The organism is Streptomyces sp. MMG1533 (assembly GCF_001279775.1).
Lineage (GTDB): Bacteria > Actinomycetota > Actinomycetes > Streptomycetales > Streptomycetaceae > Streptomyces.
On record NZ_LGDG01000178.1, the window covers coordinates 1 to 57,443 of the forward strand.

The 57,443-nt window shown below is 68.7% G+C and carries 48 protein-coding genes and 3 pseudogenes (1 of these 51 running past the window's edge); 26 read left to right on the plus strand and 25 right to left on the minus strand.

All coding sequences use genetic code 11. The features are described 5' to 3' along the window. Positions 1 to 159 precede the first annotated feature (159 nt). Positions 160 to 1,494 carry an SGNH/GDSL hydrolase family protein gene (locus ADK57_RS18290; protein ID WP_053750545.1) on the minus strand — a complete coding sequence of 445 codons (1,335 nt, stop codon included), beginning with the start codon at positions 1,492 to 1,494 and terminating at the stop codon, positions 160 to 162. Positions 1,495 to 1,688: 194 nt separating this feature from the next. Here ADK57_RS18290 and ADK57_RS18295 point away from each other — a divergent pair, with 194 nt between their 5' ends. Both ADK57_RS18295 and ADK57_RS18300 read left to right on the plus strand, forming a co-directional pair. Beyond that, complete coding sequence (locus ADK57_RS18295; protein WP_053750623.1) at positions 1,689 to 3,026, plus strand: DUF445 domain-containing protein; 1,338 nt, start codon at positions 1,689 to 1,691, stop codon at positions 3,024 to 3,026. A 54-nt stretch (positions 3,027 to 3,080) separates the two neighbouring features. After that, a complete protein-coding gene (locus ADK57_RS18300) occupies positions 3,081 to 4,616 on the plus strand; it encodes an MFS transporter (protein ID WP_053750546.1) in 1,536 nt (511 codons plus the stop codon). A gap of 155 nt (positions 4,617 to 4,771) precedes the next feature. Here ADK57_RS18300 and ADK57_RS18305 read toward each other — a convergent pair whose 3' ends face one another. Further along, positions 4,772 to 6,238 (minus strand): alginate lyase family protein, encoded by a 1,467-nt coding sequence (locus ADK57_RS18305; protein ID WP_053750547.1) that lies wholly within the window; start codon positions 6,236 to 6,238, stop codon positions 4,772 to 4,774. Positions 6,239 to 6,396: 158 nt separating this feature from the next. Here ADK57_RS18305 and ADK57_RS18310 point away from each other — a divergent pair, with 158 nt between their 5' ends. Next, positions 6,397 to 6,756 carry a VOC family protein gene (locus ADK57_RS18310; RefSeq protein ID WP_053750548.1) on the plus strand — a complete coding sequence of 120 codons (360 nt, stop codon included), beginning with the start codon at positions 6,397 to 6,399 and terminating at the stop codon, positions 6,754 to 6,756. Between the two features lie 102 nt (positions 6,757 to 6,858). Here ADK57_RS18310 and ADK57_RS18315 read toward each other — a convergent pair whose 3' ends face one another. Together ADK57_RS18315 and ADK57_RS18320 are read right to left on the minus strand one after the other, a co-directional pair. Then, positions 6,859 to 7,164 carry a hypothetical protein gene (locus ADK57_RS18315; protein ID WP_053750549.1) on the minus strand — a complete coding sequence of 102 codons (306 nt, stop codon included), beginning with the start codon at positions 7,162 to 7,164 and terminating at the stop codon, positions 6,859 to 6,861. Positions 7,165 to 7,267: 103 nt separating this feature from the next. Beyond that, positions 7,268 to 7,573: a hypothetical protein gene (locus ADK57_RS18320; protein WP_053750550.1), complete on the minus strand. Its 306-nt coding sequence runs from the start codon at positions 7,571 to 7,573 to the stop codon at positions 7,268 to 7,270. A gap of 174 nt (positions 7,574 to 7,747) precedes the next feature. Between ADK57_RS18320 and ADK57_RS18325 the strand changes: the two genes are divergently transcribed. From ADK57_RS18325 to ADK57_RS18345, 5 genes and pseudogenes are all read left to right on the plus strand, one after another. Then, on the plus strand, positions 7,748 to 8,173 hold the full coding sequence (locus tag ADK57_RS18325) for an Hsp20/alpha crystallin family protein (RefSeq protein WP_053750551.1): 426 nt from the start codon (positions 7,748 to 7,750) through the stop codon (positions 8,171 to 8,173). A 103-nt stretch (positions 8,174 to 8,276) separates the two neighbouring features. Then, the gene (locus ADK57_RS18330; protein WP_078973200.1) at positions 8,277 to 8,801 is read left to right on the plus strand and encodes a DUF2267 domain-containing protein; all 525 of its coding nucleotides are present in this window, start codon (positions 8,277 to 8,279) and stop codon (positions 8,799 to 8,801) included. Positions 8,802 to 8,967: 166 nt separating this feature from the next. Beyond that, positions 8,968 to 9,174, plus strand: a pseudogene (locus tag ADK57_RS18335) (GNAT family N-acetyltransferase); the annotation flags it as partial. 15 nt (positions 9,175 to 9,189) lie between these two features. Beyond that, positions 9,190 to 10,857, plus strand: coding sequence for a glycosyltransferase (locus ADK57_RS18340; protein WP_053750553.1), 1,668 nt, complete (start codon positions 9,190 to 9,192; stop codon positions 10,855 to 10,857). Positions 10,858 to 11,013: 156 nt separating this feature from the next. Further along, complete coding sequence (locus tag ADK57_RS18345) at positions 11,014 to 11,979, plus strand: ankyrin repeat domain-containing protein (RefSeq protein ID WP_234390281.1); 966 nt, start codon at positions 11,014 to 11,016, stop codon at positions 11,977 to 11,979. Between the two features lie 82 nt (positions 11,980 to 12,061). Here ADK57_RS18345 and ADK57_RS18350 read toward each other — a convergent pair whose 3' ends face one another. After that, positions 12,062 to 12,478, minus strand: a complete 417-nt coding sequence (locus ADK57_RS18350; protein WP_053750555.1) for a winged helix-turn-helix transcriptional regulator — start codon at positions 12,476 to 12,478, stop codon at positions 12,062 to 12,064. A gap of 98 nt (positions 12,479 to 12,576) precedes the next feature. Here ADK57_RS18350 and ADK57_RS18355 point away from each other — a divergent pair, with 98 nt between their 5' ends. The 3 genes from ADK57_RS18355 (at position 12,577) to ADK57_RS18365 (ending at position 15,650) form a co-directional block, all read left to right on the plus strand. Next, positions 12,577 to 13,404: an NAD(P)H-binding protein gene (locus ADK57_RS18355; RefSeq protein WP_053750556.1), complete on the plus strand. Its 828-nt coding sequence runs from the start codon at positions 12,577 to 12,579 to the stop codon at positions 13,402 to 13,404. 203 nt (positions 13,405 to 13,607) lie between these two features. Then, positions 13,608 to 14,057 carry a hypothetical protein gene (locus ADK57_RS18360; RefSeq protein WP_053750557.1) on the plus strand — a complete coding sequence of 150 codons (450 nt, stop codon included), beginning with the start codon at positions 13,608 to 13,610 and terminating at the stop codon, positions 14,055 to 14,057. Between the two features lie 129 nt (positions 14,058 to 14,186). Next, on the plus strand, positions 14,187 to 15,650 hold the full coding sequence (locus ADK57_RS18365) for a flavin-containing monooxygenase (RefSeq protein WP_078973201.1): 1,464 nt from the start codon (positions 14,187 to 14,189) through the stop codon (positions 15,648 to 15,650). Positions 15,651 to 15,783: 133 nt separating this feature from the next. Here the strand turns inward: ADK57_RS18365 and ADK57_RS18370 are convergent, their stop codons facing one another. The 3 genes from ADK57_RS18370 to ADK57_RS18380 all read right to left on the minus strand — a co-directional run bounded on the left by ADK57_RS18370 (position 15,784) and on the right by ADK57_RS18380 (position 17,399). Next, positions 15,784 to 16,131, minus strand: a complete 348-nt coding sequence (locus tag ADK57_RS18370) for a hypothetical protein (RefSeq protein ID WP_234390283.1) — start codon at positions 16,129 to 16,131, stop codon at positions 15,784 to 15,786. Between the two features lie 109 nt (positions 16,132 to 16,240). Then, positions 16,241 to 16,678: a hypothetical protein gene (locus tag ADK57_RS18375; protein ID WP_053750560.1), complete on the minus strand. Its 438-nt coding sequence runs from the start codon at positions 16,676 to 16,678 to the stop codon at positions 16,241 to 16,243. Between the two features lie 232 nt (positions 16,679 to 16,910). Further along, entirely contained in the window at positions 16,911 to 17,399 is a 489-nt protein-coding gene (locus ADK57_RS18380; RefSeq protein WP_078973202.1) for a hypothetical protein, read from the minus strand. A gap of 245 nt (positions 17,400 to 17,644) precedes the next feature. On the opposite strand from ADK57_RS18380, the gene ADK57_RS18385 reads away from it, so the two are divergent. The 7 genes and pseudogenes from ADK57_RS18385 (at position 17,645) to ADK57_RS18415 (ending at position 22,017) form a co-directional block, all read left to right on the plus strand. Further along, positions 17,645 to 17,908: a hypothetical protein gene (locus ADK57_RS18385; RefSeq protein ID WP_053750562.1), complete on the plus strand. Its 264-nt coding sequence runs from the start codon at positions 17,645 to 17,647 to the stop codon at positions 17,906 to 17,908. Beyond that, entirely contained in the window at positions 17,877 to 18,410 is a 534-nt protein-coding gene (locus ADK57_RS18390) for a DUF6879 family protein (RefSeq protein WP_053750563.1), read from the plus strand. The genes ADK57_RS18385 and ADK57_RS18390 overlap by 32 nt, the downstream gene beginning before the upstream one ends. 25 nt (positions 18,411 to 18,435) lie before the next feature. Then, positions 18,436 to 19,290 carry a helix-turn-helix domain-containing protein gene (locus ADK57_RS18395; protein ID WP_053750564.1) on the plus strand — a complete coding sequence of 285 codons (855 nt, stop codon included), beginning with the start codon at positions 18,436 to 18,438 and terminating at the stop codon, positions 19,288 to 19,290. A gap of 50 nt (positions 19,291 to 19,340) precedes the next feature. Then, positions 19,341 to 19,628: pseudogene (locus tag ADK57_RS18400) on the plus strand (VOC family protein). A 159-nt stretch (positions 19,629 to 19,787) separates the two neighbouring features. Next, entirely contained in the window at positions 19,788 to 20,372 is a 585-nt protein-coding gene (locus ADK57_RS18405; protein ID WP_053750566.1) for an ArsR/SmtB family transcription factor, read from the plus strand. A gap of 14 nt (positions 20,373 to 20,386) precedes the next feature. Next, complete coding sequence (locus ADK57_RS18410) at positions 20,387 to 20,575, plus strand: hypothetical protein (protein WP_053750567.1); 189 nt, start codon at positions 20,387 to 20,389, stop codon at positions 20,573 to 20,575. 268 nt (positions 20,576 to 20,843) lie between these two features. Further along, a pseudogene (locus tag ADK57_RS18415) lies at positions 20,844 to 22,017 on the plus strand (IS110 family transposase). Positions 22,018 to 22,071: 54 nt separating this feature from the next. On the opposite strand, the gene ADK57_RS47585 reads toward ADK57_RS18415, so the two are convergent. Next, entirely contained in the window at positions 22,072 to 22,287 is a 216-nt protein-coding gene (locus ADK57_RS47585; protein ID WP_107091581.1) for a DUF397 domain-containing protein, read from the minus strand. Beyond that, the gene (locus ADK57_RS18420; protein ID WP_053750568.1) at positions 22,284 to 23,132 is read right to left on the minus strand and encodes a helix-turn-helix domain-containing protein; all 849 of its coding nucleotides are present in this window, start codon (positions 23,130 to 23,132) and stop codon (positions 22,284 to 22,286) included. Before ADK57_RS18420 ends, ADK57_RS47585 begins: the two co-directional genes overlap by 4 nt. A 218-nt stretch (positions 23,133 to 23,350) precedes the next feature. Between ADK57_RS18420 and ADK57_RS18425 the strand changes: the two genes are divergently transcribed. Further along, positions 23,351 to 24,031: an ATP-binding protein gene (locus tag ADK57_RS18425; protein ID WP_053750569.1), complete on the plus strand. Its 681-nt coding sequence runs from the start codon at positions 23,351 to 23,353 to the stop codon at positions 24,029 to 24,031. Positions 24,032 to 24,219: 188 nt separating this feature from the next. On the opposite strand, the gene drmB is transcribed toward ADK57_RS18425, so the two are convergent. From drmB to ADK57_RS18445, 4 genes are read right to left on the minus strand one after another with little or no spacing between them, the layout of a single operon-like run. Continuing rightward, positions 24,220 to 26,088 carry a DUF1998 domain-containing protein gene (gene drmB, locus ADK57_RS18430; RefSeq protein WP_053750570.1) on the minus strand — a complete coding sequence of 623 codons (1,869 nt, stop codon included), beginning with the start codon at positions 26,086 to 26,088 and terminating at the stop codon, positions 24,220 to 24,222. Further along, entirely contained in the window at positions 26,085 to 29,333 is a 3,249-nt protein-coding gene (locus tag ADK57_RS18435; protein WP_053750571.1) for a helicase-related protein, read from the minus strand. Before ADK57_RS18435 ends, drmB begins: the two co-directional genes overlap by 4 nt. Then, the gene (locus ADK57_RS18440; RefSeq protein ID WP_199830615.1) at positions 29,330 to 31,243 is read right to left on the minus strand and encodes a UvrD-helicase domain-containing protein; all 1,914 of its coding nucleotides are present in this window, start codon (positions 31,241 to 31,243) and stop codon (positions 29,330 to 29,332) included. Before ADK57_RS18440 ends, ADK57_RS18435 begins: the two co-directional genes overlap by 4 nt. Continuing rightward, positions 31,240 to 36,003: a DEAD/DEAH box helicase gene (locus ADK57_RS18445; RefSeq protein ID WP_053750573.1), complete on the minus strand. Its 4,764-nt coding sequence runs from the start codon at positions 36,001 to 36,003 to the stop codon at positions 31,240 to 31,242. Before ADK57_RS18445 ends, ADK57_RS18440 begins: the two co-directional genes overlap by 4 nt. A gap of 565 nt (positions 36,004 to 36,568) precedes the next feature. On the opposite strand from ADK57_RS18445, the gene ADK57_RS18450 reads away from it, so the two are divergent. The 3 genes from ADK57_RS18450 to ADK57_RS18460 are packed head-to-tail and all read left to right on the plus strand — an operon-like array spanning position 36,569 to position 40,559. After that, a complete protein-coding gene (locus ADK57_RS18450; protein ID WP_053750624.1) occupies positions 36,569 to 38,695 on the plus strand; it encodes a helix-turn-helix transcriptional regulator in 2,127 nt (708 codons plus the stop codon). Beyond that, on the plus strand, positions 38,692 to 39,684 hold the full coding sequence (locus ADK57_RS18455; protein WP_078973203.1) for a hypothetical protein: 993 nt from the start codon (positions 38,692 to 38,694) through the stop codon (positions 39,682 to 39,684). The genes ADK57_RS18450 and ADK57_RS18455 overlap by 4 nt, the downstream gene beginning before the upstream one ends. Further along, entirely contained in the window at positions 39,681 to 40,559 is an 879-nt protein-coding gene (locus ADK57_RS18460; RefSeq protein ID WP_053750574.1) for a DUF6339 family protein, read from the plus strand. Before ADK57_RS18455 ends, ADK57_RS18460 begins: the two co-directional genes overlap by 4 nt. Before the next feature lie 15 nt (positions 40,560 to 40,574). Here the strand turns inward: ADK57_RS18460 and ADK57_RS18465 are convergent, their stop codons facing one another. From ADK57_RS18465 to ADK57_RS18500, 8 genes are all read right to left on the minus strand, one after another. Beyond that, positions 40,575 to 41,816 carry a DNA cytosine methyltransferase gene (locus ADK57_RS18465; protein ID WP_234390285.1) on the minus strand — a complete coding sequence of 414 codons (1,242 nt, stop codon included), beginning with the start codon at positions 41,814 to 41,816 and terminating at the stop codon, positions 40,575 to 40,577. A 97-nt stretch (positions 41,817 to 41,913) separates the two neighbouring features. Further along, on the minus strand, positions 41,914 to 42,885 hold the full coding sequence (locus ADK57_RS18470) for a DNA cytosine methyltransferase (protein ID WP_053750575.1): 972 nt from the start codon (positions 42,883 to 42,885) through the stop codon (positions 41,914 to 41,916). Next, a complete protein-coding gene (locus ADK57_RS18475) occupies positions 42,885 to 43,283 on the minus strand; it encodes a very short patch repair endonuclease (RefSeq protein ID WP_053750576.1) in 399 nt (132 codons plus the stop codon). The genes ADK57_RS18470 and ADK57_RS18475 overlap by 1 nt, the downstream gene beginning before the upstream one ends. A 54-nt stretch (positions 43,284 to 43,337) precedes the next feature. Continuing rightward, complete coding sequence (locus ADK57_RS18480; protein ID WP_053750627.1) at positions 43,338 to 46,220, minus strand: Z1 domain-containing protein; 2,883 nt, start codon at positions 46,218 to 46,220, stop codon at positions 43,338 to 43,340. Positions 46,221 to 46,340: 120 nt separating this feature from the next. Beyond that, positions 46,341 to 47,921, minus strand: coding sequence for an ATP-binding protein (locus tag ADK57_RS18485; protein ID WP_053750628.1), 1,581 nt, complete (start codon positions 47,919 to 47,921; stop codon positions 46,341 to 46,343). A 181-nt stretch (positions 47,922 to 48,102) separates the two neighbouring features. After that, positions 48,103 to 49,122 (minus strand): SEC-C domain-containing protein, encoded by a 1,020-nt coding sequence (locus ADK57_RS18490; protein WP_053750577.1) that lies wholly within the window; start codon positions 49,120 to 49,122, stop codon positions 48,103 to 48,105. 240 nt (positions 49,123 to 49,362) lie between these two features. Next, a complete protein-coding gene (locus ADK57_RS51295; protein WP_234390287.1) occupies positions 49,363 to 49,746 on the minus strand; it encodes a hypothetical protein in 384 nt (127 codons plus the stop codon). A gap of 97 nt (positions 49,747 to 49,843) precedes the next feature. Beyond that, positions 49,844 to 51,316, minus strand: coding sequence for a beta-1,6-galactanase (locus tag ADK57_RS18500; protein WP_053750578.1), 1,473 nt, complete (start codon positions 51,314 to 51,316; stop codon positions 49,844 to 49,846). 339 nt (positions 51,317 to 51,655) lie between these two features. Here ADK57_RS18500 and ADK57_RS18505 point away from each other — a divergent pair, with 339 nt between their 5' ends. The 4 genes from ADK57_RS18505 to ADK57_RS18520 all read left to right on the plus strand — a co-directional run bounded on the left by ADK57_RS18505 (position 51,656) and on the right by ADK57_RS18520 (position 54,852). After that, complete coding sequence (locus tag ADK57_RS18505; RefSeq protein WP_053750579.1) at positions 51,656 to 52,459, plus strand: class E sortase; 804 nt, start codon at positions 51,656 to 51,658, stop codon at positions 52,457 to 52,459. A 249-nt stretch (positions 52,460 to 52,708) separates the two neighbouring features. Next, the gene (locus ADK57_RS18510) at positions 52,709 to 53,020 is read left to right on the plus strand and encodes a DUF6412 domain-containing protein (RefSeq protein WP_053750630.1); all 312 of its coding nucleotides are present in this window, start codon (positions 52,709 to 52,711) and stop codon (positions 53,018 to 53,020) included. Between the two features lie 88 nt (positions 53,021 to 53,108). After that, a complete protein-coding gene (locus ADK57_RS18515) occupies positions 53,109 to 53,822 on the plus strand; it encodes a YidC/Oxa1 family membrane protein insertase (protein ID WP_053750580.1) in 714 nt (237 codons plus the stop codon). A gap of 172 nt (positions 53,823 to 53,994) precedes the next feature. Continuing rightward, positions 53,995 to 54,852, plus strand: a complete 858-nt coding sequence (locus ADK57_RS18520; RefSeq protein WP_053750631.1) for a fumarylacetoacetate hydrolase family protein — start codon at positions 53,995 to 53,997, stop codon at positions 54,850 to 54,852. A gap of 97 nt (positions 54,853 to 54,949) precedes the next feature. On the opposite strand, the gene ADK57_RS18525 is transcribed toward ADK57_RS18520, so the two are convergent. From ADK57_RS18525 to ADK57_RS18535, 3 genes are all read right to left on the minus strand, one after another. Further along, entirely contained in the window at positions 54,950 to 55,816 is an 867-nt protein-coding gene (locus tag ADK57_RS18525; protein WP_053750581.1) for an LLM class F420-dependent oxidoreductase, read from the minus strand. 95 nt (positions 55,817 to 55,911) lie between these two features. Next, positions 55,912 to 56,439: a heme-degrading domain-containing protein gene (locus ADK57_RS18530; protein ID WP_053750582.1), complete on the minus strand. Its 528-nt coding sequence runs from the start codon at positions 56,437 to 56,439 to the stop codon at positions 55,912 to 55,914. Next, positions 56,436 to 57,443, minus strand: the 3' portion of a protein-coding gene (locus ADK57_RS18535; protein WP_053750583.1) for a Gfo/Idh/MocA family oxidoreductase. 93 nt of this gene lie beyond the right edge of the window; the window shows 1,008 of its 1,101 coding nt (coding positions 94–1,101); its start codon lies off the right edge, out of view — the gene reads right to left on this strand; its stop codon occupies positions 56,436 to 56,438. Before ADK57_RS18535 ends, ADK57_RS18530 begins: the two co-directional genes overlap by 4 nt.

Consider the following 57,443-nt stretch of genomic DNA (forward strand, 5'->3'; position numbering starts at 1 on the left):
CCCTCCGGGACCCTCCGGGCCTCCGGGACCCTCCGGGCCTCCGGGACCCTCCGGGCCTCCGGGCCTCCGGGACCCTCCGGGCCTCCGGGACCCTCCGGGCCTCCGGGCCTCCGGGACCCTCCGGGCCTCCGGGACCCTCCGGACCCCCGGCCCCCGGAGTCACAGCTCCGCCGGTGCCGCCCCCTTCAGGTCGGCCAGGTCGAAGGTCGCGGCCATTCGTTCGTAGCCCTTGTCGCTGGGGTGGAGGTGGTCGCCCGAGTCGTAGTCGGAGCGGAACCTGCGCGGGTTGTAGGGGTCCCGGACGGCCTTGTCGAAGTCGACGACGGCGTCGTAGACCCGGCCCGAGCGGATCTCCGCGTTGATCTGCTGCCGTACGGACTCGCGGGCGTCGGTGTAGCCGCGGTGGCCGCCGAAGGGCATCAGGGTGGCGCCGATGACCTTGATGCCGCGGGCGTGGGCCTGGCGGACCGTCGCGCGCAGGCCGTCGAGGATCGCCTCGGGGTCGGCGAGGTTGGGGTTGCGCAGGATGTCGTTGATGCCGAGGTCGATGACGACGACCTTGACGTTCGTACGGCCGAGGACGTCCCGGGCGAAGCGGTCCACTCCGGCCTGGTTCTCGGCGGGGCGGCCGAGGCCGTCGGCGAGGATCTGGTTGCCGCCGATTCCCTGGTTGACGACGCTGTAGCGGGGCAGGTCCCGGCCCGCCGCGATCGCCGTGCGCAGCCGCTGGGACAGCAGGTCGGTCCAGCGGTGGTTGGCGTTGTCGGTGGAGCCGACGCCGTCGGTGAGCGAGTCGCCGAAGGCGACGACGGTGCCGTCGGCCTCGTCGCTGAGCACGTCCAGCGCGGTCAGGTAGCGCCAGTAGGGGGTCTGCTCGGTGTACGCGGTTCCGGTCACGTCCTCGGTGAGGTCGCCCTCGGCGACGTAGGACGTCTGCTGGGCGTGCGGGTGGAAGGTGACCGGGCCGGACAGGGTGGGGGAGTAGGTGGTGACGAGGATGTCGCTGCCGCCGGGTATGGCGATGCGGACGGCGTCGCTGAGCACCTGCTGCCCGGCCGGGACGACGACCGTGGTGTTGCCGCCGAAGGTCAGGCGCCGCATGGTCCGGGCGGCCGCCTCGGCGGTGCCGGTGCCGGCCGCGACGGCGATCGAGGCGTGTGTGATGGTCAGCGGCGACTGGCCGTAGAGATTGGACAGCGTGATGCGGGCACTCGTACCGCCGATGCTCGCGTGGACGACGTTGCGCACCGAGCGGCCCGCCAGGCCGTCGGTCTCGGTGCCCGGTTCGGCTCCCACCGGGGAGGCGGACCAGGAGCCGACCCAGACGCCGGTGGAGGCGGGGGCGGCGGAGTTGTGGGGGGTGCGTGGGCCGGCCAGTGTGGTCCGGTCGTTCGTACCTGCGTCGGTTGCCACTCCGACATAAATGGCGGCGGACAGGGCCACGATCACGGAGAGGATCGCGGCGAGCAGGGCGTAACCATGACGCCGGGTCATGCTGTGTTGTTCTCCTCGGGCGATGGGAGCCCGAGGCTCCGATCTGATGAGCCCATGATGAGCCATGGGCCTGGGAAAACTGGCAGGACCCCGCCGCGTTCCCCCGACCGGACAGACGCCGGGAACTCTTGTTCCGTTCCAGGAGTCGGTCAGGAAGGGACAATGTGTGAGGGATCACCGAACGGGTGGAGCGGATGGAACGTACGGAAACGGGATCAATCGGTGCCGAAGGGCAGCATGCCCGCCCCGGCGCCGCCACGAACCGCGCCATGAACACGTTCAGCGAGGCCGACGAGGAGAAGCAGCGCGGCGTACGCCGGATGAAGCTCACCGCGACCGGCATGCTGCTGTTCGTGGCGGTGGTCTACGTCCTCGCCAAGTCGGCGTCCCACCAAGGCGCCGGCGCCTGGGCGGGCTATGTCGCCGCGGCCGCCGAGGCCGGCATGGTCGGCGCGATGGCCGACTGGTTCGCGGTCACCGCCCTCTTCCGCCACCCGCTCGGCCTGCCCATCCCGCACACCGCGATCATCCCCACCAAGAAAGACCAGTTGGGGGTGTCGCTGGGCGAGTTCGTCGGGGAGAACTTCCTCTCCGAGGACGTCGTGAGACAGCGGCTGCGGGCGGTCGGCATCGGCAGCCGGCTCGGTACGTGGCTGGCGGACCCCGACCACGCGGACCGGGTGACGGCCGAACTGTCGGCCGCCCTCAGGGGTGCGCTGACCGTGCTCCGTGACTCGGACGTCCAAGCGGTGGTCGGCGAGGCGATCACGAGAAGGGCCGACGCGCAGGAGATCGCCCCCGGCATAGGCAAGATGCTGGAGAAGATCGTCGCGGACGGCGGCCACCGTCGTGCCGTCGACCTGGTCGTCGCCCGGGCGCACGACTGGCTGGTGCTGCACAGCGGCTCCGTCATGGACGCCGTACAGGGCGGGGCGCCCGGCTGGACGCCGAAGTTCGTCGACAAGAAGGTCGGCGAACGCGTCTACAAGGAACTGCTGCGCTTCTGCGCGGAGATGCGGGACATGCCCTCCCACCCGGCCCGCGGCGCCCTCGACCGCTTCCTCACCGACTTCGCCTCCGACCTGCAGTCCGACACCGACACGCGCACGCGTGTCGAGCGCCTCAAGGGCGAGGTGCTGGGCCGCGGCGAGGTGCAGGACCTGATCGCCTCCGCCTGGACCGCCGTACGATCCATGATCGTCTCGGCCGCCGAGGACGAGCGCAGCGAGCTGCGACTGCGCGTCCGCGCCTCCCTGCTGTCCCTGGGCGCCCGCATGGCGGCCGACCCGAAGGTGCAGGCCAAGGTGGACGGCTGGGTGGAGGGCGCGGCGGTGTACGTCGTCACCACCTACCGCAGGGAGATCACCTCCCTGATCACCGACACCGTGGCGGGCTGGGACGCGGAGCACACCACGAAGAAGATCGAGGCGAACATCGGCCGTGACCTGCAGTTCATCCGGATCAACGGCACGGTGGTGGGGTCGTTGGTGGGGTTGTTGATCTACACGGTGTCGCGCGGGCTGGGGGCGTAGCCCCACTGGTCGAGGGCACTCGATCCGGGTTCTCGCTCAAAGAGGAGGGAGCCCATGACCACCGCGCAGGCCGAGACAGGCCGAACCGTGACGACCGACATCCCCGCCCGCCTCGACCGTCTCCCATGGTCGCGCTGGCACTGGACGGTCGTCATCGGACTCGGCACCGTGTGGATCCTCGACGGACTGGAAGTCACCGTCGTCGGCAACATCGCCGGGCGCCTCTCGGAGCCCGGCAGCGGACTGCCCATCAACTCCGGCCAGGTCACCGGCATCGCCGCCGCGCTCTACGTGGCCGGCGCCTGCCTCGGCGCCCTCTTCTGGGGCCGCCTGACCGACATCTGGGGGCGTAAAAAACTCTTCATGATCACCCTGGCGGTGTATCTGGCGGCGACCGCGCTCACCGCAATCGCCTTCGACACCTGGTGGTTCTTCGCCTTCCGCTTCCTGACCGGCTTCGGCATCGGCGGTGAGTACGCGGCCATCAACTCCGCGATCGACGAGCTGATCCCCAAGGAGTACCGGGGCCGCGTCGACCTGATGATCAACGGCAGCTTCTGGCTGGGCGCGGTCGGCGGCTCGCTGCTGTCGATCGTCGCGCTGAACACCGACATCTTCCCGGCGAACGTCGGCTGGCGGCTGACCTTCGCCCTGGGCGCCGTCCTCGCCCTGGTGATCCTCCTCGTACGACGCCACGTCCCCGAAAGCCCGCGCTGGCTGCTGATCCACGGCCGGGACGAGGAGGCGGAACGGATCGTCTCCTCCATCGAGAAGCGCGTCGAGGCCGAGCGGGACGAACCGCTGCCGCGGCCCGAGGGTGAGATCACCATCCACCAGCGCCGCAGCGTCACCTTCCTGGAGATCGGCCGTACCGTCTTCTCCGACTACCGCAGGCGGGCGATCCTCGGCTTCTCCCTCTTCATCGGCCAGGCCTTCCTCTACAACGCGATCACCTTCGGCTTCGGCGCGATCCTGACGACGTTCTACGACGTCCCGACCGGCGACACCGGCTACTACTTCGCCGTCATCGCCGTCGGCAACTTCTGCGGCCCGCTGCTGCTCGGCAAACTGTTCGACACGGTCGGCCGCAAGGTGATGATCTCGTCGACGTACCTGCTCTCGGGGCTGTTGCTCTTCGGCACGGCCTGGCTCTTCGACCGCGGTTCCCTGAGCGCGAGCACGCTGACGGCCTGCTGGTGCGCGGTGCTGTTCTTCGCCTCGGCGGGCGCGTCGAGCGCGTATCTGACGGTCTCCGAGGTCTTCCCGATGGAAACCCGGGCCATGTCCATCGCCTTCTTCTACGCCATCGGCACCGCCGCCGGCGGTATCAGCGGCCCGATCCTGTTCGCCGACCTCACCGGTACGGGCAAGGTCGGTGACACGGTCCTCGCCTTCCAGATCGGCGCGGCCCTGATGTGCGCGGCCGGCCTGGTCGCCGCGTTCCTCGCCGTACGCGCGGAACGCCGCTCCCTGGAGGACATCGCCAAGCCCCTGACCGCGGCGGCGTCCTCGGCGACTTCGGCGACTTCGGCGGTCGCGGGCAGGAGCCCGGGGTCTTCGGGGCCGGGGTCGCGAGCGGCGACCGTGTAGGCACGTGCAGCCGCGCCCGCCAGCCTGCGGGCAGTCGTGCCGCTGGGGCGGCACGGGTGGGCGCAGGCGGCACCCCGCAGCGCCGGGCTGGGCGACCCACCCCCGCCCACCCCAGCGCCGGGCTCCGCGCTTCCACCCACCGCAGCTCGCGGCTCCTACTGAGCGACGTCGCGCCGCACCCGGTCCCGGCGCCGCATGAAGAGCAGGCCGCCGGCGATCGCCGTGATGCCCGCGGCGGCGGTCCAGCCGACGATGTCGTCGGAGCCGGTGGCGGCGAGGTCGCCGCCGGCCTTGGCGGACGCGGACGCGGATGCGGAAGGCAGCGCGGTGGCCTCCGCGCCGGTCTGCGGACGGGCGTCGGAGCCGGCGCCCGAACCCGCGGACGCACTGGCCGCCGGGCTCGGGACAGCCGACGTGTCCGCGGCCTTGTCGCGCGTGAACGCCAGTGTGCCGAAGCCGAGTTGGTCGTAGCCGCCGCTGTTGGGACCGTAGTCCCCGCCCCCGCCCTCGGGCGCGGCCTTGGCGGCGATCCGGGTGAGGTAGGTGGCGGACAGGCCACGGCGCTTGGTGTAGTGGTTGGCGATCAACGCCCAGATCGGCCGCTGCATGGCCGGATCCACGCCGGCGGCCTCGGTGGCGGTCTCCCGGCCGGACCAGCCGTTGATCGCACCCTTGGCACGGGTGTTGGCGGTGTAGGGCACGTCGCCGCCCATGCTCCACTTGGCCACGTACTGGGCGCCCTTGAGGAAGCGGCTGTCGTCGTAGCCGTACAGGTCGATGCCCTGGTTCCAGGCCATCTCGCAGAAGGTGCCCATGAGGCCGACGCCGAGCAGCGCGTGCCCCTGGTCGCGGCCGGTCTCCAGCCACTCGCCGAGTCCGTCGTCGCGCACGACGGGGATGGCGTTCTTGACGGCGCCCAGGCCGTCACCGTTCTTGAAGTAGTCCACGGCGCGGGCGACTTGGGCCTTGTCGTCGCAGAAGATGCCGGTGGCCAGGACACAGGCCATGGCGGCCAGGTCCCAGTTGGGCCAGTAGTTGGTGACGACGGCGCCGTTGTGCTTGACCAGGAAGTCGTCGCTCAGCGGCGCGAAGACGCCGCTCAGCATCTCCTGGAACCGGTCGAGCTCGAAGTCGCCGTGGTCGCGGACGAGTTCGGCGGCGTTGGCGATCTGGTAGCCGTAGAGCCCGGCGGCGAGGAACCGGTCGGCGCTGCCCTGGAGGCTGGTCAGCTTGGCCGACCAGGCGTTGAGGATGCCGACGGCGGTGTCGAGGTACGCGCTGTCACCGCTGACGTGTCCGCGCAGGGCGTTCTGGTAGGCGGCGTGGACGTCGTTGTAGAGGGTCGCGTAGTTCTGCGGGGAGCCCGACCCCCGGTACACGATGGCCTGCGGGTTGGCCGTCCAGCCGCTCTGCGCATGGCGGTTGGCGGTCAGCTTGGCGAAACCGGCGGTGTAGGGGGCGGCACCCGCCTTCACCTTGGCGGCCATACGGTCCAGGTCGGCGCGGGTGTGCAGGAGTCCGGGGTGGGCGAAGGCGGTGCCCGCGGCGACGGCCGGTGTGCCGCTGCCGAGGGCGGTACCGAGACCGACGGCTCCGGCGGTGACGCCTGCGGCCTTGAGCATGTTCCGGCGGCTGATCTCTCGTGTCACGAGTTCGTTCCTCGGGGTCGAATCGCGTGCCTGTGGTGGGGGACGGTGAGGAGACGAGCGGGAGGGTCGGCCGATAACGAAAACTGGAGCACCTGTTCCGGACAGGCTGCAAGCGTGAGGAGTGACGACCGATGACCGTCCGCAGGATCGTCCCCGACATCCACGTCGAGTCCGAGGAGGCGATGCGAACGAACCGGGACTTCTACGGCCTGCTCGGCCTCGAGGAGGTCATGAACCTGGGCTGGGTGACGACCCTCGCCTCACCCGGCAACCCCACCGCCCAGATCATCTTCCTCACCGAGGACCGCACCGCACCCGTCGTCCCCGACATGAGCGTGGAGGTCGACGACGTCGACGCGGTGTACGCGCAGGTGGTGGCGTCCGGCGCGGAGGTCGTGCGGGAGCTGCGGGACGAGGAGTGGGGCGTACGGCGGTTCTTCGTACGGGATCCGAACGGGCGGGTGGTGAATGTGCTGGGACACCGGGCGTAGCGGGGCTTGGCCGGATGTGGCCCGGCGTAGCGGGGCGTGGCCGGATGTGGCCGGTCGGGGCGCCCCGGGCTGCCGTCGCGGCCGTCGCGGCCCGCGCGGCCGTCAGGACAGCGGGTGCACGATCAGTCGCGACTGCTTGCCGGCGAACGCCCTGCGCAGCGCCCGCATCTCGACGTTCCGGGAGGTGAAGACGCCCTGCCTGTCGACGTGGACGATCACGACGTCGTAGCTGTCGACGACGTCGGAGAGACCGCCGTTCTGGAGGGTGTCGGCCAATGCGTACGTGGTCCGGCTGAGCCACTCGGGCAGCCCGAGGGGCTCGGTGATGGCGTCCCAGAAGTCGTCGAGCGTGTCGAAGGGGCGGCCCCGCAGGTCCACCACCAACTCGGTCAACGTCCTCTTCGGCATGGCCGGAGGTTAGCCCGGGCCAGGTGGGCGGGGCGACGGATTATCCGGCGTCCCGGTCCGCCTGTCCGGGCGTCCCGGTCCGCCCGTCGGCGTTCGGGTCCGCCTATCCGGCGTTCCGGTCCGCCACCGCCCACGACGCCAGAGCCACGGCACCGGCCACCCCGAAGACGGCCGGCCAGGCGCCCACCTTCTTGGCCAGGGGGTGCGACCCGGCGAAGGCGGCGACGTACGCGGCGGTCAGCGCCCCCGCTGCCTTCCCGCCCGCCTGCTGCCGCCACTGCTGCGCTGCCGCGGCCCCGGCGACGGCCAGCACGACCCCGCCCAGCTGCCGCTTCTTGGTCCAACGGGCCACGCCGTACCCGCCGACGAGACCGCTCGCCGCGACGACCGCGCTGGGAACCTTCGCCACGCCTGCCTCCTGTGCTGTCCGGTGTGTCCAGGTGTCCGGTGTGCCCCGAGGCTAACGCTCACCTCGGGTGATGCCGTCAACCTGAGTCGGGGCTTGTCAAGTTTCCTCCTCCGAGCTATATAAGAAGCCGTAGGGCATCGCACAGCCAACACCTGAGGAAAGGAGTGAACTGTGATGCTCATGCGTACCGACCCCTTCCGCGAGTTCGACCGCATCGCGCAGCAGGTTCTCGGCTCCACCGCCCGCCCCACCGCGATGACGATGGACGCCTACCGGTCCGGGGACGAGTTCGTCGTCCACTTCGACCTCCCCGGCATCGACCCCGAGACGATCGAGATCGACGTCGAACGCAACGTCCTGAACGTCCGCGCCGAACGCCGTTCCCCCGCCCCCGAGGGAGCGGAACTGATCGTCGCCGAGCGCCCGACGGGCAGCTTCTCCCGCCAGCTCTTCCTCGGCGACACCCTCGACACGGAACGCGTCGACGCCTCGTACGACGCCGGTGTCCTGACCCTGCGCATCCCGGTGGCGGAGCAGGCCAAGCCGCGCCGCATCCAGATCACGGGCGGCGGCAGCGGCCGTAGGCAGCTGAGTAACTGACCGGCAGACGCGGGACGTCCCGCAGGCACGGGTATGCGAACCGCCTGCGGGACGTCCCGCGCGCCGAAGCGTAGAACCGGTGGGCCGAAGGAGGGAGCCCCAGATGACAGCACTGAGCACGACACTGAGCACGACATTGAGCACGACATTGAGCACGACATTGAGCACGACGTTGAGCCCGGCACCGAGCACCGCACCGAGCACCGCACCGAGCACCGCACCGAGCCCGGCAAGATGGACCGAACTGATCGACGCCGTAAGGGAGTCCGGCCAGTACCCGACCACGGCGGAGGCCGAACGCGTCACCCGCATCGTCCTCTCCGCCCTCGGCGGCCACGTCACCGGCGACGAACGCGTCGACCTCGCCCGCGCCCTCCCCGAGGAAGCGGCCCGCGTGGTCGCCTCCCGGATCCCGGCGACCCGCCCGCTGACGGCACCGGAGTTCGTGGACGCGATCGCCGCCCACATCCAGGGAGCCACCCCGGCCACGGCCCGCTGGGACGTCAGCTCGGTGCTCAGCGTCCTGCCGGGCCTGGTCGGCGACGACCTGGTGGACCGCATCCTGGCCCGACTCCCGCAGGGCTACGCCCTGCTGTTCGGCCGTGCGGAACTGACACCGGCAGGCTGACCGAGCCGACGACCGTCATGACGATCCCGTCCCCGCTCTGCTCCCCCTCCTCCCACCCCGCCGTACGGCACGACCGGGCGGGCGGGCGACGAGTCCGTACCACCGTCCTCAGCGGAGACGGGGAGACGCGGAGACGGGGAGACGGGACCGGTCGCCGATGAGAGGGCGAGGCGGATTCACGGACCTCGGGGTGGAACAGGCCACCGCGAACACCATGTCGGTCAACACGCGGTCGAGGAGCGTAATGGAGAAGTCGGGACTCGAGTTCCTGAGAAGCTTCACCAGCGACTGGCCGGGGGCGATCGACGGATCCGAACACGGTGAGGTCGAGTACGAACTCACCCGGCCGGAATGGGAGCGGCAGCACCCCTGAACCGGGAGGATGGCAGTGATCAAGGTCAGCATCGTCGTGCCCGTCCACAACGCGGGCGACTACATCGAACGCTGCGCCCCCTCGCTCCTCCACCAGAGCATCGGCCGGGACGCGTACGAGATCATCTACGTCGACGACGGCTCGACCGACGACTCCGCGGCCCGCCTCGACCAGCTGGCCGCCCGGCATCCGCACGTGCGCGTGGTCCGCCAGGAGAACTCCGGCTGGCCGGGAAAACCCCGCAACGTGGGTGTCCGGACGGCCCGCGGCGAGTACGTCCAGTTCGTCGACCAGGACGACGAGCTGACCCCCGAGGCACTCGAGCGCCTCCACCGCCTCGCCACCCGCAACGCCTCGGACATCGTCCTCGGCAAGGTCGTCGGCACCATACAGGGCCCCAGCAGCCTCTTCAGACGCACCGTCGAACACTGCACGGTCGAGGACACGCCCCTCATCGAGAGCCTGACACCCCACAAGATGTTCCGCCGGGCCTTCCTCCTCGACGAGGAGATCACCTTCCCCGAGGGACCGGTACGCCTGGAGGACCAGCTCTTCATGGCCCGCGCGTACGTGCGCGCGAAGAGGGTCTCCATCCTCGGCGACCCCTGCTACGTATGGAACCGCCGCGACGACGGAGGCAACACCAGCAGCCGCGCGACCACCCCCGAGACCTACTACGGCCACCTGCGTACGGTCGTGGAGGCCATCAAGGAGGGCACCGAACCGGGCCCCCTCCAGGACCACCTGCTTCGCCGCTCCTACCGCGTCGAACTCCTCCGCCCGGTCAGCGAACCCCGCATCCTCAAGCGGACCGGCAGCAGCCGAGAACGGTACTTCGACGTCGTACGCCGCATGGCCCTCGACTGCTACCCACCGGGCGTACGGGACGGACTGCCCGCGATCACCAGACTCAGAGCCCACCTCCTGGAGGAGGGCAACCTGGAGTCCCTGGTCGAACTCGCGCGCCGCGCCCAGGGGATCAGACCCCAGGTCACGGTCGACGACATCCGCAGGTGCGACGACAGACTCGTCATCACGACGACGATCGGCATGCTCCGCTCCGACGGCGAACCCCTCACCCTCGTGGAGCGCTACGGACGTCTCCTCCTGGACCCCGATCTGCTGGCGGACATCAAGGGCGCCGAGGACTGGGAAGTCCCGCACCCCCTCGGCGACGCCCGCGGCGAACTCCTCGTCCACGACGTCGCCCGGAACCTGTGGTGGTACCCGGACACCGACCTCGCCGCGCGCACCCAGCCGCTCGGCAACGGCCGCCACCGCGTGATCCTCACCGGCGAGACCACCATCGACCCCCTGACCCTGGCCGGCGGCACCGAGATGCCTCCCGGCACGCACCTGGTGTGGGCGAGCGCCCAACTCCTCGGCGTCGGCCGCCGGGCCCCCCTCACCGGCACTCCCTCCTGCCCCGCCCCGTTCACGGCCGGCACCCCGCCCCGCCTGGTCCACCCCGCCTGGGGCGGCCCCTCCGGCCAACTCAGCCTGTCCGTGGGCCACCCGGGGCACATCTCCGTCCCCCACCGCCTGTTCCTGCACGCCACGGCGCCCCCCGGCGTCCGCCGCGCCGCCCGCACCGTCCTGCGACGCCTCCCGAAGGACGTACGCGGACAGGTTCGTACGCTCGCGCGCAGGGCGGATCCCTGGACGGCGGCTCGGAGGGACTGAACGTCGGTCCCTCGGTCCTCAGCCCTCACTCGTCGGTCCTCAGCCTTCGGTCCTCACTCCTCAGGACAACTGCGTTGTCAGTGGCGTCTGCGATGGTGTGCGTAGGGGGGCGCTGCGAGGAGAGCTGCTGCCCGGATCTGCGTTGGAGGGGGCACGGTGACGGCTCGGAACGACGGCTGGCCAGGCATGGGCTGGAACGCCTGGAAGGACCACGACGCCGTCCGGCGGCATCTGGACGCCGGCGCCGACCCGGAATCGTGCGGCGGAAACCGCCCCCTGCACCAGGCGGCGGCGTACGGCACACCGCAGGCCGTGGCCGAACTGGCCCGACGCGTCACCGACGTCGACGCCCTCGAATACGGCACGACAGCCCTGTGGGAAGCCGTCATCGCCAACGAGCCCGACAACGCCCGTGCCCTCACCGAAGCCGGCGCCGACCCCTGGCGCCCCCTGATCGGCGGCTGGTCCCCGGGCCGCCTCAGCCTGGCCGGCCCGACCCCGGACCTGTTCCCACGCCCCGAGGGCGAACCCGGCCTGACGGAGCCCGAGCGGGCAGCGGTACAGGAGGCCGGACGCCTGATCACAGCCATCGGTGACATCTACTACGACGGCCTGGGCCTGGCCTGCGTGGCCGGCATCGACGCCGACGAGGCGATACGCCGCCTGGAGGCGACCTCGGCACAGGGCGAGGACGCGGCCGACATCATCAAGGACCCGTACGACTACGACATCGACGAGACCCTCCACATCGTGGGCGTGACGACGGTCCCGGGCGGCTGCGTAGTGACCCAACCCTGGGGATACGCCCCGTCGATGCCCGGCATCCACACCCGCCTGTCCACCGGCACCGTCTCCTACGGCCTGTACGCCAACCCCAAGAGCGGCAACCAGGGCAGCATCGCCCGCGACGGCGTCATCAAGGGCTGGGACCTCCACCCCGGCGGAGGCCACCCCGACGCGGACGACACCCCGGAGGAGGTCCTCGCCACCTACCTCTTCCACCACAAGGCGGTGGCCTACTCATGCGCCTACGCGGGCCTGCGCCTCACCGAGGCCCGCGCGGTGACCGGCCCTCCGGACGTGTGGGTGGAACTCCCGGAACGGGATTACTGGACGCATTGAACCGGACGCGTTGAACCGGACGCGTTGAACCGGACGCGTTGAACCGGACGTGTTGAACTGCTGAAGGCCATGCGGGCGGGCCCTACCTGCGCCCCACGGCGCGACGGTTGGGGGGCCGCTCCTTGCTGTCGTACTCCTGCCGGGCCTCCTCGACCGTGTCCAGGTTGACCGACCAGTCGGAGAGTGCGGCGAACAGCGGCCCCAGGCTGCGTCCCAGTTCGCTGATCTCGTACTCCACCCGCGGCGGAACCTCCGGGTGGTAGGTGCGCACGACCAGCCCGTCACGTTCCAACTGCCGTAGCCGGTCGGTCAGCACCTTGGGCGTGATGCTGGTGATGCGGCGTTCCAGCTCCACAAACCGATGCCGCCCGTGTTCATGGAGCGCCCACAGAATCGGAGTGGTCCAGCGGCTGAAGACGATGTCGACCACCGGGGCGATCGGGCACGCCTGCTCTGGAGCGACGTCGCTACGGGCGGCCGGAGTCGTGTTGTGCGTCACAGTGAGGCCTTCTTCCCATTACTTTCCTCTAGGTACCTACTATCCCCATGCCAGTAGCTTCCGTTGGGCCAACACAGAACTCGACAACGGGAGCGAACATGATTGTGGTGACCGGAGCCACGGGCAACGTCGGACGGCCGCTGGTGCGGGCGCTCGTCACGGCCGGTGAACAGGTGACGGCGGTCTCGCGAGGAATCGCCGCGCGGGACATGCCGGCGGGGGTACGGCACCACCAGGCCGACGTGGCCGAGCCGGAGAGCCTCGCGCCCGCACTCGACGGCGCCGACGCGCTGTTCCTGCTGACCTCGGGCGACTTCGTATCGTCCGGTGGCAGCGTCGGCGACGTCCTCGATGCCGCGCGGAAAGGCGGGATCCGCCGGGTGGTCCTGCTGTCCTCCCAGGGCGTGGCCACGGGAAGCCACTCATCGGCGCTGGAGGACCCCGTCACGCAGTCGGATCTGGAATGGACCCTGTTGCGGCCGGGAGGCTTTGACTCCAACACGTTGCAGTGGGCCGAAATGATCCGCGCGCAGCGGACGGTGGCGGCGCCGTTCGGCGATGTCGCACTGCCGACCATCGACCCGGCCGACATAGCCGAGGTCGCCGCCGTGGCGTTGCGGGACGACGGTCACGTCGGCAACGCCTATGAGCTGACCGGGCCGGCACCGGTCTCCCCTCGGCAACAGACCTCGGCGATCGCCGATGCGCTGGGGGAGCCGGTGCGGTTCGTCGAGCAGAGCCGCGCGGAGGCGCGGGCACAGATGCTGGGGTTCATGCCCGAGCCGGTGGTGGAGGCCACCCTCGGCATCCTGGGCACGCCGACAGCCGCTGAGCAGCGGGTGAGCCCCGACGTCGAGCGGATCCTCGGCCGCCCGGCCCGCACGTTCGCAGAGTGGGCTGCGCGCAATATCGCGGCCTTCAATTAGGCCGAGGAGTGGATATGGGGGGAACCAAGGAGTGGACACGGGCCACCGAGAACTGGACACGGGCCACCCAGGACTGGACACGGGCCACCCAGGACTGGACATGGGAAATGCTCGCGGCGGGCACTTCGACCCCGGATGGCTGTACTTCACCGGCACCGGGCCGGCCAACAGCGCCTTGCCCGGCACGTTAGCGTGCTAGTGACATGCGCCGATCCCCTCTCACACCGCTGCTGGCGGCGGCCCTGACCGGATGCTCGCTCCTCGGCCAGGACACGCCGTGCACCGAGGCCGACGCGGACTCGCAGGTCTCCGTCGTGTGGCGGCCCGCCGACTTCGGCGGCCGGGACGCGGCGATGATCCGGCTCTGCGTGGACGGCACCTGCGAGGAGCGGACATCGGGCAGTCCCGACGGCCCGTTCGCCTCGCTGTCGGTCCAACTCCCCGACAGCATCGGTGCGTCCACCGTGCCGGTGCGGCTCACCGTGACGTCCGCGAAGAGCGGTGACCCGGTCGTCGAGGACAGTACCCGGGCCAGGCTGACGGAGCAGCACCCCAACGGCACGTCCTGCCCGCCCACCACCTGGACGGCGACGTTCCGTGCCCACCCCGGCAAGGGCCTCACCTCCCCCGAGGGCATGAAGCTCCAGGGCTGAGTCCTCCACGCCCTTTTTCGTTCAGTTTTCTGGTCCCTCAGGCACCGGAGGGCGCCCTGGGCAGGGAGGTCCGCAACCGGGATGATGAGCGAGCTGGACACGGCGATCGCCCACGGGGAGTGACAGCTGATGAGAGCGTGTGTGGTCGGGGCCGGCCCCGGGGGAATCGTCACCGCCAAGGTGCTGCTGGAGAACGGCTTCGACGTCACGGTCTTCGACAAGTACCAGCAGGTCGGCGGGATCTGGTCAGCAGGGGGCTGCTACGACGGGCTGGCCAACCAGTCCGCGCTCCGCATCTTCGAGTTCGCGGACCTGCCCAACCGCTTGAACTTCGCCAGCGCGGTGGACACGCAACGCTACCTGGAGAAGTACGCGGAGACTTTCGGTGTGCTGGACCGCGTCCGGCCCGGCACCGAGGTGATCTCCATCCGGCCCCTGGAGGGGCCTGGGCGGGTCGGCGCCTCCGGCTGGTCGGTCGACTCTCGGGCCGCTGGGGACAAGTCGGCGGAGGTTCATCGCGAAACATTCGACTACGTCGTTGTCGCCAGTGGGGCTCATCATCATGCCCAGCTGCCGGAGCTGCCCGGGCGTGAGTTGTTCCGCGGGACCGTGCTGCACTCCAACGAGGTGCGGGCCGGGACATTCGCCGGCCGGCGCGTGGTCGTCGTGGGCGGCGGCAAGTCCGCATTGGACCTGATCACCCGCGCCGCACGCGAGGCGACCTCGGCCACCCTCGTGCAGCGCAAGGTGAACTGGATGGTCCCCGAGCGGTTGCTGCTCGGTCTGGTCGGATACAAGTGGATCCTGTTCACCAGGCTCGGTGAGGCGCTCCTGCCCCGCTACCACGATCCGGCCTGCATCCGTCCGATCGACCGCATCGACGAGCGGATCAAGCGAGCTCTGTGGTGGCTCATCACCCGCGACATGCTGATTTCCACCGGGCTGTACCGGCTGCCGAGGCAGCTGCGGCCCGCTCACGCGCTCCCCTTCCACCTGGCCCACGGGGGAGTGATGCCACGCGGCTACGCGCGAGCCGTCCGCCGCGGCCTGATCGCCTCCAAGGTCAGTGCTGTCGAGGCGTACACCGACGAGGGGCTGCGACTGGCGACCGGCGAGGAAGTGGCGGCGGATGTCATCGTGTTCGCCACGGGGCACCACAAAGTCTTCCCGTTCCTGGACTCGAGCGTGCGCGTGCACGATGACGACGGGCGGCTGCGGCTCTACCGAGGCATCGTGCCACCCAGCGCCGACCGGCTGGGGTTCGTCGGTTTCCGGCAGGTCTTCAACAACATCATGGGCGTGGAACTCACCGCGCACTGGCTGACCTGCCATTTCCGGGCGACGCTGCGCACCACCCCGGGCGAGCAGGGGATGCGGGAGGCCATCGACGCCCGCCTGGCCTGGCAGGAGCAGGTACTGCCGGGCTCCGGCGGCTACGACTTCGGCCCCTACGACATCCACTGCGCGGACGAACTCCTGCACGACATGGGGCTGCCGTCCCGCCGCGCCGGCAACCTGCTGGCCGAATACCTGCTTCCCGGCGGAGTGGCACACCGCTACGCGGGCCTGACCCGATCGAGTTCGGCGAAATGAAGGCAGAGCATGAGCGGCCCGACGCTCGGCGAGTCCCGCTGACCGGAATTGGTCACCGCGGGTTCTCCTCCGGAATGTGCCGCCGTGCGGTCCACCCGGCCGCCGACTTCGCCAAGCGCCACGGGCGACTTGCTCAGAACCCCGGCAGCACCATCCGACCGGTCATCAGCACGTCGTGGTTGGCGAAGAGCGAGTCGAGCACGAACCGCCGACGGATGTACGCCGTCCAAGTCGTGCCCGGCAGATCGGTGTACGCCGTGACCGTTCGCGCGCGGCTCGCCTGCGTGAGGATCCATCGGGCCTGGACCTGGCGTTGCTGATGGCCGCCGAGATCGCAGGCGAGGCGCCACAGCGCTTCGCCATCGCCGCCATCGCCGCCGGCGTCGACGACAGTGACGAGTCCGATGTCACCGAGGCAACGCTCGTCACTGGACTGGGTGGTGTAGGCGACGCTGAGACCTTCGAGCGGGAAGACGGTCACGCGGCTGGTCGCGGTCAGCTCGGTGAGGGACAAGGGACGAGGTCCGTTCTGGCACAGGGGGTGGGCGGACCGACCGGGGGAGGCCGACCCGCCCATTCCGGGGAAGGCGTCAGCAGCAGGGACCGTCGCCGCAGCAGGCGGGCGGGTTGCAGTCCGCGGCCGTACCCCACAGCCGCTCGTCGACCTCGAATCCAGCGGACCTGATCCGGTCCACGACGTCGACCATCAGACCGCGCGTGCGCACCTTCGAGTTCGGCTGGTGATGCAGGAAGTAGCCGAAGCTCCGCTCACACCAGTCGGCGTACCAACCGGTGTGCAGGATGAGCGTGTGCCATCCCGGATCGACCTGCTGAGACGGCGCCATGGCGGCGCCCGCGCCGGACGAGCCCATGACGAAGACCATGGCGAGCGCCTGGTCGACGACCCGGTCGGCGACACAGCGTTCCAACCCGTACTCGTCAGCGCAGAACGCGGCGAGCATGTCGAACTCGGCGTCCGTGACGAGGGATTGACCTGTGCGGCTTCCGACCGCGATGGCGGTCGTCATCGGGCGCCTCCCTTCGTACCGCTGCCGTTCTTGGGTGGAGTGGGGCCCGGTGGCATGTCGGGGCCGGTCGGGGTTGCGTGCAGCACGGATTCACCTCACAGCGGGAGGACCTTCGGACAGCCCTCTCCCCGAGTGCCGAATGCCTGTCGAGTGATCGAGGAGAGGGAGCTTGCAGACGACCGCGCCACCTCGTGCACGCCGGTACGCGGCGGGAAACAGCAGGGCGCGAGGATCAGACCAGCGTCTGCTGGATGAGCTGCCGGTGGCCGGCGTCCACCAGGTCTCGCACCGCCTGTGGCCTGCACAGGTCGCCGTCGTAGCGAGGCGGAACGACCCAGTACGTTCCGGGCGGCTCGCGGCGATCGATTCGCGGAACGCCCAGATACGTGTCGTCCCGCAGACACGGGGCGCTGCGGTTGTAGTCCCAGACCAGGCCGGCATGCCACTGGATGAGGGCGTAGTACGTCGAAACGGCGGCGCGGTTGTCATGGATGACGGGACCGCGCAGTCGTTCAGCCAGGGCCTCGGCCACCACGCCGGGGTCGTCCGAGTCGAGGGCGGCGTACACCAGCACTCCCGAGAGCCTTACCGCGGCGAACCGTCGGCCTAAAGGCAAGAGCGCTACCCCTTGGCTCGACCACTCCGCCCGAACCTGGTCGGGTACGGGGTGCGCCCGGGCAAGCCACTCGGCGATCAGTCTGTCGAGTACGTGTGTCTCCATCTCCGGCCTCCAAGGAGTGCGCCACTGAGCCCGTGCAGGGCCCGTGCAGGGCCCGTGCACGAGTGGCTGGGCTGGCTGTCGCCGACCATGAGGCTAGGGACGCGAGGAGCACGGCTTCCATAGATGTGCAGCAATGTGCAACTAGCCACTCTCTCAGGCGACTTCGCCCAGAGAACCTCTTGACGGTCGGCACCGGCGTCGCGATCGTGTTGCACAAAGCTGCACATCCCACGACGGAGGCTGCTATGCCGCTGCAGTTCATCGGGATCGACCCGAACACCGGGGATCACGAGAGTCCGACCATCTGGGTGGACCAGGAGAACCAAGAGCTCGTCCTCCAGGGCTGGAAGCCCGACGCGGACCTCGAAGCGGAGTGCGCCGGGTTCGAGCTGCCAGGTCACGCCAAGGGCATTCCGGAGCACGAAGCGGTCATCCGTATTCCGGCCAGGATGGTGCCCGTGATCAGGGAGGCGTGCGATGCCGTCGAACGTGCCAACGGCGTTCACTGACCTGCTCGCCGGCTGCACACGCTCCGCCGTTCACCTGGAGATGCGTGACTCGTACGCAGTCGACTACGAGAAGGGCCCCTTCGCCGAGTGGCGTGCCGGGTACCGTCACCACCCCGACGACCGGGCTTCGTGGTGGCGCCCCTGGCTCGACCTCGTTCAGGAGACCGTGAACCGCGGCGTCATCATGCGACGGGCCCGCATTGTGTCCGAGCCCGTCAGCGAGTACACCCGCTTCCTGTACGACGGCACGTTCACGAACGAGGCTGCCGGTGAACAAGTCCGCTGGCTGCCCAGGCGCCGGGCCTCCGGCATCGCGTTGCCCGGCAACGATTTCTGGCTGTTCGACGATCAGGTCATTCGCTGGAACCACTTCGCCGGGGACGGGTCATCGCTCGGTGGGGAAGTCTGGGACGAGACCCCCGACGTAGCGAAGCTCTGCGCCGATGCTTTCGAAGAGGTCTGGGCGCGAGCGGTTCCGCACAGCCAGTACGAGATTCACTGACAACACGCACCAGACAGGCCAGCTCATGCCCATCTCCCCGTCCTCGTCCGCCCAGGCCGCGCGCGAAGTCGTCGCCCGGCGGCTGCGAAACCTTCGCAAGGGGGCGGGGTTGACGGTCACTGACCTGGCCGACAGCTGCGGATGGCACCACGCCAAGACGTCTCGTATCGAGAACGCTCAGACTGCACCTTCGACCAAGGACATACGCGCGTGGGCGGAAGCCTGCGGCGCGGCTGATCAAGGCGACGACCTCATCGCCCAGTCACTGCACGCAGAGTCGATGTACACCGAGTGGCGCCACCAGATCCGCAGCGGTCTGAAGAGTCTGCAGGACAGTGCCGTTCAGTTCTTCCACGAGACCCAACTGTTCCGTGTCTACTCCTCGACGCTGGTGCCCGGCCTGCTCCAGACCGAGGGCTACGCCGCCGGCGTGCTGGGCATCAGCGCCCGCTTTCGTGAACTTCCCATCGATGACAGTGCCGAGGCCGCCGGAGCACGGGTCGACCGCTCGCGAGTGATTCACGAACCAGGCCATCGGTTCGTGCTGGTAGTCGAGGAAGCCGCGCTGTACTGCCGCATCGGTGACGAAGACGCCATGGCCGCCCAACTTGGCTACCTGCTCACCGCGGGAGCGCTGCCTCAGGTGTCGCTCGGCATCATCCCGTCGGCAACCCGGAACCGAACGCAGTGGCCCCGGGAGACGTTTCACGTCTACGACAACAAGCTGGTGTCGGTGGAACTCGTCTCTGCACAGGTCAGGATCACTCAGCCTTCCGAGATCGCGTTGTACTTGAAGGCTTTCGAGCAGCTTCGGAGCATGGCCGTATACGGAGCAGATGCCCGGGCCTTGATCCTCAGGGTGATCGAGGGGCTGTCCTGACCACATCTTCCCTTTGCCGACGGTCAGCGACCTGAGGTCGTGACCGACACCTGTCGGCCGAGTTCATCGCCGCAATCGTGGGGCTGAAGGTCGGTGCTCCGTTCGGGCCGTTCCTGCCCGTCGACCTCGGCAACGGTGTGACGCGCATTCCTCGTGCCCGACGCGCAGTTAGGCGCCGTGATCGCCGCCTGGAGGCGGTTGGCGTCACCTACCACGCCGACCTCAGCCATACCGAAACCGGCCAGATCAACAGCCTGTTCGGCGGTCACGGCGCGTACTTCGACGACCCGGACGGTCGCAACATGGAGATCAGGACCCGGCCCCACATCCGCCCCTAGTGCTGTGACCGCATAGTTCGCCGGGTTGGTGGTCATGGGCCCATGTCGGGTGGAGGTGAAGTCACTTCCGCCGGGCTGCTGGAAGGCCAAGTCGCCTCACAAAGACTGGTTGCAAAGGACCCGTTGCAACCAGTCCTTTGCAACGGTACTTTTGTACGCATGAACGAGCCCCAGGACCCACAGGTCCGCAGCCTGGATGCCCGCTCCCTGCGTGGGCTCGCGCACCCCCTGCGCATGCAGCTGCTGGACGCCCTGCGCTTCGGCGGTCCGGCCACTGCGTCCCAACTCGCCGAGAAGCTCGGCGAGTCGAGCGGTGCCACCAGCTACCACCTGCGACAGCTCGCCGCCCACGGCTTCATCGAGGACGCCCCCGAGCGGGGCAAGGGCCGGGAGCGGTGGTGGAAGGCGGCTCACCAGGGCCTGCGCTACGACGACGCCCTGCTCACGGACGCCAACCCGGATGTACGCGGGGCCGCCGACATGTACCTCCATGAGGTCGCGACCACCCAGGCCCGGGACCTGTCGACCTGGCTCGGCAACCGCCACGCATGGCCGGAAGAGTGGAACCGCACCTGGGACATGAGCAGCGCGACGCTACGGCTGACGCCCGAACTCACCCGAGAACTTGTCGAAAAGATGCACGCGCTCGTCGACACCTACCGAGACCGGGCCACCGACGAGGGCGACGCCGACACCGCTCAGGTACGCATCCACACACGCGCATTCCCGCTCACTACGGAATGAGAGGCCACAACCCGATGCACCCCGAGACCCACCTCGCCCTGCACCACGTCCGCGCCGTCGAACTCCGTGCCGAAGCCGACGCGTACCGTCTCGCCGCCGCGGCCCGTCGCCCCCGGGACCTCCGGACCCGCCTCGGTTGGACCCTCGTGGAGGTCGGCCTGCGGCTGGCCGCCGCGCCCAAGACAGCAGTCGCTGTTCCCTAGCTGTTCTGTCCGGGGAGTTTCGCAGGGATCGGTCAGGCTGCGGCTTTGAGGGGGCGTCCGCCCTACTTTCTTGGCTGTTGGGTTCGAACTGGTCATTCGTAAGATCGGCGGGACCCAGGGGCTCTGGGTATGGCTGTCATGGGGATAGCCGTCCGATGGCTGGAAAGGCTTGGCCGCCCGGAGCCCTGCGACGACTCGACCGCTGTGTAGGGCAACGTCGGCGAGGTCGTCTGCTGGGCTGTAGGAGCGCGACGAGTTGGCGGTGACCGTGCCCCGGATATGGGCCGGAGTGGACATCGGCAAGGAACATCACCACTGCGTGGTGATCGATGCGGACGGCGAACGGCTGCTGTCCCGCCGGGTCCTGAACGACGAATCGGTCCTGCTGGAACTGATCGGGGACGTCCTGGCCCTCGACGACGACGTGCTGTGGGCGGTCGACCTCAACCACGGCGTCGCCGCCCTGCTGATCGGCCTGCTGCTCGGCCACATCACCGGCCTGACCGTGCACCGCGCCTCGGCCTCCGACCGGGGCGAAGGCAAGACGGACGCCAAGGACGCCTTCGTCATCGCCGACCAGGCCCGCATGCGCCGCGACTTGGGCCTGCTGCGGCCCGGGACGAGATCGCCGTGGACCTGCGCACCTTGACCACCCGCCGCACCGATCTGGTCTGCGACCGCACCCCCCCCAGATCAACCGGCTCCGAGCACAACTGCTGGAGATTTTCCCGGCGTTGGAGCGTGCGCTGGACCTGACGAACAAGGGTCGGGTCATGCTTCTGACGGGCTACCAGAGCCCGGCGGCGATCCGCCGCAGCGAAGCCAGGCGCATCGATACTTGGCTGCGCAACCGCAAGGTCCGCGGTGCTGCCGCCCTTGCCAAGACAGCCGCGGAGGCCGCAGAGGGTCAGCACACGGCCCTGCCGGGCGAGCAGCTGGCCGCCGCCATGGTCGTGCGGCTGGCGAAGGGCGTGATGGCGCTCGATGAGGAGATCGCGGAAGTCGACGCGCTCATCGACGCCCGGTTTCGCGAGCACCCGCACGCCGAGGTGATCCTGAGCCTGCCTGGCATGGGCAAGCAGATGGGCGCCGTGTTCATCGTTGCCACCGGCGGCGACATGGACGCCTTCGGCAGTGCCGGCCGTCTCGCCGGCTACGCCGGTTTGGCCCCGACACCGCGCGACTCCGGCCGCGTCAGCGGCAACCTCCGCAGGCCACGCCGGTTCCACCGCGGCCTGCTCAACGCGATGTACCTCTCCGCCCTGTCGAGCCTGAAGAACTGCCCGGCCTCGAAGGCGTACTACTCGCGCAAGCGTGCCGAGGGCAAGGGGCACAAGCAGGCGCTGCTGGCGCTCGCGTGCCGCCGCGTCAACGTCCTGTGGGCCATGATCCGCGACGGAGCGTGCTACCAAGCCACACCACCTGTCACGGCAGCGGCTTGACATCAGCATTGGGAAGCCCTTCAGCGGAACGAGGGCTGCGGAGGAAACCCCTCCTCAGTGCGCCAAACGTCCGTGTTCCAGGACACCACTCAAGAAGGCGCGCCATGCGCGGTTACCAAGAGTGACTACGGGCCCTGGCTCACGCTTGGAGTCGCGCACAAGAACTTCGTCGGCGGTCAACGCACACTCGATGCACTCTCCTCCCGCACCGTTGCTGTACGACGACCTGAACCACACGGGACGGCGGCTGCTGTCGGGTGCAATGATCACCTTGCGTAATCCTTCAATACCGTTTTGATCAACCGGATGGAGCGTTGAGGGCTCAGGGCTGCGGCTCGCAAGCCGTCGAATGCCCTCGTGTACTCACGAACATGATGCTCGCCTTCAAGGTAGACGGCATCGGTGATGCCGTCCCGATACACCAGGTCCGGGTCTTCCTGGTCGGGGAAGCCCAGCATGGTGAAGGAGCCCGTGGCTGGATAGGTGCCTGCGTCGAAGGGAAGTACCTGCAAGGTCACGCTCGGCAACTCGACCGAGTCCAGGACGCGTTCGAGTTGCTCGCGCATCAACGCCTGATCCCCGATGACGTGACGCAGGGCGCCTTCGTTCACGACGAACCAGGCATCGGGGGCGTCGGCTCGCGTCAGCATGGCCTGGCGCTCCATGCGTACACGCACGGCCTTGGCGATGTCCTCGGCCGGCATGTGAGCTCCGGACTTGTGGAGCTCACATGTGTACGACTCGGTTTGCATCAGGCCTGGGATCAGCTCGCACTGGTATTGGCGGAACGCGGATGCCTCCTGCTCCAGGCCGATGTAGATGTTGAACCATTCGGGGACACCGGAGCCATGCACCTGCCACCAGCCACGCGTCTTGGCCTCCCGTGCCAATGACTTGAGGAACTCGCGGAGCTCGTCGGTGGTGCCGTAGAACCGGCACAGTGCGTCGATGTCTGACGGCTGGACCCGGCCGCTCCCGGTCTCCATCCGGTTCACCTTGGATCCGCTCCAGTCCAGGGCCTGGCCGACCTGTGCGCAGGTCAGGTTGCTGTTCTCCCGGAGCTTCTTCAGCTCGATCGAGAGACGACGGCGACGTGCCGTCGGAGAACCAGCCATCTCAACCCTCCGTGGAATAGCGGACGTTCAGTCTCGCGCCAAGGTGCGCACCTGCCAATCACTCGGAAGTGGGAATCCCGTCTTGCACATTGCATGACGGGATTCTTTCACGTCACTCTGTGGATGACGCCACTCGCTGTGAGGGGACGTAACGCTCCGCTGGCCATGTGGAGATGGCAGGCGACGAAAAGGGAGTCTTCGTGATCCAGGAAGCGTGTATGTCGAGGAAGGCGTGGGGCCTGGACTTCACCGCAGCGCCCGAAGAAGTAGCTGCTCTGCGGCGGATCACGCGGCTGCACCTGGCGGCGTGGGGCCTGCACGACATCACGGACGCGGCGCAGCTCTGCGTGAGCGAGCTGGTGTCCAACATCATCACGCATGTCGGTGTGGGCACTCCGGCCACGCTCGCGGTCTCGATGAACGGTGTTCATCTGCGCATCGAAGTCCATGACCCCGACACACACGCCCTGCCTACCCTCCTGGACGCGAACGTCGACTCCGAGTCCGGGCGGGGCATGGCCCTCGTCGACGCGGTCGCCGCCCGCTGGGGCGTCCAGCTCTGCCTCAACCGGAAAGTGACGTGGTGCGAGCTGGCAACGGGCCTCGCATCACCGAACGGTCACGTGGGAGGCCCCGAGGTGCTGAGAGCGGAAGCTTTGTTGGACTTCTACGCTGCCGTGAAGTCTCCCTTTCGTCCCGGCTCGGGGAGGCTGGGCCGGGCTGTGGCCGAGGAGTCGGTGGTCACGGCTATCACGGACTTCCTTCATTGGCTTCGCGTTCATGGCTGTGACGCGGACGAGGTACTGGACCGCGCTCAGACCCGCTATGACGCTGAACTGGGCTGCCACGACAAACAGGTTGCCTCGCAGGTCGAGCACCTGACGGAAGAATCCCACTGAGGCGTGGCTGCCGCCGGCGGTGCATGCCGGCCGATGAACACGACGGAAAGTCACGTGCGAGACAGCACGCATGGTTGAAGCGGCAGGGACTGGTAACGGAGCCTCAGCTACCGCGTCAGTCCCCGCCCCTACGACGTATCAGTGGAACAAGACGCCGATCTGTGCGGCGTCCCACTACCGGTCGGATGTCAGTGTTCCAGCATGTTCGCGAAGAAACCCAGGCGAGGATCGTCGGTGGTACCGACGAGCAGCGCGCGGTCGAGCAGGATGTTGTTGTGCTCGCAGCTCGTCTCGGGGAGCATCGCGCAGGCATGACACGCGGCCAGGTTCGCGCCGCCGACACCGGAAGCCCGCGTCTCGATGCACAGTGGGTCGGCTGAGCACCAGGTGGCGCGTCGCAGAGCCGAGCGGAGTGCCTCGGCGAGGCGGTCGGGCTCGCCTTGAGCCACCACACCGCCGAGGCTACCGGCGGAGTCGCTGGTAGCCGTGTAGACGAGGAAGCCGGCCATTGTGGCGTCGGTGTACAGGCGCTCGCGCAGTGCAGAGGCCGGATAGCCGGCGTCCAGACTCCACTCGTTGATCAGAACGTGCGCCAGGGTGTGCAGCAGCACCATGCGCGGCGAGGCGGGAGAGGGGGGCACCTCCGCAGGGTCGGTGGCCCGTTCCCGCAGTATGCGGTCGTGATTGGTCCGCATGCGCTCGACGCGTGCGGCCACCGCGACCGACTCGGCCCAGGCATCCAGCCGGTTCTCGTCAAGGCGCACGAAGACACCCTCGCCATGCACCTCCATCGCCGGGAGCCAGTCCGTCGGCGTCAGGGACAGGGCGGCCTCGTGGCCCTCGGAACTGGACTCGGGGTCCGCGATGCGGGTGAATCCCCTGAGCGCCCTTACCTCGCGCAGACGCTTGACCAGCATCGGCCTGCTGACACCGAACGGAGTGAGGACCGCGGGGTCCGAGACCGGTGGCTCGCAGATGAACTGTTCCTCGCGTCCCTTGTCCCGTAGCGCGTTGCCGGAAGAGAGCCGCTCGTATTCCTGGCGGCGCAGCGCCTGGTAACGGCTGACCACAGCGGCGTCCGAGTCGCCTTCCCTCGTCGGGTCCTCTTCCTGCTCGGCCTCCAGCAGCTCCATGACGGCGTCGGCCGAGATCGAGTCGTCGCCCCGGAACGCACCCTTGAGGTAGATCTCGATCTCCGCGCGGGACGAGAACGAACGCAGATCCTCCCAGTGGTCCGTGAGCTTGGCGGCGAGGCCGTCGCTCCATGGGGGGATGGACAAGGCGGACTTCAGCACCGGCTGCCAGACCGCCGACGAACCGCGCTGGAGCGTACGTGGCGCCTGCGTGCAGGACTCGACGGGCGCGTCCTTGAGCCAGGGCCGCCTGCCTTCGCAGCGCACCCCGAGCTCGGTCAGGGCCGAGCGGCGGAAGGCACCCTCCATCGACACCTCCGACACACCACACGTGCACGAGATGAGGATGGACCGGAGCGAAGCGCTCCGACCGGCGAAGCACATTCTCATCTGCCCGCCACAGCGCCCGGTCGCGCCTTCGTCGCGGTTCTTGCGGTGCAGCCACTTCCAATAGGGGAAGTCGTCGAGGTGCCCGTTCTCACAGGCCATGACGAATCGGGAGGGCACGAGCGGCTCGTCGTCGCATTCCGTGCAAACGTTCTTGCCGGCGGGCGGGTTGAAGCCTCGTACATGCTGGAGAGACTGGCATTTCGGGCACGAGTGCCACAACGGGAATCGCCGGACGCGTACTCCGTCCTTGCTCGTGTCCTCGGATGCCGGGGGCAGCCGGAAGTGGCTCACACCCAGGACCCTGGCGAGACGGTGCTCGTGGATGATCGGCGCTTCGTCGAGGGACCAGCTCCGGTAGGCGTCGTCGATGCCGGAGACGATGAACGACTCGTTGTCGACGGCGATCAGCGATCCGACGCCGTACGTGGTGATCATCTGGGAGCGGCGGACCGACCCGTGGCGGGGGAGGGCGAGGGAGGGCGCGGTCGAGTCGCCGGGGGTGCGCCGGCGGCTCCGTGCGGGGGGCGGGGTCATCGGGAAGCCTCCAGGAAGAGAGCGGACTCGGCGTCGACATCGCGCAGGCTCCACAGTGTGGACCAGGCTCTGACGCCCTCGGACTCGTCGTCGAACGGTTTGAGCAGGGCCGGGGTGGGGGTGCCACGACGGGGCTCGTAGAGCAGTCCACCGTGTGCGCTCGCCATCTCCCGCCACCAGCCGACGAATTCGTCGAAGGCGTCGGACGTGTCTTCCAGCTCCTCGGGGGCGATCTGCGATACACGTTCCGTCAGGAGCGGCTTGATCTCGGTGTACAAGCGATCCACGTACGCGCCGATCCGACCGGCGGCATCGTTCGATCGGGCCTCGGGGATGAGGATGCGGACCAGGGCCACGACGACGGCGTGCAGACCGCGGTCGCGCGACCGGGCGGAGAACGGGGTGACGGACGTCGACTCCACCTCGCGGTACAGCGCGGAGTGGAAGTGGAGGAAGTTCTCGTAGTGCGAACGGTCCCGAGGACGGACCGAGTTGAGCATCACGGCGACCAGACCCGGATGGGCGCGGCCCACGCGACTGGTGGCCTGGATGTACTCGGCCGTGGTCTGGGGTTGACCCATCACCGCCATCAGTCCGAGGCGGTCGACGTCGACGCCGACGGCGATCATGTTGGTGGCGAGGAGGACATCGCGCACGTCGGGATCCGGGTAGCGTTTCTCGATCTCCTTCAGTCGGGCGGGGATCAGACTCGCGTCGACCCGGCTCGTCAGCTCCGAGTAACGGTTGGAGAGGCGCACTTCGGTGCCGTCGCGGTCAGCGAGGAGCCGCAGGTAGTCCTCGACGTCGTCATTCACCTGGAGTTCGGCGGCCGACAGCAGACGGAGGCTGTTGAAGTAGCCGACCAACGTCCAGTACGCGTCCCGGACCTGGTCGCTCGTCTCCGCGCGCATGGCCTGGTGGAGCAGGGACGCGTAGGTGCGGATGAGCAGCGTCGACTGGCTGGTGCCGGGGGCGAGCAGACCCACGTAGCGGCGGCTGGCCTTGGTCCCACGGTCGGTCTCCACGGCGAACCAGGAGTCCCTCGCGTCCAGACCGGCCGGGGGGAACTGGCGCACGCTCCGATCGAAGAGATTCCGCCCCTGGTCGGCCGCGCGACGGATGGTCGCTGTGGAGGCGATCACCTTCGGCCGGCCGGCAAGAGCGTCGACGGCCGTCTCGTACAAGCCGGTCAGGGTGCCCAACGGGCCCGAGATCAAGTGGAGTTCGTCCTGGACGATCAGCTCGGGCGGCGGAGTGGCATCGCCGTCGCGGTCGAGGTTGAACAGCGCGGCTGTCCGCTCACGCCACGGCATGGAGGCGAACTTGTCGACCGTCGCGATGACGAGGGTCGGACGGGCCTCGTAGACCGTCTGGTCCACCAGGTGCACCGGCAGACCGGAGACGAAGTCGCAGCCGGTGCCCGGGCAGCGTACGTCCATGCGTACGTCGTCCTCGTCCACTGAGTAGTTGTGGGCGTCCAGTGCCGTGCCGCACCAGGGGCAGGCGTGGAGCTGCACCGGGTTCTCCGTCTGCAGGCTCTGCCCTCCGCGCAGTTTGACCAGCTTCTCGTCGGCCGTCCTCAGGTCGTTCGGGGTAGCCGACTTGCCGACCCACATGCCGATCGAGATGCCCTCTTCGCCAAGGCGGTCGGGAGCTGCCCGGCGCATCAATTCCATCGCGCAGATGAGGATCGTGGCACGCTCGAACTGTTGGAGAGTGAGCAGGCGCAGCGTGTACCGCATGAGCACGGTGACGCCTCCGCCATCCGCCCCGCGGCGCAGCCGGCGCAGGAACGTGGTGAAAGCGATCAGACCGAGGTAGGCCTCGGTCTTGCCACCACCGGTGGGAAACCACAGAAGGTCCGAAACCTTGCGGTCGGGGTGGTTCGGATCTTCGATGCCGCGCAGACACAGGAGGATGAACGCGATCTGGAACGGCCGCCAGCGCTGGGCCGACAGGTCGGGCGCGCCTTCCCGGCCCTTTTTCACCCAGGCGCTGCGCGCACGCTGCTCCGCCATGGCCCGGTTGGCCATTCGGAAGGCATCCATGACCTCCGGATCGTCGGCCAGGATCCGGATGCCCTCGCGCATTCGACCGAGTGCCTCGCGGCAGGTGTCGAGTTGTAGGTGCGCGGGCTCCTGGTAGTGCGTTCCGGCGAGAGCGGCGGCCTCCGATGCCTTGGCCTCGATCCACTGCTCGTATCCGCGGGCCAGTCCGTGCAGGGCAGCGAGCACCTCGGAGTCGGGGCGCTCGGCGAGGCCGAGCATGCCGAGTGCCGAGCTGTCGATCTCCGGGTTGGAATCGGTCAGCAGCACTTCGTGCGTGGGCAGGAACTCGGATCGGATCTCGTCGATCGCGGCACGCTCTATGTCGGTCAGACCGACGGGAGGCGGCGTCCAGTCCCAGTGGGCGGAGCAGCCGTGACCAACCGCGAACGTGGGAGCGTGGCGGTACAGCAGACGACTCGTGGCCAGTTCCGAGTCGACGGCGGACAACGCGGCAGGACGTTCGACGAAGGCGGACGCGCCGTTGGCCGCCCGGACCCGGAGACCGGGCTGGAACAGGGCGAACGCGTCCTGGAGTTCCCGCTCGCCCACGACGTGCGCGTTGATCAGTGTGACCGTGACGGTGACGGTGCCGGAGGACACGTTGGCCGGCCGTACGAGGACGTGCAACTTCACCGCACCGGCGGCTTCGAGATCCAGATCGAGAACCCCGGGCCGTGTGACGTCGACCGGGGCGTCCTGCAGCTCCAGCTCCCGGCGTCGCCACCGTTCGCGTTGGTCGACAGTGGTCCTGGCTTCCGCTCGTCGTGCGGCCACCGGACGGCCTTCGACGTCCACGGGGTCGTACACGGCGGCTCGCGCGGAGATCAAGATCTCGGGACTGACCTCAGACGCCACCGCGAAGGTGAGGCCCATGGTCGACGGACGTCGGTCGCTGGAGGCCGGAGGGTCGACCGAGCCATCGGCTTCCTCGTGGCTGTCGTTGCTGAGCAGTGGGGCCTCGTCCGGCCCCTCCTCCTCGGCAGCATCCTCCGACAGACGCCGGTGGGCCTCGCTGTCGGCGGCTCGCGGGAACAGCACGCCGATCGGGTAGCGGGTGATCGGGGCGTCCTGGGTAAGGACCTCGACCGGGTCGTCGCCCGCCTCGACCTCCGGTCCGAGAAGCTCGCGGCGCAACCGGGCCACCAGTTCCTCACGCACCCGGTAGTGCTCGTCGTGCGGGTTCTTCCCGTGCGTCATCCTTGTTCCTCCCCGGCGCGTTCGCCGCGTCGATACCTTCCGATTCCGGTGATCCGAGGGGCGATCCACACCCCGTTGCCGCCGAGACCTGCGTTGGCCCCGGCCGCCCTGCTGCCTGCGACCGTCTCCAGCGTGTCCACCCGCAGGCCGACGATCTCGGCAGGCCACGTCACATCCCACGAGCGCGAGATCATCTCCACCGCGTGCAGATCTCGGCGGAAGCGCTCGGAGGCTTCGCCGACGATTCGGTCGCGGTGGACCACGTCGTACGGCGGACTCTGGTCCGGCCCCACGGGGAGCGGATGACGCATACGAAGCGTCACCACGTCACCCGAGCGTGCGTGCTCCAGTAGGTAGGTCTGCGTGTCGACGGCGGACCTGCCCACGTCCCTGGAGCCGGGAGGCTCCTCGCGGTCGACGTCTCCGGGCATGGCCTGGATGCCGTAGCGCTCGAACTTCTTCCAACCGCCCAGATACCAGCGATTGGTGAGGCGGTGGCGTCGTATGCGGGAGGTGTCCGGGCCCTTCACGTGGTACAGGTCCTCGCGGGCCCGCGTCATGGCCACGTAGAGAGCCCGCGCCTCGGCCGGTACATCGAGATCTTCGTGCGCCTTCTGCAGCTCGGTGATGGACGGAGGCGACAGCAGCAGTACCCGGTCGTACTCCAGGCCCTTGGCGCGGTGCACCGTCGAGACGATCAACCGAGCCGTCTCCGGATCACCCAACTCGTCGGGGAAACGCCCTTCCGCCACCAGACGCCCCACGGCGGCGACGTCGACGAGACCGCGGCCGGAGCGCCGGGTCGCGGCACGCAACGCCCGCCAGCATCGCTGGGGCTCCACACCCGAAGGCAACGGGATCTCCGCGAGCAGTTCCAGGAAGCGTGCTTCGGTGAGCGTCAGCGACTCGGCACGGCGCAGCAGTTCGGCGACCCAGTACGGAACGGGCCGGTCCTGCAGCGAACGCTTCAGCGCGTGTTCCACCTCGTGCTCGTGCAGTAGTTCCGAGACGGCGAGTGCCTGACGGTTGTCGCGGGTCAGGATGGCGCAGGTGTCGGGGAAGGCCTTCAACGCGTTCAGCGCGAACTCATCGGCCAGGTCACCGAGACTCGGTAGGTCGAGAAGCCCGTCGCGCAGTTCGGCGTGGAGCGTTGCGGCCGCGGCCTCCTGACCGTCGGGGGAGTCGGCCAGGTTCTGCAGACGAGAGCTGAGGGCGAGGGCGGTGCGGGCTTCGATGCTCTTCGCCCGGAAGTTCTTGGTCAGGCTGAGCTCGACGAGGTCGTCGTAGGACGCTCGCAGCCAGGCGAAGAAGCGATCCGTCTCACCGGCTCTCTCGGTCGGGTCGTCGATCTGGAAGCCGTAGATCCCCTGGGCGGAGTCGCCGACCACGGTGAATCCACAGGAACGTTGGAAGCGGTCGAGTAACGTCTCCACCAGGTCCCGACGGTCGCCCACCAGGTCCTGTGCCTCGTCGATCACCACATGCGAGGGAGCACCGAGCTCGCGGGCTTCCACCGCGCCCTTCTCGATCGCCTCAGTGGCTGCGCGGATACGCTCGTCGAAGCTGTGGACCGCCCACTCCTCATCGGGGTAGGCCCCCACGAGCAACTGGTACGTCCACGAGTCGAAGGTCTGGACCCGCACCCTGCGGGCTCGGTCGCCGTGTCGGGCGATCCGGTCCCGCAACTCACGTACGGCGGCGCGAGAGAAGCTCAAGACAAGTATCTCGCCCGCTTCCAGCGCCTCCTCGGGATCCTCGTGCCCCACCAGGGCGTCGAGACGCCGTACGACCGTGTGGGTCTTGCCGGAGCCCGCTCCTGCGGTGACCAGGAGGCGGGTGTCCCAGGGAAGGTCGACGACGGCCCGCTGCTCGTCGGTGAGCGGAGGGCTGTCGCCGTAGGGGTCGGTCACTTGCTGCTCCACAGGTGCTCGAACTGGGTGAAGGCGAGGGTGGTGTCGAAGTTCTGGATGTTGTCGCGGACGTTGAGGATCAGGCAGGTCTCCTTACCGCCGTTGAGGCGGCCGCGCAGCCCGCGCCCGATCATCTGCTGGTACACATTGGGGCTGTACACAGGGCGGGCGACGACGACGGCTCGGGTGGCGGGGGCGTCGAAGCCCTGGGTGAGGACGCCGTAATTGGTGAGAACGCGAGTACGGCCGGCCCGGAAGTCGTCGATGCGTCGGCGACGGTCGATGGGCGACGTGGTGGAGTCGACGGCGGAGGCGGTGATGTCCAGGTCGCGGAGCTTCGCCGCCAGGTACTTGGCGTGGTCGACCGATGTGGCGAACACCAGCACCGGCCAGTCCCCGGGCATGCCCGAGACCTCGGCTAGGATTCGGTTGTTGCGGTCGTGGTCGTCGGCCAGCCGCTGCTCGGCTGCTCTGGACAGCACACTCAACTGCTCGGCGTGCTGCTTCTCCTCACGGTTCAGGGTGATCGTGCCGCCTTGCAGGAGACGGTGCTCGACCTGCGCCAACATACCGAGCCGCTGCAGCTCGGCGTAAGCGCCGTCGTCGGGGAAGACGCCTTCGTCCAGACGCCGGCCACGGCCACCGAAGCGATTGATCAGACGGCGCGTCTCGTCCTGGTCGGGGCGGAACGGCGTCGCAGTGAGCCCCAGAAGATGACGGTCCGTGCGGGAAGCCGTCAGGCCCAGGTGCGCCAGGATCTCGGTGTAGCGCGGCGATATGGCGGTATGTGCCTCGTCGACGATGACGAGAGCGGCGTCACGCAGCCAGGCGTAGGAGTCGGCGGCGAGACAGTTCGGCTGCTGGAGCTTGGCGTCCGTGGCGACCACCAGCTGCGGTCGGTCGGTGACGGGACCCGCCTCGTTCGTCGACCACAGCCGGTTGATCGCCAGCGGCGTCTCGGCGCCGACCTTCTCCCAGACGAACTTCCAGCTCTGCACAGCCTGCTCGCACAGCTCCTCGGTCTGAGCGATCCACAGGATCGGCCCGTCGAGCCGGCCCACCTGCTTCACCCAACGGATCACCGCCTCCGCCGTGACACGTGTCTTGCCCGCGCCGGTCGGCAGGGAGAGCATGCCGCGCTGCGGGACGATCCGGTCCAGCATGGTGAAGACGTTGGCGGCGAGCCGCTCCTGGTAGTCGTGCAGGCGCGGGAAATGGCGGGGTCCGTCCACGTCGATCCGCGATTCCAACGACGGCGCCCGGAAGCCGGCGAAGGTGTCGGGGAAGCGCAGATCCGCCACGAAAGCCACTGCGGTGGAGGCGCCTCTGAACGACGATGGGGCCTGGCTCGGGTAGCGGTTCTGCAGGTCACGGGCGTGTTCGTGCAGGATGCTGTCTCCGTGCGCGTTGAACGCCATCTGCGCGATGCGATAGCCGTCGGGCTCGGCTCCGCCGTTCTCGGCGCGCTCACCGTCCATCAGGCCTGCCGGAAGACGGTCCCGCAGGGCCTCGGCGCCCAGCAGCAGAAGGAGCTTGGCCACCACGTCATCGGTCTCACGCACGGCCTTCAGCGCGCTCTTGACCTTCTGGTCCTCCTCCTGACGCTGCTGCGCTTCCAGGACCTGCTTGCACCCGGCTTCCCCCATGCGCCAACGCAGTTCACGGTCCACGGCGATCAGGGCTTCGAGCGGGTCGGCGGGTTCGAGCACGAGGATCGTGGATCCCTGCAGGCTGCTGTTCAGTCTCGTGGGACGCATGCCGTTCGGGGTACGCGTCACCTCTTCGAGGACCTTGCACCGCTGAAGCGTGTACTGGTCCACCTGTGAGCCGCGCAGCTGCCGCAGCGTGGGATACGCCTCCTTGAGCGGGACCGGCTCCCCGGCGGGCTCGTGCCGGGTCTCGCGGCTGATCACGTCGGCGTACGGCAGCATCCCCCACTGCTTGACGAGCAGCGCGGCATCCTCGGCCGTCGCGGCCAGAAGGGCCGGCAGTCCCTCGGAGCGCAGGGCCCGATACTCCTCCTGCGACGAAGCGACAGCGATCTCGCCGTCCGGGCGTGTGGCCCACTCGTCGCCGATGCGGCACCGGGTGAGCGAGTCGTCGGGGAACGGCACCTCCAGGCGTGTCAGTAGCACGTAGGTGTTGCCGACGAACACGTCGTCTTCGCTGTGCTGGAGCTTCTCCAGGAGCTGGTCCCAGAAGGAACCGGGCACCTCTTCGACACTCGTGGCCAGACGGAGCTTGCGGGCCTTCTCGGCACTGATCTGTGCGACCGGTAGGACGTCGCTGTACGCGGCGAGCTGGGGTCCGACCGCCTCGGTGAGAGGGAGGATTCCCTGCGAGGTCGAGACGAGACCGTGCCGCTTGAGCATCCAGCGCATGGGAGAGGCAACGGCCCGGCGGGTGCTGACCTGTGCCCCTACCTGCAGCGTCCAGTTGTCGATGAGGGCATCCTCGGGGAGCACCTTAAGGAAGTTGGCCCGAGCCTCGTTCGAGAGTTCTGGCAGCAGGTGCAACGGTCCGCCGACGGCGGCGCCCTCCAACTTGATCCGGGCGAGTGTCGGGCGGGCCGCCTGGTCGGGCAAGGTCGCGCAATACTCCTTGTGCGCGACCTCCCGGTATTGCTCGAACCACGGCTCCTCCTCGGGGCGGTGTCCCCCCGTGGGCCGGTCGCGCAGTCCCATCTCGCGGAAGAATGACATGTCGTCGGAGTGGAACCGGGTGTCGACGGCGACGGAGGAGTCCGAATCCGCCGTCACGACCGGACCGGGCAGCAGGCAGTCCCGCACGAGTCGGAAGCTTCCGCCCGCGGTGCGCACGTACAGCATCGAACGCGGGTCGGGCACGCGCCGGACCACCTCGTGCGACAGATGGCTGCTGCCGGCCTGGTGGAACAGCTCCCAGAACCGGGTCCACTCCTGTGGGCCGTACGCGGTGAAGCCCTGCTCCAGGACGCTGACGAAGCGACCTCGCACGTCGGCGTCGCGGATGCCGAGCACGGCAAGGGCGCTCGCGAGCGATGGGTCGTCGGACAGAGCGGTGTCGACATACACGAGGGACTCGCGCAGTCCGTCCTGGTCGGTGCGGCGGAACACCTTGCCGACGACCGGGGCCACCATGCCGTGCTCCTCGGTCAGCACGATCCGTGCGGTCCGGGCGTCGATGGCGTCCGGCGAAGACGACTTGACCATGTCGGCGACGATACGGACGGCGGTGGCGGACGCCTCGGCGGTGCCGTCGGAGACCAGGGCCTCCAACCATTCCCGCACTGAGGCGCGTTCACGCTTGGCGGCCTTGAGGATGTGCTCCACCTTGCCGGCCCGGAGGTCTGTGGCCTCCACGGACGGGTGCAGCCAGTTCGTGGGCCGGCCGGGGTACGAGTTCCACATGGTCAGCCAGCGGACCAGCGATTTGTTGTCCCTGCCGAGCGGTGGGTGGATGTTCAAGTCGCGCGGCACGCGCAACAGGCCGTCCTGGTCCGGCAGCGACGGACGGTGGGCGGTGGCCTCCCAAATGTGCTCGGTGAGGTAGCGGTCGGCCCAGCTGACGGTCTCCGACTCACGGGGGCGTCCCGGAAGGAGCGGAAGGTACGCCGCAGGGTCCTCGGCGGGCGCCAGTCCGGGGAGCGACTCGACCACCAGTCGGGCGGCGACCCGGATCATCTCCTGGTTGAACGGGGAAGAGTCCAGCAGGTTCTGTCGGTCTTCGTTGGTCTTCCACGCTCCGTTGAGGATGCCGCTCAACGTCATCTCGTACTTGGTCGGGAAGAACGACCAGAACCTTCCCCGCCCCCTGGGCGTGGACATGAGCCCGGTGGTGGCGTCCTTCTCGTACTCGCGCACCGCCCATGAGACGTCCAGGGAGACCCGGTCGTGCAGCTCCCCCGCACTGTCCCGGGCAGCGGCGGTCGGCTCGTGGTGGAGCGTGAACACCCGCCACCGGCTGGCCGACGGATGCCGACCGGGGCGCTCCTCACGAACGGTGTGCAGCTCCTGGTCACGCTCGACTGTGAGGGTCCGCCGCACGACAGGCCGCGGACGACGGTCCTCCAGGACCACTTTGGCCACGTGCGGTGAGAAGAGCTGGAACCCGACGGGGAACTCCTCACGGCTGCCGGTCGACTGCCCACCGTGCATGTCCTGGCCGAGTCGATCGGCGGCGCCGTCGAGCAGCGGGAGACGAACAACTGTGGTGGCCCAGCTCAGAAGTTCGTCCAGTACGGGGTCAGCGGCGCGCTCAGTGGCTTCGTCCAGCGGGCGGGCCATACGCAACACCGGAGTCTCGAACCTCTCGCCGAGGCGGGCCGCGACCTCGGGAACGGAACGGATCTGCGTCTGAGCCCACTCGCGATCGAATCCGAAGGAACCGGTACGGCTGAAGAACTGCGGGGTGTCGGTCACGACAAGGACGGACTTCACGCCAACCCCGAAGCGTCCGATCTGACCACCGCGTTTCCGCGACATACTCATCCGGAGAATCGTCTCGGCACCTTCCGGGGTGACCGGCGTTCCCTCGTTCGCGCAGTAGAGATGGGTGTCCGTGAGAACGACGTGGGCGGAACCGCCGGGCTCGGCGGAGATTTCGTCCGCGGCGTTCTGGACGAGCTCGAAGAGCTGTCGGTCACCGTATCCACCCTGGGTGATCCGCCTTTCTCCGTTCGCATGCTCCGGAATGAGTCCGGGATCGACGGCGTACGTCTTGAGCACACGCGCGGACTGATCAACCACGGTCTTGAGCACGGGGGTCAGTTCGGGAGACACGGGACTCCGATCCTGGAGAATGACCGGGCGTCTGACGACACGTCAGGCACCTTGGCGTGTGCGGGTGATGACACGGACGCAGTTGTGGTGACAGTGGTTCCCGAGGTGGGCGGGTGACTTCGGAGGAGTGGAATTATTCTCATCCAGGGCATGACAATATGCTTTGGAAGAATTGCGTATGGAGGAATTGGGGAACGTGATCAGGCGTGTGGGAAATGGCTCGCGCGCCATTTTCTGTGTGCCACCGAAAAGGGGTGCAGGGTAACGCGACGCACTTCAGCCGGGGTGTCGGAGAATTGTTTCTTCCGAGACGGGTGGGGCCGCTGGACAGGACCGTACCGGCCGTGTTGACGGTGCGCAAGGGGGTTCGAGAGGGTCACTTTCGGTCGGATGATTGGGGCAATTCAGGAAAAAGTACGCGAAACTTGCTGCCGGTCACCGTGTCATGCTCTGGTGGCTGGGGAGTGTGTCAAAGGTTGTTTGACAGTGGGTGCACTGTCAAAGGCGCGAGTATGGTGGTCTTCTTGTCCGACGCGAGTGGCGCAGGATCCGAGAGCAGGTGACCGTGGAAGCAGGCGAGGACTTCGGTCCATGGCTGGCCCGGCAGTTGAAGCTTGCCGACATGACCCAGACCGAGCTGGCCCAGGCCGTGGAGGTGACGCGCGCGGCGGTCTCGGCGTGGATCACCGGACGGGCCGCCCCCAGGCCCGAGACGATAGAACGTATCGCTGCGGCCTTGAACACCGATCTGGCAACAGTGCACACCCGCACGACTGACACCCAGGCCGGCCTTCCGGTCGGCTGGTACCACCGCCCCGGACATGCGGACGGTGGCCGGGAGTTGGGCAACGCCGCCGCGTTCGCCTTCGACGCGGACGTTTCGGTGCTGGCCCGAGAGACGTGTCAGAACAGCCTCGACGAACGGCTCACCGCCAACGGTCAGCCCGTACGCGTGCGTTATACCCTGCACGAACTCACCGGGGAGACTCTCGCGAGGTTCCGTGAGGCCATCCAGTGGGAAGACCTCTTCCCCCACTACGAGGCGGCGTCCACGCAGGAGCAGAAGGTCGGCCGGGTCATCGACGCGGGCTTGCGCGACATGTACGAGCACGACCGTCTCGTGCTGTTGCGGGTGGACGACTACAACGCTGCGGGCCTCACAGGCGACGATTACGACGACGGCCGCTTCGCGGCGGTTGTGAGGCGTCAGCTCGACAGCCACAAGTCCGGTACTTCGGCAGGTGGTTCGTACGGCCTGGGCAAGGCGACCCTCTGGGCCACCAGCCGCTTGGGTCTCGTCCTCATGAACTCCACGCTGTCCGAACCGCACGAGGGACGGACCGAGCGTCGCCTCATCGGGCGTCTGGACCTGCCGTGGCGTCAGGTCCACGGCAAGCCCTGGGCAGGGCCGGCCTGGCTGGGCCGCCCCGACCCCGACTCGCGGGGAGCCGCCGTGGCACGCTCCTGGTGGGCGGACGAGGAGATGGTCGAGTCCCTCCACCTGAAGCGTGAGAGCGGTGAACCCGGGACCTCGTTCCTGATCGTGGGAGCCCACGACGTGGCGAGTCTCGCGGACGACAGCCCCGTATCGGACGGCGACGAGGGGGAGGACGACGACAGCATCCAGCGGATGCATCGCAGGCTCGTGCGAGCACTGGGCAAGAACTTCTGGGCCGCGATGACCGGCGGCGGGGACCAACTCCCTTTGTTGGAGGCCTCTGTGCGTACCTTGCGCAACGGCGAGGTGGTCCTTGCGGAGGAGCGCGTGGACCCCACGATCACCCAGCCGTCCCGTACGCGCGCTCTGAAGGCGTTTCTCGACGGCGCGACCGTGGAGCAGCTCACGGAAGCCGGCCAGGTGGCCGCGGTCACCGTGCCGCTCAACCTGCCTGCTCGGAGTGGCGGACGGGCCTCTCTGGGTGAGCATCGCGCGGTGCTCCTGGTGACGGATGCCGAGGACGCCGACGGCAAACCGAATCGTGTGGCGGCGATGCGCGGCAACCGTATGACGGTGAGGGATGTTCCCGTTCCCGGGTTGCCGTTGTCCGTCAATCCCTTCCAGGCCGTGCTGCTGGCTGGTGAGGCCGCGGGCCCACGGGCTCCGTTCGCCGCGGAGGCCGAGGAGTTCCTGCGCGCCGCCGAACCTCCGGAGCACAACAAGTGGGGGCAGACCGAGGAGTTGACACTCACCTACTCTCCCTCGGCGTATCGGCGGATCGCCTCCCTCACCCGCGAGACCAACGCGGCGATCAAGGAGCTGGTGGCTCGTCCCAAGAAGCGGTCCACGGCCGGAGGCGGGCGCCTGGCCCCGAAGCTGACCGTCGGGGCAGGTAAGAGGCCGCGTCGGCTCTCGGCGGCGACGCTGCCGGTGCTGGAGGAGTTGGACGCTCAGGTGCTCGACGGCGGAGCCTGGCAGGTGATCGGTGACATCAGGATTCCCGCCGGCGGCCACACCTGGCGACTCGTCCCTGTGGCCAAGTTCGATGTGCGCTCCGGCCCGCGTCCCACGATTGCGTGGGCCGAACTCGTCGGAGTGGACAACTGTCAAGTGGTGGACGGAACGCTGCGCTTCGACGAGGCGCGCACCGCGACGTTCCGCGGAGTGACCGATCCCACGACACACGCTGTCAGGACGAGCCTGAGCGGTCTCGTCGTTGAACTCCGCACAGGCGAAGGGGAGTCGCTGTCATGAAGGTGTTCCCGTATCCACGCCTGCGCGGAACCGTCTCCCTGCGGGTGGACGCTGCGAGAGTCAAGGCGCCCGAGCAGCCCCGTGAGCAGCTCGACTCCCGGGCGCGCTCCGTGGTCGAGCGCGCCGTCGCGCTCGGCCTGGCGGAGACGGAGGACTGGGAGATCGCCACACTGGCCGTGTCGGCGACGATTCCGTCGAAGGCCATCGAGCCGGGCGGCCCGTGGTCCGACGTCGTGGTGGTTGCGGTGCTCACGGACCGCACGACCAACACCCGTGTCACATCGAGGCTCGCCCCCGAGGCGGAGGGCGGCCGTGAGTGGCGCGGTGAACTGCAGGTGCTGCGTACCGACCTTTTCGACCGCGCCACCTTGACGGTTCTGGTGGTAGCGACGGTCGACGGCGTACCCGGCCGGATCATCGCGGAGGCCACCGACGACTGGATCGTCGACGCGAGGAGTGACACTCCGACACGGGAGCAGAGCTTCGACATCAAGGAAGTCGGGTTCGCCAAGGGCCCGCGCTGGTTGCAGAACTTCACCGACGCCCCGTGGATCGTCAACGCGTCGGGAACACTGCCCACCGTGCACATCAACACCGACTTCGAGGGCATGACGGACGTCCTCGGTGCCGAGGGGCGCGGTCCCGAGGGACTGGTCAACCAGCTGATGGTGTCTCAGATGGCCGCAGACGTATGGATCGCCGTGTTCCACTCGGCCATCGGCGACCTGGAGATCGAGGACGACGGCACTCCTCTGTTCCCGCACGGTTGGCAGGGGGAGGTGCTCAGGGAGATGCTTCCCGACGTCTTGCCCGACCGGACTCTCGAGGACGCCCTGCGTGATGTGCACCGCCGTCGTGTGGGCGCGACGGGGTGGACCGAGCTGCAGCCACGTATCCAGTACGCGGCGATGCGAAGGGCCGAGGTGCCCAGGGCGCTCTCGGAGACCGTACGCGGTCTGGACAAGCTCAAGCGTGAGGACGAGGCATGACGGAGAGCCCCGAGCACCTGCCCGAGTACCTGGCTCGGCTCACCGACGAGGAGGCGGCGCGGTTCATCACGGAAGGGCTGCTGTCCGGGAAGGACAACGTCCCGGCGATCTCCCTCAACCAGGCCGCCGAGGCGCTGCCGGAGAGCCCCCGCCGGCGACTGCGCGCGATACGGGACCTGATCGACGACGCGATGTACATCTATCGGGACGACAGGCCGACGCAGGCGGATGCCTGGCTCGCCCCACGACTGCACGCGGTTCTTCGCCTGACGCGTGCGGAAGCCGCTGACCCCGCGCTGTGGAACTACCTGGCCCTGGGCGTCGCTCCCGATTTCGTGGTCTGGCGGCATCTTTCCGAGTCGAACAAGACCGTCAACGCCAGGTACTTCAAGGGCCCTCACTACAAGCAGGCGTTCGCCCGGCTGTGGTGGTCGGCCGAGCTGTTCCGCAACGGACCTGACTACGAACCGGTCGTCATCGCCTGCGGCATCCAAGACATGTTGAACACGGTGCTGAGGCTGGATGTCATCGACCACCGGCCCACGGCGCAGGCGTTGGTCCGGCTGTTGAAACGGGAGGTCGTACGGACGGGTCGTGACGCGAACGCCCTCGGCAAGGTCGTCAACACAGCGGCCGCGACACTGATGTACGACGTGATCGCGCCGGACGTCGAGCGGGATGCCGGAGCTGTTCGGAGATGGATCGACGAGGCAGAGGAGGGCCTCGCCGTGCACCACCGCCCTCTTCCTGTCGGGCCTGCCGAGGAGCGGGCCCCCGAGGGTTCTGTCGAGCGCCTGACGGACTACTTCGCGGAGTTGTTCGCAGACGCGCCTGTGCGAGGGAAGGAAGAGGGCGAAGAGGTCCCGGAGGAGTGATCCGAGCCCTTCGACCTACAGGTGGGGAGGGCTCCAGGATTTCAAAGCCTCGATGGCTTGCTCCTTGCGGCTCTCGTCCAGTTCCAGTGCCGTGCACAGGACGTGCACGGCCAGGAGCGGCGGGATCGCATTGCCGATCTGCTGCGCGACGTCGGTGCCTCGCCAGGGGTACTCGACCGGAAAGGTCTGCAGCAGTCCGGCCTCGCGGAACGTGAAACGGTCCTGTTCCGGCCCCAGTTCAGGCTCACCGTCCGCGTTGTAGCCCTTGAGGTCATGCACCGTGTTACGGCGCACCTTGCCGGTGACCGTGGCCGCCGGCGCATCGGAGACGCGAAGTCCCCGCTTCTTGGGGTCACCCCCCGACCCGTAGTTGGAGCGGACGACGAAGTCCGCGGAGCGTGAGTCCTTCAGAGCGTCGCCCATAGAGACCCATGGCTTCACTGACTGGGTGGCCTGGGCGTCGAAAAGCGAGCTCTGCTGGAGGGCAGGCGTCCGCGCCGTGGGTTCCTTCACTGTGGAGAGACGCTTAGCCCCCTTGCGATAGCGCTGATGCGTCAGCGGCGGGAACTCGACACGTCGGCCTCTGCCGCTCCCTCGGTAACGGGCGATCAGCACCGCGCGGCGACGTGTCTGTGGCACCCCGTATTCCTCGGTGTGCAGCATCTCGCAATCCGCGTCGTACCCGAGCTCGCGAAGGATCTCGCGGTACTTCTTCCATACGGGGAGGACGGTTGGGACCTGTTCCAGTACCACAACCTCGTAGGGGTCGGACTTGAGTTTCTTCTCGACGATCCACCGAAGTGGTTGGAGCACGAGCCCGGTGCGCTCGTCGGCCCATTCCAGGTCGACGGCTCTCCGCTCCACCTCCGCCCAGGCCTTCTCCAGCTTCCCGACGGTCGTGCTGTTGCCCACGAGCTGGGCCAGGTCCAGCACCTCGTCCAGGGCTTTGTGCCCCTCCCGGTTTCCCGCCACCGAGTAGGTCTGGCAGGGCGGACCTCCGGTGAGGACGCGGGCAGAGCGAACCTCGGGGTCGAGCGGGTTCACCTTCGCCACGTCGCCCACCTCGGTGGTGCGCAGACCGGCGGCGCGCCGGGTCGCGCGGGTCGATTTCTCCCACTCCACGCCGATTGCGGGTACTCCGAGCATCTCGGCTGCGATGTCCAGGCCACCCGGCCCCGCGAAGAGATCGACGATCACGGGTGGATCCTGGTTCGCGTTCATGAACGCGTCCGCGTCCGGATGAGGTGCTCGGGTCATGGGGTGCAAGTGTAGCCGGCCGGGCCTCCTGCATATGCGGGTATCAGGCGGCCGTTCGAGCGTCCGTCATTTCTGCCCTGACCAGGGAAGTCTCCGCTCACGAACGGAGGGCGTGGGCGATGGCCAGGCCGAGTGACTCGCCCACTGGCGGCGGGGAGGCGTGGCCGATCTGCCGGTAGCGGGCCGTCTTCTTTCCGCTTATCTCCCAGTCTTTCGGGAAGCTCTGCAAGAGGGCTGTCTGGTCCACCGTGAGCCGCACCATGCGGTCCTTGCCGAGTTCCGGCGCCCAGGCGAAGTCCGGTCCGGGGATCACATCGCCCAGCGAGTGAGCGTTCACCCCCATCTTCTCCCACTTCCGCTTGGTCCCGGCCGGGCCCAGGTCGGCCCCACCGCGGTTCTTCGATCCGCCGACCAGGGTCGGAGCCACGGTGGCCGCCTGGGCCGCCCATCGGTCGGCGTCTCTCCAGCCACGCGACCGCATGGAGAGCGCCAGGGCTGCGCCGACCGACACATGATTCGTCACGGTCGGGGAGGGCGACCGAAAGGCCGGGAACCACCGCTTCTTGAGCGCCACCAACACCCCCTGCTTGCGGTCCTGCGGCACTCCGAAGTCGGCGGCGTTGAGGACGAACCAGCTGAACTCGTAACCGAGATGCTCCAGTTCGGCGCGGGCGAACTCACGGAAGTCGTGGAACTTGTCCGAGTCCGCGAGTGCGGGCACGTTCTCGACGAGCATGGCCCGAGGCCTTACCGCGTGGGCGAGGTAGATGGCGGCCTTCAGCAGCCGTTCCTCCTCGCCCGACTCGGTCCGGGCTGCCGTGGCGTTGGACTTCACCCGCGGCAGTCCCGCGGACAGCAGGTCCACGTCGTAGCTCTCCGGGTGCTCGCTCGGGTCGAGATCCAGAAGGTCCCCCTGAAGCACGTTCCAGTGCGGTCGGTTGACTCGGAGAGTCCGGCAGGCATCGGCGTCCTCGTCCAGAAGCAGCGTCGGTTCGAAGCCGGCCTGCTCCAGTCCCAGGGCCAGCCCACCCGCCCCGGAACACACGTCCGCAAAAGTCAGCCCGCTCATCAAGTCGTCTCCCGTCCTCGTTGGGCCCTTCGTCGCGTCACCGCCGCTGCGACACGCAGGGCCACATCCCTCGGCGCTTCATGCTCCCAGAACCGCAGGACCTCCCACCCGGCTGCCACGAGGTGCGCAGTGGTCTCCGCGTCACGCGCCATGTTGCGGTCCAGCTTCTGTCGCCACCACTCTGCGTTCGACTTCGGCTGCGTCGCGTGTTCGGGGCAGCCGTGCCAGAAGCAGCCGTCGATGAGGACCGCGACCTTGGCCCGGGGGAACGCCACGTCGATCCGCCGCCGGGGCATGCCCGGTACGGGGTACTCCACGCGATATCGCATCCCGGCCGCGTACAGCAGCCGTCGCACGGCCAGTTCGACACCCGTGTCCTTGCTCGCCTGCCTGCTCATGCGGGCCGAGACGCCGGGAGAGGAAGGCGTCATGCTGTTCACTGTCGTCGAGCCTCACGAACGCTTGTCGTCACGGTCGATGATCGCCGCTTCCGCTCTGGTCGAGTCGATCGCACGGAACCGCACCAGGGGACGTTCGCCCTGAGCCGTCGACGGCGGGGCGACGAAGGCGAAGGCCATGACGAGGTCACGCGGATCGACCGAACCGTCGGGCATCATCCGGGGCTCGGATTCCACCACGGGATAGAGCACCAGCGCACCCCGACGCGGACGGACGTTCTGTTCGACGGTCGCGTTTCCGGTCAGTTTCGTGGTCCCCGCCAGGCGCATCGCCGCTGCGACGTGCTTGGGGTCACGGATCGCGCCGAACAGAGGCCCTCGGCGCCGCTTACGCCGGGCGAGGGAGAAGGGGCCGTGCCCCAGAATGCGCGCCCCGTTCCGGCCGGCCTGCATCGGAGCGATCACGAACCAGTCGTCGATCGTGCCCGATTCTCGCCCGGCGCCCAGCAGGAACTCCAGGTGGGGCGAGAACTGCTCCGGGGTGGACCAGCGCAGGTCGCACAGCACCGTGAGCAGGTCCTGGTGCGACACCGTGCCCACCCGCGCGTCGTACTGCGGGCTGCCGTCCACACAGAGCGAGACAGGAGCATGCGACAGAGCTCCGAGGATCGGCACCCAGCACTCCGTGTTGTGACGCAGGGCGTCGGGTTCCTCGGGGTAGGCCGTGGGCTCCTCCCATTCGCCCGGCGACCGCACCTCCACCAGCTCCGCATTGAACATCTTGTTCCGAGCCGACGGCTTCACCCACAGCAGGTGCTGGGCCACCAGTGGCGGGATCTGGGCGGGGGTGACCTGGGGGCGGCCGTCCACCAAAGGGGCGTAGCGGGCCAGCTCGACGCGGAAGAGTTCCTCGTCTCGGCAGATCGCCTCGAAAGCCTCGTACAGGTCGACCGTCTTGGCGCTGCGGCCGCGGCCGAGGGCCTCCTCGCGGCCGATGTACAGCCGCACCAGATCCCGGTACCCCGGCCGGAAGCCGAACCAGCGGCCCATCTGCATCAGGGTGTCGGCCTGCTGCGTCGTGCGGCGGTAGTACGTGATCGTCAGGCCCTCGACCGTGAAGCCACGGGACAGCTTGGTGCCGCCGACGAGGATCTTCCAGACATTCGGGGTGCGGTCGAAGTCCAGGTCGGGCTGGGTGTAGTCGCGCTCGCTCTCTCCATTGACGACTATGACCGGGGTGCCGCCCTTGTTGATGAGGCGGCGGGCCTCGGAGACGTACGGCTTGAGCTCCGCGTACGTCGTGGGAGTGGGCAGGGAGCCGTCCGCGAAAGTGTGGAAGTCCTTGTCGAAGAGGGACGCCAGGCGTGTGTGGCCCTCCGGGCCCGTGTACGCGGCGTTGTGCCACATCGTGTTGATGCGCAGGGCGAGTGCGGCGTGTTCGGCCATGCGGACCGATTCGTGCACGAGCATCGTGTGATGCCGGAACGGGCCGGAGGGGACGCCCTGGTCTGCGCGGTAGAGCTTCAGAGCGCCCGTGAGCATGAAGGCGTCCAGGGCTTCCTGGAGCCGGTCGCCCGTGGAGTCGTAGATGCCTCGGACATGCTTCTTCTCCGCCTCGCCTTCGCCGTCGTCGACGGTGTCCAGGTCATGGAAGTCCTGAACGCCCATATAGCCGGTGGGACGGGGGAGGGAGATCAGGAAGTCGCGAGGGAAGAGGTCCTCCTCATCGCCAGGGTCGATGAACACGTTGGCGAAAGGAGTCGCGGTGTAGCCGACGTACTGGGCGCGAGGCAGGAGCTTGAGGAGCTTGCTGATCTGGCCGTTGATCGCGGTGCGGGTGACCTTGCCGTCTTCCCACTTCTTCGGGTCCGTTGTGTTCACCGAAGCCTGGTCCGACTCGTCGTCGATGATCAGGGCCGGTATCTCGCCGAGGATCGGGCCTATCTTCTTGAGGTCCTTGACCAGCTTCTCCAGCACCGACTTGTTCTTCTTCACGACCATGACGCGGGCGCGGGCCGCATGCAGGTTCGCGGGGTCGTACAGGGCCCGGGTACGGTCCGGCTTCTCGAACTCCAGGGCGCTGATGCCGCGTTCCAGCGCCATGTAGTCACGGTCGCGGGAGGTCAGACGCTCGATGTCGAAAGCGCCGAGCGTGGAGGGGCGGGCACCGAACGAGACGAACTTCCCCGGCCAGTCCTCGTCGTCCTGGTAGTCGATGCCGACCAAGGCGTCCGGGTCGTTGGGGTCGGCGGCGCCCAGGATGTTCTCCTGGCCGATCAGTTCCATGTCGAGACGGCGCTGGGTCTGGCCGCGCAGCAGATTCAGGGTGCCGCCCAGGACTATGACGAGGCGGTAGCCCGCGTCGATGGCCTTGGCGGTGACGCCGGTGAAGTTGGCGGTCTTGCCGGACTGTACGTAGCCGACGACGAGTCCGCGCGCGCCGTAGGGGTCGTCGCGGGTGGGGTCGGCAAGTCGCTCCACGACGGCGTGGGCGGCCTCGTCCAGGCCGGAGACCGCCGCGTCGCTCCAGCCCTTGTGGCGCAGCAGTCGCTCGTACGACGCCCAGTAGAAGGAGCGGTTCGCCGCATGCTCCCTGGTGTACCAGGGCTGGAACTCGCGGCTGATGGTGACAGGACCCTGTTCTCTGTGGACGGGGACGGCCGCGTCGAGCGCCTTGCGCAGGTCCGCCCCGAGCGCAAGCCTCTCGTAGACCTCGGCCCGGCGTTCCGGCGTACGCGGCGCGGTGGCCGACCAGGCGGGGGACTGTTCGAAGTCCCATGCGGTGAGCTTGCGGCGCCAGAGGGCGAGCAGCTCGTCGCCGGGGCCCGCGGTCAGGATCCGGTCGCGGAAGCTGGAGATGTCCCTGTCGGCCGGTTCGTCGGCGTCGGCGAGGACGAAGGCCAGTTTGGCGAAGTGCTTGGGGCCGCGCCGGCTCATCGCGTCGAGGACCTCGCCGTGGAGATCGACGAGGTGGTCGGCAGCGGGCGTGTTCTCTGCGGTCACGGCGGCTGGGTGGCCTCTCTGGCGTACGGGAAGATGCGGGGGGAGACGAGTGGGCTAACCCTCGGAGCGGGCGAGTTCGGCCCGTACCGCGGTGACGAGCACGCTGTTCCACAGGGCGACCTTGTCGGTCTGGTTGGCCCAGACCCGCTCCTTCTGGAAGATCTCGTTGAGCATCAGATAGAGAAGGCCTTTGAGGACCGGAGCGTCGTTGGAGCCCCCGCGTCGGCCGCCGTTGAAGGCGTGCCGGTAGTCCTTGTTGAGGACGACCAGGCGTTCCTTGTGGTCGATCGTGAAGAGCAGTTCGGCAGAGTCGACGCCGGGCGGCACGTCGAGCTTGGCCCAGATGAAGGTGATGGGGTCATCGCCCTCCAACTGCGGCAGTTCGTCCCGCAGCATCCGCTTCAGCTTCGGATCGATGCCCTTGCCGGGCGGGATGACGGCCATGCGCTTGACCTCGGTACGCCGCTTGGCGGCTTCGCGGTAGGTCGCCTCGGCCTCGTGGACGTACTCGGCGAAGGAATGGCCGGTCGTCTGGTCGGCCGCCCTCTCAAGCCCTCGGGCGAACGCCGGTGTGACCTGGACGCCGTCCTTCTTGACGGTCAGGGCGAACACGTCGTTGGGCTCGGGCGGCAGGTCCACGGCGATCCGGGCGAGGGCGAGGTGGCCCTCCGGGCTGCGCGTGTCGTTCCAGCCACCGGCTTGAACGAGTCGGTCGTTGCGGTAGAGGTAGAAGCCCTGGCGCTCGGCGAGCGGACCGATGCCTCGGTAGGCGACGAGCGGCGATTTGGGCGGCCATATGTGCGCGGTGAGCGCGACATCGCCGACGCCCTCGACGGGCGCGACGTACGTACGGGGAAAACCGGCGCGGCCCGGAACGCGGTAGCCGAAGGGGTCGATGGGCTCCACGCCCCGGTGGTCCAGCTCCTCCTGGGTGTGGACGTCCTCGACGACGATGTCGACGTGGAAGCCGTCGCGGGCGAGGAAGCGGTGGAGATAGAGACCGAGGTGGGTCTCGAGCCGTTCGATCGCGTCATTCAGGTAGCGGTCGGTCTGCCCGGCTGTGATGGTCTCGAACGCGCGGACCTGGTCCCAGCGCACGATCGTGCCGTGCCAGCCGATGACGCCGTCGTAACGGTCGACCAGGTTTTGGCAGTACGTCGCATCGACGATGTCGCAGGTGAAGTCGGCCTGCGCGCGGGCGGTGAGCCAGCGGCGGCCGGTCGACGGGCTGCGCTTGGTCCGGCTGATCACGGTGAGCGCATCGGCGTGCGAGAGCGAGGCGGCCTTCAGGCCGGCGCCGAAGTACCCGAGGGAGCCGGTGGCGTACCTCTCGCGCCCGCCGACGGTCATTGCGGTGTCCAGGCTCGCATCGTCCATGCCATGACCGTCGTCGATGACGAGCAGGCCGACGAGACGGTCTCGGCTGCCGCGCTCACCGGTGTCCCGCAGGAAGCTCACGACGACGTTGTGGGCTCCTGCGTCGATCGAGTTGTCGATCAGGTCGGCAATGGCCGCCTCGAAGCCGTAGCCCTGGTGCGCAAGCGATTCGAACGACCTGGCCGCCGGCGGGAGCCGCTTGCTTCCGCTGGTGGGTACGTCGAACTGCCAGTCCGAAGAAGGCTGGTAGGGCGGCATGCAGGTGTCCCTCGTGGGCCGGGACATGCCCGAGATGCGCGCGGGCATGCCAGTTCAGCTGGTCGCATGTGACGTTAGCGCGTGCAAGTTGTGGAGGAATAGTGGGAACGGAAGGAATGGGAACTTCCATTCCGCAACGCGCTTCAGGGAGCGAACCCGACGAGGCGGGACGCCGCCGACGTCAGGCGTTCGGGGCTCCGTGGCATGTCGCGTACGTGCTGCCCGACCCACACCAGCAAACCGCCCCCCGCTGCGGCGGCCAAGCCACCGCCCGCCCCCGCGCCGCCAACGTCGTCGCGTACTGCGGCAGCAGCGCCACATCCCCCGGCGATGTCCCCTCCGACGCCGCGAACGCCTCGTACGACGGGACGGTCCCGGTCACGATGCCCAGGTTCGGCGTGCCGGACGACGCCAGTTCGCGCAGTGAGGCCTCTATCGTCGCGAGGTGCTCCTCGTGGGACGGGTACTCCGCCTCCAGCGACGGGTAGGCGGACAGCAGTTCCGTCAGCTCGTCCGCCGGCCAGTGCAGTACCGCCACCGGGAACGGGCGGGACAGGGCCTCGCGGTAGGTGCCGAGCTCTGCTCGCAGCCGTGAGATCTCCGCCTCCAGCTCCGCCGGGTTGTCCGAGCCCAGGGACCAGACGCGCTTGGGGTCGTGGAGTTCGTCCAGGGAGACGGGGGAGGAGTGCAGGGTGTCCGCCAGTACGTCCCAGTCGTCGTGGCCGACGCCCAGCATGCGGCGGACCCGGTGGCGGCCGAACAGGAGAGGATGCGTCGAGTACGGGGGCTGCGCGTCCTCCGGGAGGAGCAGCCGTACCCCCTCCGTGAACGTCTCCTGCGCCGCCTCCAGCTCGTCGTGCGCCTCCAGGGCCTCGGCCACGATCACCCACGGGGCCGCGTCGCGCGGGGAAGCCGCCCGGACGCCCTCGATGATCGCCCTGGCCTCGGCCTCGTGGCCGTACTCCCAGAGGTTCGAGGCTTTCAGGGCTCGTACGAGAAAGGGATTCTCCAAGCCCTCCGGTGACGCCAGGAGGCGGTCGTAGAGCGTGCTCGCGGCGGGGCGGTCGCCGGCGAGTTCCAGGTGGGCCGCGGCCTGCAGGAGCAGGGCTTCGGCGTCCTCGGGATACAGGCCGGCGGTCCGCTCGAGGCGGGCGGCTTCGGCGGTGTGGTCGACGTTTTCGGCGGGCGTGTCGGGGCGCATGAATGACACCGTACTGCCGGGCCGCGACAAAGGGAGAGGTATCCCCAGGCCAGCGAGCGGATCGGCGGTTCGGCGGAGGGGCTTCCGGTGCCTTCCGACACCTTCGACGCCTTCGACGCCTTCCCATGCCTTCCGACACCTTCTGGTGCCTTCTACGCTTTCCGGCTCGTTCCCCGTACGTCTCGTACGTCTCGCACGTCTCGCACGTCTCGCACGTCCGCCGGAGCGGGGAGCGGCCGATCAGCGGGTCAGTGCGAACGCGGCGAACAACATGACGACCGTGATGACGACGCAGAACGTGAGGTGGGAGCGCGGGTAGTCGTACGTCTCGTGGGTCTCGCCGGCGTTGATCTCGGTGCTCCACCTCCTCAGCAGCTTGCGGCTCGGGAACATCCCGACAGTGAGGCCGATGAGGGCGAACGCGTACCCGACGAGCATGGCGGCCAGGGAGAAGCCCTGTGCCTGGCCGACGGCGATCATGCCGGCCAGGCACAGAACCCAGATGAAGGGGTACACGTTCCAGAATCTCTGGACGGGGACCCAGCTCGCCATGGCGGAGCAGTGGACGACGGTGGCTGTGGCTGCCATCAGCCACAGCCACTCGGTGGCAACGGACGTGAGCACGGGCGGGGTGTCCTTCCCGGGGGTGCCGGAGTACCGGAAGCCCCGGAAGCCCTGGGGGTCCCGGGGCCCCGGGACCCCGGAGGTGTGAACGTCCGTTCTAGATCGTCACCCCGTCGATCTGCAACGTCTGCACGGCCTTCGCCGCGAAGGGAACGGCCACGGTCTTCCCGCTCAGGAACGTGTTCGAGTACGCCGTGTACTTGTCCCCGCCCGTCGTGACCGTGTTCCAGCGCGGGACCAGGCCGCCCGAGCCGCCGGTCACCGTGGTGAAGCGGGAGAGGTCGAAGGTGAGGGTCTGGGCTGACGTGGACGTGTTCACGGCCACGATCACCAGACGCTTCGCGCTCGCGTCGTAGGCCGCCGCCGCGTAGCTGACTCCCGTGTCGAGGATCCGCATTCCCGGGCGGATGTGGCGGCTGAACTGCGCCATGACGTAGTACTTCGTCTGGACCGTCGTCGGCTGGAGTGTGCTCTGGTCGTACGCGATCATCGCCCAGCCCGTCGACGGGTCCATGACCTGCCAGTAGACCCAGGCGGTGGGGTGGAGCCAGCGGAAGTCGTAGCAGAGGTTCGACGCCATGGTGAGGCCCGTGCCGTCGCTGTCGCCCGTTTCCGAGTTCCAGAGCTTCTTGCCGGATGTCGTGACCACGTCCGTGTACAGCAGGTCCCTGCGGCCGCCTGAGCCCTGGTAGCCGTGCACGTTGACCTGGTTGACCAGGGCCTTCGTGGAGGAGTTGAAGGAGGCCCAGGTGGAGCGGGCGGTGTCGTAGTTCGTCTCGTCGGAGGCGGAGACGCGCAGGCCGGTGAGGCCGCGCTTGTCCAACTCACTGCGCATGTAGGGGAGTACGGCCGCCTGGACCGCGGGGTCCATGTGGCAGCCCTCTTGCGTTCCGGTGGAGGTCCACCAGGACGAGGCCGGCTCGTTGAAGGGGTCGACGGTCGAGAAGTTCACGCCCCAGTTGTTCTTGGCGTAGAGGGCGGTCGCGGCCAGGTGGGAGGCGTGCTGGCGGTAGTTCCAGGACTGGAGGTTGTTGCCGCCGCCGGAGGCGCCCGAGGGGTTGTGGTTCAGGCACATCCACCACATCGGGGAGTTGGCGAAGAGCTCGCTGACCGCGCCCCGCTGTGTCGCCTTCACCAGCATCGCCCGCTGGTTGGCGTCCGCCGTCCAGTCCCACGCCGAGGAGGTCGGGTCCTCGTTGTTCCAATCCTGCCAGAAGCCCTCGATCTGCTTGAAGGCCGGGATGTTCGGGGACTCGACCATCGTCGTGCCGCCCACGCTGTTCCAGCTGCACGCGCCCAGGTTGTAGCGGGCGATGTTCAGGCCGAGGCCGGGGAGTGTCGTCCCGTTGTACGACACCGACTTGGTGGTGAAGAAGGCGTCGGCGAAGTCGTCCCGCGCGCCGAACACGTTGGCCCACCAGGCCAGGGAGGTGCCCCAGCCCTCCCAAGTGCCGTACGAGGTGCCGGGGTTAACGGCGATCGTGGCGTCCGCGCGTGCGGTGCCCGTCGCCAGGGCGCTGCCGAGGAGCGTCCCGCCCGCGGCTGTGAGCAGTGTTCTACGTCGGATCATGGCTTCTCCGATTCAATCGACGGCCGGTCCCTGAACCGGTGTCGTGGCCAGTCCCGTTTATGCCACGAGGAAGCATCGGGTGTGGCGTGTGGGGTTGTCGAGGGTTGCGACAGCCCTTTTCCAAACCGATGGAGGAAGGTGTGCGAGGGGCCGAACAAGCCGTTGACCAAGCGGCATGAAGACGGGACGCGGAGACGGGTGGACGGGTGGGCGCGCGGACGTGGAGACGGGTGGACGCGCGGACGGGGCGAAGGGTGGACGCGCGGACGGGCGAAGGGTCTGGTGACTTGAAGCACCGCCCTTTATCGTGCGGGCGGCCCGGGAGGAGGCGGTGTGCGGATGCGCGTTCCCGTCGTACGGCACAGCTCCCTGCGGCGCCGTGCCCTCCGGCGGCGCCTGCTGTGGACCGGCGGGGAGACCCTCGTCAGCGTCGGCGTCGTACTCCTGCTCCTCGTCGTCCATCAGCTGTGGTGGACCAACCGGGAGGCCAGGGAGGGGGCCGAGCGGGAGGTACGGGCCCTGGAGCGGGAGTGGGACGGGAGCGGTGGCGGTGGCGGTGTGGGTGGAGGTGGGGGCGGTACAGGAGCCGCCGATTCACCGACGGCCGTCGATCGCGGTACGTCCGCCGAGTCCGGTACGACCGTCCCGTCCGCCTCGCCGGAGAGGTCTTCCGGCTCCCCGCGCCCCGACTGGTCCCGCGCCTACGCCATCCTCACCATCCCCCGCCTCCACCTCCGCGTCCCCGTCGCCGAAGGCATCAGCAAGGGCAGGGTCCTCAACAAGGGATACGTCGGCCACTACCCCGGCACCGGGCAGCCCGGCCGGGCCGGGAACTTCGCGCTCGCCGGGCACCGCAACACCCACGGCGAGCCTTTCCGGTACATCAACCGGCTGCGGCCGAAGGACACCGTCCAGGTGGAGACCAGGAGCGCGGTCTACACGTACGCCGTCGACGCCACCCTTCCGCAGACCTCGGCCGGTGACGGCGGCGTGATCCGGCCCGTCCCGCGTTCCACCGTCCACCCCGCCCACGGCTACACCGACCCCGGGTACTACCTCACCCTCACCACCTGCACTCCGGAGTACACCTCCAAGTACCGGCTGGTGGTCTGGGGCCGGCTCATCTCGATGAGGCCCCGCTAGGCGCAGGGGCAAAGCCCTCGTGGCAAAGACTCACGCCCGCTCGCGAGCTACCCCCACGGGTGCTGCTCAAGCCGAAGCGGCTGTTGCAGCCGATCGAGACCGATCAGGGACGGCTGACCGAGACCGATCAGGTACGGCCGATCGAGACCGATCAGGTATAACCGAGGGCAGGACAAGCAGCCGTACGAGATGCGCGAGACGTTCGCGGCGTCCCGGACGATCAAGTGGAATCGAGAGGAGGGGCCGAGCATGATCCGTAGTCTGGCGAAACTACGCCCCGCCGTCCTCCTGCTGATCCTCTTCCTCGACGTCGTGCTGCTCGACGCCGGCAGCCTCTCCGCCACCGTCGCGCTCGCCGCGACCGCCGCGGCCGGCTCCGCTTTCGCCGCCTGCTCGCTCGTCGCCTCGCGCTCCGCGCTCGCCGTGCCGCCCACCCGGGTGCGTACGGCCATCCGCGACCGCGACCGCCGTACGGCGTTCCTGCCCCAACGCGACCCCGACGCGAAGGGGCGCACACGGCCCCGAGCGCCGGGTCACGCCCTCCCGACGACCGCCGCGTAGGGCACCCTCCTTCACGAGTCCGACCCCGCGCGGGTCGTCATGCCGTCCTCATCACCCCGGCACGACGAGACCCACGGAGGGCTCACCCATGTCCGTTTTCGCCGATCTGGTCCGGCACCTGGCCGACCTGCTCCAGCCGCTGTTCGGAGCCACCGCGGCCGCCGCCGCGATCGTCCTGTTCACCGCGTTCGTACGACTCCTCGTGCATCCCCTGTCCAGGGCCGCCGCGCGCGGACAGAAGGCCCGGGTCGCGCTCCAGCCGAAGGTCGCGGAGCTCAGGAAGAAGCACGCGAAGAACCCCGAGAAGCTCCAGAAGGCCGTGATGGAGCTGCACGCCGAGGAGAAGGTGTCGCCGCTGTCGGGCTGTATGCCGAGCCTGTTCCAGCTGCCCGCGTTCTTCCTCCTCTACCACCTGTTCTCGAACACGGAGATCGGCGGAAAGGCGAACGAACTCCTTTCCCACCAGCTGTTCGCCGCACCCCTCGGCGACCGCTGGGCGGACGCGCTCGGCGACGGCGGGCTGTTCGGGGCCGCCGGCCTCGTGTACGTCACGCTGTTCGTGTTCGTCGCCGTGGTGGCCGCCTTCAACTTCCGCCGTACGAAGCGCATGATGGCCGCGAATCCGGCGATGCCGGTCGGGGACGGGGGGCCGGTGCCCGGGGCGGGCGCGATGACCAAGGTCATGCCGTTCATGTCCTTCTTCACGCTCTTCACCGTGGCGGTGGTGCCGCTGGCCGCCGCCCTGTACGTGGTGACCAGCACGACGTGGAGCGCGGTGGAGCGGGCGGTGCTCTACCGCTGAGTCCCGGGGGCTCCCGGTCGGTTCCCGGCCGGGCACCGACCGGTTCCCGGTCGGCTCCAGGTCCAGTCCGTGAACCGGGTATTGCGGACCGGACGCCGAGCTTGGAGGATCGGCCAGTCATCCGATGGCTGCACCCGTCGGGCGGCGACCGCGATCGAGGGAGACTGTGATCATGAAGCTGCTGCGAGTCGGTACGGCGGGATCGGAGCGGCCCGCGCTGCTCGACGCCGAGGGGACCCTGCGGGACCTGTCCGGCGTCGTGCCGGACATCGACGGACCGCTGCTCGCCGACGACGCGGCGCTCGGCCGGATCCGCGCCGCCGTCGACGCGGGTTCGCTGCCCGCGCTGGATGCCGCCGGGCTGCGTGTCGGGCCGCCCCTCGCACGGATCGGCAAGATCGTGTGCATCGGGCTGAACTATCACGACCACGCACGGGAGACGGGGGCCGAGCCGCCCTCCGAGCCGGTGATCTTCTTCAAGGCCGCGGACACGGTGGTGGGGCCTTACGACACGGTGCTGGTCCCTCGCGGCTCCGTGAAGACCGACTGGGAGGTCGAGCTGGCGGTCGTCATCGGACGTACGGCTCGGTATGCGGAGTCCGTGGAGGAGGCGCTCGGATGCGTCGCCGGATATGCCGTGGCACACGACGTGTCCGAGCGGGAGTTCCAGATCGAGCGGGGCGGGACCTGGGACAAGGGGAAGAACTGCGAGACGTTCAACCCGCTGGGGCCCTGGCTGGTGACGGCGGACGAGGTGCCCGATCCGCAGGATCTGTCGCTGAAGCTGTGGGTCAACGGGGAGTTGAAGCAGGACGGGACGACCGCTGAGCAGATCTTCCCCGTGGGTGAAGTCGTGCGGTACGTCAGCCAGTTCATGACCTTGTATCCCGGTGACGTCATCAACACGGGTACGCCTGCGGGTGTCGCGCTGGGGGAGCCCGAGCCGAAGCCGTTCCTTCGGGCCGGGGATGTGGTGGAGCTGGAGATCGAGGGGCTCGGTCGGCAACGGCAGGAGTTCAAGGACGCGTGAACGCTCCGCCGGGAGGGCCGGGGACTGCGGTTGTTCGACGGCTGCGGGCCGTCCGTGGCTGGTCGCGCAGTTCCCCGCGCCCCTGAAGTCGGTCGGCTCACGCCAGTAGAGAAGCCAGCGTTCGCCATGCCTGCCTCGGCAGCGCGTCCCGCGACTCGCCGTCCACCACCTGCAACGCCACATGGTCCGCGCCCGCCTCGAAGAACGTGTCGACGCGGGCGCGGATCGTCGTCTCGTCGCCCCAGGCGAACAGCGCGTCGACCAGGCGGTCGCTGCCGCCGTTCGTGAGGTCGTCCTCGGTGAAGCCGTGGCGCAGGAAGTTGTTCGTGTAGTTCGGGAGGGCGAGGTACAGGGCGAGGAACTCGCGGGCCAGCGTGCGGGCGCGGGTCGGGTCCGACTCCAGGACCACCGCCAACTCGGGTGCCAGGAGCGGGGCTTCGCCGAGGATCTCGCGGGCGTGGGCGGTGTGTTCGGGGGTGACCAGGTACGGGATCGAGCCCGCCGCCCGGTCGCGCGCCAGCTCCAGTGTCTTCGGGCCCAGTGCGGCCAGGAGGCGACGGTCCGCGGGTGCGTGCGCCGCGTCCAGGGCGTCCAGGTAGGCGACCAGGGCCGAGTACGGGCGGCGGTACTGGTCCGCGAGCTTGGCGTGGCTGACCCCGAGGCCGAGCAGGAAGCGGCCGGGACGGGCCGCCTCCAGTTCGGCGAAGCTCGCCGCGCTGTCGGCGGCCTCGTGCTGCCAGATGCTCTGGATGCTGGTGCCGACGGTGAGCGTCGAGGTCGCCTCGATCAGCGGTACGGCGTTGGCGGCGGCGCTGTTGCCGCCCAGCCAGACCGCGCCGTAGCCCAGTTCCTCCAACTCGGCTGCGGTCTCGGCGACTTCGCCGCTCCGGGACGGATCCTCCGAGCGCAGGCCTACGCTCCAGATGCCGTACCGCCCGACGGATTCCTTCAAGGCGTCACTCATGGGGCGTTCCCTCCGGTCGGTCGGTGTGCTGTACAGCGGTGCCAACCGGAGGGTTCCCCGAGATCTTCCCCTCAGTGACCGGACAAGTGGCCCGGTCACTGCCCCAGGAACTGCTCCAACGCCTCTACGACGAACCGGTGGTCCTGCAGCTGCGGCAGCCCCGACACCGTCACCGCGCCGATCACGCCCGCGCCCTCCACATTGATCGGGAAGGAGCCGCCGTGGGCCGCGTACACGTCCGGATCCAGGCGGGAGGACTCCTCGAACGTCGTGCCCTTGGCGCGGAAGCGTGCACCGACCAGGTAGGACGCGGAGCCGTAGCGCTCCACGACCCGGCGCTTGCGGGCGATCCAGGCGTCGTTGTCGGGGGCGGAACCGGGCAGCGCCGCGTGGAAGAGCTGCTGGCCCGCGCGGTGGATGTCGATGGCGACGGGGGCCTGCCGCTCGCGGGCCAGGTCGACGATGAGGGAGCCCAGCGCCCACGCGTCGTCGTAGGTGAACCGGCGGAAGACCAGACGGCGTTCCTGTGCCTCCAGCTCCTCCAGGGGCGGGGTGAGCTCCGGCTGGAACTTCGGGGTGATCTCCTGGTTGTGCGACTGGTTGTGCGACTTGTTGTTCGTCACAGCGACACCGCCACTCCGTCGTGGGCCGAACGGCGCGCCGCCTCCAGTACGTCGAGGGCGGCGGCCGCCTCCAGCGCGGTCACCGGATTGGGACCGCCGTCGGCGAGGGCCCTGGCCACGGCCGCATAGTAAGCCGGGTAGTCGCCGGGAAGGGTCGGTTCGGGGCGGCCGCCGCCGGTCTGCGGGGACTCTCCCCCAGAGGGGGGACCCCCAGCGCCGACCCGGCCCCACAGGTCCTCGGGCTCCAGGCCCCAGTCGGCCCCGGGGCGCCGGCCTTCTCGCAGGGCCGCCTCCTGCGGGTCGAGGCCGTACTTCACGTAACCCGCCTTCGAGCCCAGCACCCGGAAGCGCGGGCCGAGTTGGGCGGTCGTCGCGGAGGCGTACAGATGCGACCGCACGCCGTTCGTGTGGGTGATGGCGATGAACGTGTCGTCGTCCGTCTCCGCACCAGGGCGGCGGACGTCCGACTCGGCGTACACGGAGGCGGCGGGGCCGAAGAGGACCAGCGCCTGGTCGACGACATGGCTGCCGAGGTCGTAGAGCAGACCTCCGATCTCTGCCGGGTCGCCGGACTCCCGCCAGCCGCCCTTCAGTTGCGGCCGCCAGCGCTCGAAGCGGGACTCGAAGCGGTACACGTCGCCCAGCTCGCCCTCGGCGAGCAGCTTGCGCAGGGTCAGGAAGTCGTTGTCCCAGCGGCGGTTCTGGAAGACGGACAGGAACAGGCCGCGCTCCTCGGCGAGGGCCGCCAGCTCACGCGCCTCGGCGGCCGTACCGGCGACGGGCTTGTCCACGACCACGGGCAGGCCGGCCTTCAGGGCGGCGGTGGCGAGCGGGACGTGCGTCTTGTTCGGGGACGCGACGACGACCAGGTCCAGCTCGTCGGCCCGGTCGAACAGTTCCTCCGGCGCGGCGGCCAGGCGCACGTCCGGGAACCCGGCGCGGGCCTGCTCCCGCCGCTCGGGGTTCGAGGTGACCACCGTGTCCAGGGCGAGGCCCTCGGTGGC

Coding starts and splice junctions, on each gene's coding strand:
- ADK57_RS18290 (WP_053750545.1), bottom strand. CDS start 1,494: ATGACCCGGCGTCATGGTTACGCCCTGCTCGCCGCGATCCTCTCCGTG.
- ADK57_RS18295 (WP_053750623.1), top strand. CDS start 1,689: ATGGAACGTACGGAAACGGGATCAATCGGTGCCGAAGGGCAGCATGCC.
- ADK57_RS18300 (WP_053750546.1), top strand. CDS start 3,081: ATGACCACCGCGCAGGCCGAGACAGGCCGAACCGTGACGACCGACATC.
- ADK57_RS18305 (WP_053750547.1), bottom strand. CDS start 6,238: ATGCTCAAGGCCGCAGGCGTCACCGCCGGAGCCGTCGGTCTCGGTACC.
- ADK57_RS18310 (WP_053750548.1), top strand. CDS start 6,397: ATGACCGTCCGCAGGATCGTCCCCGACATCCACGTCGAGTCCGAGGAG.
- ADK57_RS18315 (WP_053750549.1), bottom strand. CDS start 7,164: ATGCCGAAGAGGACGTTGACCGAGTTGGTGGTGGACCTGCGGGGCCGC.
- ADK57_RS18325 (WP_053750551.1), top strand. CDS start 7,748: ATGCTCATGCGTACCGACCCCTTCCGCGAGTTCGACCGCATCGCGCAG.
- ADK57_RS18330 (WP_078973200.1), top strand. CDS start 8,277: ATGACAGCACTGAGCACGACACTGAGCACGACATTGAGCACGACATTG.
- ADK57_RS18355 (WP_053750556.1), top strand. CDS start 12,577: ATGATTGTGGTGACCGGAGCCACGGGCAACGTCGGACGGCCGCTGGTG.
- ADK57_RS18360 (WP_053750557.1), top strand. CDS start 13,608: ATGCGCCGATCCCCTCTCACACCGCTGCTGGCGGCGGCCCTGACCGGA.
- ADK57_RS18365 (WP_078973201.1), top strand. CDS start 14,187: ATGAGAGCGTGTGTGGTCGGGGCCGGCCCCGGGGGAATCGTCACCGCC.
- ADK57_RS18375 (WP_053750560.1), bottom strand. CDS start 16,678: ATGACGACCGCCATCGCGGTCGGAAGCCGCACAGGTCAATCCCTCGTC.
- ADK57_RS18380 (WP_078973202.1), bottom strand. CDS start 17,399: ATGGAGACACACGTACTCGACAGACTGATCGCCGAGTGGCTTGCCCGG.
- ADK57_RS18385 (WP_053750562.1), top strand. CDS start 17,645: ATGCCGCTGCAGTTCATCGGGATCGACCCGAACACCGGGGATCACGAG.
- ADK57_RS18390 (WP_053750563.1), top strand. CDS start 17,877: ATGCCGTCGAACGTGCCAACGGCGTTCACTGACCTGCTCGCCGGCTGC.
- ADK57_RS18395 (WP_053750564.1), top strand. CDS start 18,436: ATGCCCATCTCCCCGTCCTCGTCCGCCCAGGCCGCGCGCGAAGTCGTC.
- ADK57_RS18405 (WP_053750566.1), top strand. CDS start 19,788: ATGAACGAGCCCCAGGACCCACAGGTCCGCAGCCTGGATGCCCGCTCC.
- ADK57_RS18410 (WP_053750567.1), top strand. CDS start 20,387: ATGCACCCCGAGACCCACCTCGCCCTGCACCACGTCCGCGCCGTCGAA.
- ADK57_RS18420 (WP_053750568.1), bottom strand. CDS start 23,132: ATGGCTGGTTCTCCGACGGCACGTCGCCGTCGTCTCTCGATCGAGCTG.
- ADK57_RS18425 (WP_053750569.1), top strand. CDS start 23,351: ATGTCGAGGAAGGCGTGGGGCCTGGACTTCACCGCAGCGCCCGAAGAA.
- drmB (WP_053750570.1), bottom strand. CDS start 26,088: ATGACCCCGCCCCCCGCACGGAGCCGCCGGCGCACCCCCGGCGACTCG.
- ADK57_RS18435 (WP_053750571.1), bottom strand. CDS start 29,333: ATGACGCACGGGAAGAACCCGCACGACGAGCACTACCGGGTGCGTGAG.
- ADK57_RS18455 (WP_078973203.1), top strand. CDS start 38,692: ATGAAGGTGTTCCCGTATCCACGCCTGCGCGGAACCGTCTCCCTGCGG.
- ADK57_RS18460 (WP_053750574.1), top strand. CDS start 39,681: ATGACGGAGAGCCCCGAGCACCTGCCCGAGTACCTGGCTCGGCTCACC.
- ADK57_RS18465 (WP_234390285.1), bottom strand. CDS start 41,816: ATGACCCGAGCACCTCATCCGGACGCGGACGCGTTCATGAACGCGAAC.
- ADK57_RS18470 (WP_053750575.1), bottom strand. CDS start 42,885: ATGAGCGGGCTGACTTTTGCGGACGTGTGTTCCGGGGCGGGTGGGCTG.
- ADK57_RS18475 (WP_053750576.1), bottom strand. CDS start 43,283: ATGAGCAGGCAGGCGAGCAAGGACACGGGTGTCGAACTGGCCGTGCGA.
- ADK57_RS18480 (WP_053750627.1), bottom strand. CDS start 46,220: ATGAGCCGGCGCGGCCCCAAGCACTTCGCCAAACTGGCCTTCGTCCTC.
- ADK57_RS18485 (WP_053750628.1), bottom strand. CDS start 47,921: ATGCCGCCCTACCAGCCTTCTTCGGACTGGCAGTTCGACGTACCCACC.
- ADK57_RS18490 (WP_053750577.1), bottom strand. CDS start 49,122: ATGCGCCCCGACACGCCCGCCGAAAACGTCGACCACACCGCCGAAGCC.
- ADK57_RS18500 (WP_053750578.1), bottom strand. CDS start 51,316: ATGATCCGACGTAGAACACTGCTCACAGCCGCGGGCGGGACGCTCCTC.
- ADK57_RS18505 (WP_053750579.1), top strand. CDS start 51,656: ATGCGCGTTCCCGTCGTACGGCACAGCTCCCTGCGGCGCCGTGCCCTC.
- ADK57_RS18510 (WP_053750630.1), top strand. CDS start 52,709: ATGATCCGTAGTCTGGCGAAACTACGCCCCGCCGTCCTCCTGCTGATC.
- ADK57_RS18515 (WP_053750580.1), top strand. CDS start 53,109: ATGTCCGTTTTCGCCGATCTGGTCCGGCACCTGGCCGACCTGCTCCAG.
- ADK57_RS18520 (WP_053750631.1), top strand. CDS start 53,995: ATGAAGCTGCTGCGAGTCGGTACGGCGGGATCGGAGCGGCCCGCGCTG.
- ADK57_RS18525 (WP_053750581.1), bottom strand. CDS start 55,816: ATGAGTGACGCCTTGAAGGAATCCGTCGGGCGGTACGGCATCTGGAGC.